We start from the raw sequence: 55498 nt of genomic DNA, 5'->3' as shown, positions 1-55498 counted from the left end.
ATGAAGCCGACCGGGAAGCCGAGAATCAGCGCGGGGCGCGGCGCGCCCGCGTCGAGCATGTCGAGCAGATGGAACAGCGCGGTCGGCGCATTGCCGATCACGACGACGCTGCCCGCGAGGTTCGGCCGCCACAGTTCGAGCGCCGCGGCCGAGCGCGTGTTGCCGAGCTGCCCCGCAAGGTCGGGCACCTCGGGCTCGCCGAGCGTGCAGAGCACGCGATTGCCGGCCGGCAGCCGTGCGCGCGTGATGCCTTGCGCGACCATCATCGCGTCGCAGAGGATCGGCGCGCCGGCGGCCAGCGCCGCGCGGCCCGCCGCGCCCGCGCCGGCGGAGAAGCGCAGATCGTCGACGACGTCGACCATCCCGCACGCGTGGATCACGCGCACCGCGAGTTTTTCGAGGTCGGCCGGGATGCGCGACAAGTCGGCCTCGGCACGGATCGTCGCGAACGACTGGCGGTAGATTTCCTGCCCGTCGCGTATGTAGTCAAGCATCGGTGGTGTCCTGGCTTTGCCGCGGGTTGTTGCCCAGTCGGGCCGCGGCCTGGTCGATCGTCAAGTGGCGCGCGAGCAGGGCGCCGAGGCCCGCTGCGCCTGCTGCATCATCGCGCCGGTAAAGGTCGTAGCGCGCCGGCGCGACCGCGACGAGCGTGTGCGCCGCCGGGTGCGGCAGCGCGCAGTGGCGCTCGCAGCCGGTCAGGTGCGCATCGAGCGCATGGCCGACGCGCGCGGCGAGCGCGAGCGCGTCGTGCTTCGTGTCGGCGCGCGCTTTCGCGCAGCCGGCGCTGCCCGCGCACGCGACCAGCGTCGCGAGCGGGTCGAGCGGTGTGCAGACGAGGCCCAGCGACGCGAGCGTGGCCAGCACGGCGTGCGCGCGGGCGGCGCGCACGCCGTGGACGAACACGCCTTGCCACGGCGTCATCGACAGCGTGCCGTCGCCGTCGGCGTCGGCCAGCGCGGCGAGCCGCTCCAGCAGCGCGGCATCGAGCCGGCCGAGCACGAACTGCGCGCCTGCGCTGCAGCGATCGGCGTCGCGCGTCGGCCGTGCGCCGAAGCGCAGCGCGGCGTCGGCCGGCGGACGCCGCCAGCCGGCGAGCGCCGGATCGGCCGCGAGCGGGAACGGCGCGTAGTGCTGCGCGCGCGCGACCAGCGCGCGTTCGCCGCGCGTCGCGAGCAGCGCGCGCATGCGCGTCGCGTCGGCCGGCGCGAGATCGAGGAACGCGAGCAGCAACGCGCGCACCAGTTCGACGGCCTGGTGCGGCGCGACGTCGAACGATGCGGGCCGGTCGCCGGGGGCGACGGGCGGACAGCCGGCCAGCCCGGCCGCGACGCGCACGGCGCCGTCGCCGCGCCGCCATGCGGAGAGCCAGATGTCGTGCGGATGATCGAGCGCCGCGACGGCCTCGCCGCCGTCGAGCTGGATCGAGAATTTCGGTGACAGCTCACCGGCGCGGCTCGCGCGCGAGCATGCCGAAGATCGGCGCGGCGAGCGCCGCGCTGTCGATGAGCGCGGCGGGGTCGCGTCCCGCGAGCGGGCTCAGCATCAGATTGCGGACGTCGTCGCTGGCGGCCAGCGCGGCGCGGGCGTCGTCGGCGTCGCTTGCACCGGCCGCATCCGCGCCGCAGCACGCACCGGAGTACGCGGCCGAGTTGGGGCCGAGGCCCGCGTCGAGCAGGGCGCCGGCGAGCGGCGCGGCCGCGCCGTCGCGGATGCCGCGCAATTGCAGGTTCGCGCGATTGGTCGCTTCGATCACGCCCGAGCCGTGCGCGCGGGCGACGGCGGCGATCGCGCGCGCCTGCCGCGCGTCGAGGCGGCCGCCCGGCAGCTTGATCCGGCACAGGCCGCCGTCGGCGGCCGGGACGACGCGCACGAGCCCCGGGCAGGCCGATGGGCGCACGACGGGTGAAGCAGACGGAACGGGGACGGAATTCAACGGGGCACCGGCGCAGTGTCGCGCCGCGGCCAACGCATCGGTACACCCCGCCCGATGCCGGCTGGCACGCACGCACTTTCAAGCCGGCAGGTCTCCTGGCTGACAGGTCGACGCCCGCTCCAGGCCTTCCCGGACAAGCCAGTGGCGCGAGATGGAGGCGGGCTCGCTGCCTACAGTTGCGGGGGCAGCCACAGCGGCGCGGCACGCGCCCTGTGTTCCCTCTTCGGCCCCGAGGGGCGCCGGCGAACGAACGGGCGTAGGATACCCGATTTCACCGCCGCTTCGCGACCGCCGAACGGCGGTGTGAGCCGACGCGAAAACGCTGCGCGGCGCCGCGGCCGGCGGATGGAAACGCGCGGTGGAACACGCTACCATGCCGTCTTTCGCAATGCGGATCGCCGCACCGGCGCGCGCGTGTGCGCCGCGCGCGGCGACTCGATGGAACCGGACGATGGGGAAGGGTGCATGACGGCGTGGCTGACGGTGGTGGGCATCGGCGACGACGGTTACACGGGGCTCGGGCGCGCCGCGCGCCGCGCATTGCTCGACGCGACGCTCGTGGTCGGCGCGCCGCGGCACCTCGACATGCTGCCCGCGCGGCTCGCGGCCGCGCGCGAGGCATGGCCGTCGCCGTTCGATCTCGCGGGCGTGCTCGCGCGCCGCGGGTCGCCCGTCTGCGTGCTCGCGAGCGGCGATCCGATGCTGTTCGGCGTCGGCGCGACGCTCGCGCGCCAGCTTGCGCCCGGCGAATGGCGCGTGCTGCCCGCGCCGTCGTCGCTGTCGCTGGCCGCGGCCCGTCTCGGCTGGGCGTTGCAGGACGTCGGCGCGGTGTCGCTGGTCGGCCGGCCGCTCGCGGCGCTCGCCCGTCATCTGCTGCCGGGGCGGCGCCTGTTCGTGCTGAGCGCGGACGGCCGCACGCCCGCCGTCGTCGCGGCCGAGCTGACCGCACGCGGCTTCGGGCCGACCCGCATCAGCGTGTTCGAACATCTCGGCGGCCCGCTCGAGCGGCGCATCGATGCGCTCGCGCACGACTGGGCGGTCGACGAGACCGCGGCGCTGAATCTCGTCGCGCTCGACTGCCGCGCGGCGCCCGACGCACCGCGCCGCGCGCTGACGCCCGGCCTGCCGGACGACGCCTACTGCCACGACGGGCAGCTCACCAAGCGCGACATGCGCGCGCTGACGCTCGCGCGGCTCGCGCCCGCGCCGGACGAACTGCTGTGGGACGTCGGCGCAGGCTGCGGGTCGATCGGCATCGAATGGATGCGCGCGCACCCGTCGTGCCGGGCAATCGCGATCGAATCGCACGCGGAACGGCAGCGCTACATCGAACACAATCGCGACGCGCTCGGCGTGCCGGGCCTGCAGCTCGTCGCGGGGCGCGCGCCCGATGCGCTCGCGGGGCTCGCCGCGCCCGACGCGATCTTCATCGGCGGCGGCGCGACCGTGCCGGGCGTGCTCGACGCCTGCTGGTCGGCGCTGAAGCCGGGCGGCCGGCTCGTCGCGAACGCGGTGACGCTGCAGGGCGAGATCGCGCTGGCCGCGTGGCGCGACGCGCACGGCGGCACGCTCACGCGCGTGTCGCTCGCGCACGCGCAGCCGCTCGGCCGCTTCGACACCTGGCGGCAGCCGTTGCCCGTCACGCTGTACGACGTGTGCAAGCCGGCGCAGATGCCGCAGATGCACGCAACGGCGGCCGCGTGATGCGCGACGAAACCCCCGAACAGCCCGCGCCGCTGCGCTTCGGCTACACGACCGGCAGCTGCGCGACCGCGACGTCGCTGGCCGCCGCGCGGCTGCTGCTGACCGGCGAAGCGGGCGACGCGGTCGAGATCGTGCTGCCGAAGGGGCAGCGCGTCGTGATGCGCGTCGAATTCTGCAGGTTGATCGCCGATGGACCCGATGGAACCGGCGGCGCGGAGGCCGGCACGATCAAGGACGCCGGCGACGATCCGGACGTCACGCACGGCGCGCTCGTGTTCGCGCGCGTCGCGCTCGCGGCGGCGCCCGGCGTGCGTTTTCATGCAGGGCCGGGCGTCGGCACGGTCACGCGCGCGGGGCTCACGCTGCCGGTCGGCGAGCCGGCGATCAATCCCGTGCCGCGCCTGATGATGACGACGCACCTGAACGCGCTCGCCGCCGAACACGGCCATGCGGGCGGCTTCGACGTGACGATCGGCGTCGAGGGCGGCGAGGCGCTGGCGCTGAAGACGATGAACCCGCGCCTCGGCATCGTCGGCGGGCTGTCGATCCTCGGCACGACCGGGATCGTGCGGCCGTTCTCGTGCTCCGCGTACATCGCGTCGATCCATCAGGGCATCGACGTCGCGCGCGCGAACGGCGTCGCGCACATCGCCGCGTGCACCGGCAACGCCAGCGAGGACGCGATGCGCGCGCACTACCATCTGCCCGACATGGCGCTGATCGAGATGGGCGATTTCGCGGGCGCGGTGCTGAAGCATCTGCGGCGGGCGCCGGTCGCGCGGCTGTCGATGTGCGGCGGCTTCGGCAAGCTCAGCAAGCTGGCGGCCGGCCATCTCGACCTGCACAGCCGCCATTCGAGCATCGACCTGCCGCTGCTCGCGCAATGGGCCGCGCAAGCGGGCGCGAGCGACGCGCTGCAGGCCGCGATGCTGGCCGCGAACACGAGCCAGGAAGCGCTGAAGCTCGCGCAGGCGGACGGCGTGCCGCTCGGCGACATCGTCTGCGCGCACGCGCTCGCCGTCGCGCGCGACATCGTGCCCGCATCGGTCGCGGTCGAGATGTTCGCGATCGACCGGCAGGGCCGTTTCGTCGGGTGCGCGCGATGAGCCCGCGCATCCTGCTGCTCGGCGGCACCGGCGACGCGTTGAAGATCGCGCGCGCGCTCGGCCCGCGCCACGTATACAGTCTCGCGGGGCTCGGCAAGGTGCCCGGCGATCTCGCGTGCGAGGTGCGCGTCGGCGGTTTCGGCGGCGCGCAGGGGCTGGCCGCGTACCTGCGCGACGCCGGCATCGGCCTCGTGATCGACGCGACCCATCCCTATGCCGCGCGGATCAGCGCGAACGCGGCCGCCGCCGCGCGCGACGCGGGCGTGCCGGTCTGGGCGCTGCGCCGCGCACCGTGGCAGCCGCAGCCGGGCGACGACTGGCGGATGGTCGACGACTGGGCCGGCATCGAGGCCGCGCTGGCGCCGTTCCGCCGGCCGCTGTTCACGCTCGGCCGCGAGCCGCTCGCGCATCTCGACGCGATTCCGGTGCACCAGTTCTGGCTCGTGCGCTGCCTCGATCCGCATCCGGGCAACGCGCGCGCGCAGATCGTCGCCGCGCGCGGGCCGTTTACGCTCGACGGCGAGCGCGCGCTGTTCGCGCTCGCGGGCATCGACGTCGTCGTCAGCAAGAACAGCGGCGGCGCGGCGACCGAAGCGAAGCTCGACGTTGCGCGCGAACGCCGGCTGCCGGTCGTGATGCTGCGCCGGCCGCCGCTGCCCGACGCCGACCGCACCTTCGACTCGGCCGCTGCGCTGCTCGACGCGCTCGATCCGGCCGCGCGCGCGTGACGCCGGACGCGGACGGCGGGTCGTCCCCATGAACTGACGGAGTGTTATCGATGACGGTGTATTTCATCGGCGCGGGTCCCGGCGACCCGGAGCTGATCACGGTGAAGGGCCAGCGCCTCGTGCGCACGTGCCCGGTGATCCTGTATGCGGGGTCGCTCGTGCCCGCGGCGGTGCTCGACGGGCATCGCGCGGAGCAGGTCGTCAACACGGCGGAGCTCGACCTCGACGCGATCGTCGCGCTGCTCGCCGGCGCCCATGCGAAAGGGCAGGACGTCGCGCGCGTGCACTCGGGCGACCCGTCGCTGTACGGCGCGATCGGCGAGCAGATCCGCCGGCTGAAGGCGCTCGGGATTCCGTATGAAATCGTGCCGGGCGTGACGGCCGCCGCCGCGTGCGCGGCGGCCCTCGGCTGCGAGCTGACGCTGCCCGGCATCGCGCAGACGGTGATCCTCACGCGCTTCGCGGGCAAGACGACGATGCCCGAAGGCGAGTCGCTCGGCTCGCTGGCCGCGCACCGCGCGACGCTCGCGATCCACCTGGGCGTGCGGCATCTCGCTCGCATCGTCGACGAGGTGCTGCCGCACTACGGGCCGGATTGCCCGGTCGCGGTGATCTACCGCGCGAGCTGGCCGGACGAGGAACGCGTGACGGGCACGCTCGCGGATATCGTCGCGAAGGTGCAGGGCACGCGCATCGAACGCACCGCGCTGATCCTGATCGGCCGCGTGCTCGATGCGCAAGGGTTCGCCGATTCGACGCTCTATGCGAGCACGCGGTGAGCCGCCGCGCGGCAACGCGCGGGGCGGGCGTCGCGACCGGCCGGCCACGGGACAACCTGACATGAGCATCCGAATCCGGCCGCGCGTCGTACGTTTTGCGACCGAGCTTGCAGCCGCGCTCGTCACCGTAATCGCCGCCGCGCCCGTGCTTGCCGCTGCGCCGTCGGACGAAGCCCGTGCGGTGCCGTTCGTCGAAGTCGCGAAAACCGCGGCGCCCGATCGTGACTGGCAGCGCAACCTATGCGCGCTCGTTTCGGCGAAGTGCGATGCCGATGCCGATGCGAAGCCGTCGCTGTATCGCATCAAAGGCGACGGGCCGGCCGACTACTACGCGATCCTGCCGGGCCCGCAATTGCTGAAGCTCGGCTACGCGGCAGGCTGGAAGGTGCTGCAGCGCTGGGATTTCTCCGATTACGCGCCGGCCGAGCGCGAACTCGGCGACGGCACCGCGCCGCCGCTCGATATCTATCCGGCGCTGTATCCGCTCGGCGGCGATCGCGTCGCGGTCGCGGTGCTCGCCGGTTGGTCCGAGATGTATTCGGGCGGCGGCGGTAGCTGGCAAGACGCGGACTTCGTCGAGTTGCTGCCGAACGGCGCGCATGCGAGCCAGCCACGGATCGCGACGCTGCCGTTCAGCTGCAGTAAGACGATTCGTGCGTGTTTCTCGGAGCGCGAGTACAAGCATGCGCCGCATTGCAGCGAGGACTTCGACGGGACGCTGCGGCTGCGCTTCGTGCCCGGTGCGCGGCGCGGCGAGCTCGACTGGATCGCGACCTGGAAGGAGACGCATTGGCCAGGGCTCAAGCCGCGGAGTGCGACCGAGCGCACGTCGGTGTCGGTCACGTTGCCGGCCGGGCAGGACCCGGTGGTCGCCGGCCGCGAATTGCGCGATCGGGTGTCGTTTTGCGAACCGCTCAATTGAGCTTCGCACGCCGCGCTGCATCACAGTGGCGCCGCCGCGGTGCAGGAACGGCGCGGCAAGCGAGCGCCTGACGCGCATCACGCGCGCGCGACGCGCCGCGCAACGTGCGGCGCGAAGCCGGACGCCAGCGCGCACAGCACGACGCACAGGCACGCCATCGCGATCCAGGCCGGCGTCAGGTCCGCGAGATGCTGGCGCACGATGCCGGCCGCGAACGGGAACAGCCCCGCGATCAGGTAGCCGATGCCCTGCACGAAACCGGTCAGCGACGCGGCATCGGCCGGCGTTGCCGCATGGTCGACCGTGACGATCAGCGACAGCGGGAACAGCGCGCCGATGCCCGCGCCCATCAGCAGCGCGACGGGCAGCGCGAGCCCCTCCGGCGACGCGAGCATCAGCACGAGCCCGACGAACAGCGCCGCGATCGCCGCGAACAGCGCCGCTCGGCGATCGGGCATGCGGTCGATCGTGGCGGACACCGCCAGCCCGGCCACGACTTCCGCGAGCGTCACGCCGCCGAGCAGGCCGCCGGCCGCCGTGGGCGACCAGCCGAGCCGCATGTAGAACGGCGGCAGCCACGCGAGCACGAGCGTGTACGCGCCGGTCGCGATCCCGAAGAACAGCGCGAGCCGCCATGCGCGCGGCGAGCGCGACGGCTGCAACTGCGCGGCGTGCGGCAAACCCGTGGCGGCGCCGCGAACGTCGCCGCCACGGCTGGCGAGCGGCCAAACGAGCGCGGCAACCGCGGCCGGCAGCGCCCAGCCCGCGAGCGCCATCGGCCAATCCCAGCGCGCGGCGGCCAGCGGCGCCGCGACGCTCGCGAGCACCGCGCCGCCCATGATCGACGTCGAATAGACGCCCATCACGCCGCCGATGCGCGTCGCGAAGTTGGCCTTCACGAAACCGGGCAGCAGCGCCTGCACCATCGCAATGCCGATGCCCGCGCAGCACGCGCTCGCAAGCAGCAGCCACGCATGCTGCGCGCCGACGCGCGCCGCGCACGCGAGGCCGATCAGCACGATGCCGAGCCACACGCCGGCCGCGCAGCCCACGGCCCGCTGCAACGACCGCGCGCCGAGCGCGCCCGCGCCCATCAGCACGATCGGGATCGTCGTCAGCAGGCTGGCGGTGCTGTCGTCGATGCCGGTCGCGCGCTGGATCATGTCGAGCAGCGGGCCGACCGCGGCGAGCGCCGGACGCAGGTTCAGCCCGACGAGGACGATGGCGGCAAGCCGCCATCCGGGGGAAGTGAAGCGATTCATCGAACGGCCCTCGAGCGTGGTGCACTGCGCAGGCGTCGGCGCGCGGTGCGTTTTCAGGTAAATTATCTTGACGTCAAGATAAATGCTGATTTATCTCGACGTCAAGATAACTTGTTTGCCGAGGAGGGTTAATGGATCGAAGGGATCGAGCCGCGCACGCGGTCGCGCAATGGCGCGACGAACGCCCGGATCTCGACGCGTCGTCGATGCTCGTGATGGGAAGGCTGCAGGAAGCGGCGCTCGCGATCGGGCGCGACCGTCTCAATCCGCTGTTTGCGCGCTACGGGATGCAGCCCGGCGAATTCGACGTGCTGGCGACGCTGCGCCGCGGCGGCGCGCCGTTCGCGCTGACGCCGACGGCGCTGTACGACGCGCTGATGATGTCGTCGGGCGGGATGACCGCGCGCATCGACCGGCTGCAGAAGGCCGGCTGGGTCGAGCGCCGCCCGAATCCGGCCGACGGGCGCGGCACGCTCGTCGCGCTGACGGAGGCCGGCCGCGCGCTGATCGACGAGGCCGTCGTCGCGCACGTCGAGAACCAGCGCGCGATACTGGACGCGCTGTCGGCGTCGGAGCAGGCGCAGCTCGCGCGGCTGCTCGGCAAGCTGCTGGCGGGGTTGGGTGAGTCTGGCGGCGGGGGCGGTTAGTCTTGTCGCACGGCCGGGTGCCGATCGGCCGCATCGGCCCGCCGCGCGAGGCGGCGGGCGGTCAGGTTGCCGGCGCGGCGGATGCGCGGCCGGCCGTGAGGATCAGCCGCGCGCCGGGATGTTGAGCCCGCGCGCGACGGCCGGGCGGGCGACGAACGCGTCGAGCGCGCGCGCGACGTGGCGGAATTCGCTGAAGCCGACTAGGTCGCCTGCCTCATAGAAGCCGATCAGGTTGCGCACCCACGGGAAGATCGCGATGTCGGCGATCGTGTAGGTGTCGCCCATCACCCACTTGCGCTCGGCGAGGCGCGCGTCGAGCACGGCGAGCAGCCGCTTCGATTCGGCGACGTAGCGGTCGCGCGGACGCTTGTCCTCGTAGTCGCGGCCGGCGAACTTGTGGAAGAAGCCGACCTGGCCGAACATCGGGCCGATGCCGCCCATCTGGAACATCACCCACTGGATCGTCTCGTAGCGGCCCGCCAGATCCTTCGGGATCAGCTGGCCGGTCTTGTCGGCGAGATAGATCAGGATCGCGCCGGATTCGAACAGCGGCAGCGGCTTGCCGTCCGGGCCGTTCGGATCGATGATCGCCGGGATCTTGTTGTTCGGGTTCAGCGACAGGAACGCGGGCGAGAGCTGGTCGTCCGTGTCGAAGCGCACGAGATGCGGCTCGTACGGCAGGCCGGTTTCCTCGAGCATGATCGACACCTTGACGCCGTTCGGCGTCGGCAGCGAGTAGAGCTGGAGGCGGTCGGGATGCTGGGCCGGCCACTTTTGCGTGATCGGGAAGGCGGACAGATCGGGCATGGCGTTTCGCTCGTCAACGTTGAGAATCGCGCTCCGGCCGGCCGCCGCGCATCCTTGCCGCGGCGACATGGACGCGACGAACGCATCGAGAGGCGGGCGGGGCGCGCCGAAAGGAGGCCCACTGTAGCCGATCGCCGCGATCCGTGCAGACCGTGCCCGCGGCGCGCGCGTTCGTGCGCCCGGGCCCCGAGTCAGAAGTTGTGCCGCAGGCCGACCATCGCGGCCGTCGTGCCAACGCCGGGCGCGACCGCCGTTGTCGTCGACGCCAGTCGGCATCCCGACCGGCGCAATTGGTTACAAATCGACACCGTGCCCGATGCGCGGACGTTGCAGACTACGCGGCGTACCGGCTCGGCGATGCGCTCACGCGCGGCGCCGCATGCCCCCGACGGACCTCGACTCACGGACCCCGATGAAGTTTCCCACGCTCCTGATGCTCGGCTGCGGCGCCACGCTGCTGGCCGCCTGCCACCTGCTCCGCGATGGCCCGAGCGCCGCCGACGTCGACGCGGCCGTGCGGCGCTCGCTCGAAGCCGAAAACCACGGCGGCCTCAACGCGCTGCTCGGCCAGCCGCTGCCGGTGTCGGCCGACGTCGTGTCGGTCAAGCCCGACGGCGACTGCAAGAAGGCCAGCGAGCGCACCTACACGTGCAACGTCGTGTTCACGTGGCGCAACCCGGACAACGCGCCGACGCGCGCGGAGCTGACCTTCGTGCAGGGCGCCGACGGCGCGTGGCAGACGTCGAACGTCGACGCGGCGCTCGCGACCGGCGCGGCGAAATCGATGATCGACCGGATCGGCAAGGCGTGGCCGGGGAGTTCCGCGAGCGCGGCGACCGCGCAATGACGGGACGAAGGGCGCAACGGGCACGCGTCCCTTCGTCGCACCCATCATCCGTATTCGGGTCTGGATATAGGGAAAACCCTTAATTCGAGATATAATCGGCGGCCAGAAGAAAGGTCGAATCATGCCTGAACGTTTCCATTCCCTCGAAAAATTCGTGTTCTCGCTCGTCGTGCTGTCCGCAGTCGTCTGCTCGGCATTCCTCGCGTACGAGCGTCATCCTGAAATCAAGATCGCACTGCACGAAGGCGAAGCCCTGATGCGCGAAAGCGCGAAGTATTCGGTCGTCTGCTCGCCGTCGAAGTACGATCCTTGCGCCGAGATGTCGGCTTACTGATCGAAGTTATGGGGTAGATCGCGGAAAATCGAGCGGTCGCCCGCCATCGCGGCCCGGGCCGTCGCTCAGATTTCCCCCGGCGATTCGGCAGCACGCCGCCCGAACCACCGGGCGCGGCGACACCCTGAACAACGTGAACAACGGCCCCGCATCGAGCCATCGAGCGGGGCCGTCGTCATTGCGACGCGCACGAATCGTCGTCGACGGCCGCCGCCGATGCACCGGTGGCGGCTTCGGCCCGTGCCTGCCGCACCGTATCCGACGCCACTGCCTGCAGCCGTTGCGCGAGCTGCGGTGTAATGCCGAGCTGCGCAGCCGCTTGCTCGCGCGCGCCGAGCGTGCGCACATCGACGCCGGCGATCTGCTGGAACAGCACGAGCGCGCTCAGATAGGCGCCGGTCACGCCCGGATGCAGATAGTCGGGCCGCGAGATCGGCGGGTCGTTGTCCGCGCGGATTCCGTACCACAGCAGCGGCGCGCCGGAGCGCGCATACGGGTCAGGATCGGCGACGCCAGTGGCCCAGGCACGCAGCCATGCGCGTCCGACCGGCGCGACCGCGACGATTGCCGGGTCGCTCCGGCGCGCACGCGCGAATGCGTCGCGATATGCGGCGACGAGCTCGGTCAGCCGGGCGAGGTAGCGCCCATGAAAACCAGCGCTGCCCGGCTCGCCGGCTAGCGCTCGCGCGAGCTCGGCACGCGGCCAGGTTTCATATAGATAGACGCGCGCGTGCGGCGCGACCGCCCGGATGCCGCGCGCGAGCTGCGCGACGCTCGCGCAGAACCCGGCCGGATCGCTCGCGGCCGCGTGCGTGAGCGCAAACGGCAACGGCTTCGCGCTCAGCTCCTGCAGCACGACCGCGTCCCAGGTCGGGCGGTCGATCACGTCCGATGCGACACGGTCGTGCTTCGCGAGACTCGTCGCAGACATCGCCTCGAGGTGAACGTCGTAGTCGAGCCCGGCTTCGGCGGCAAAGCGCGCGAAGATGCCCGGAATGCCGCCCCACGGACCGCGCTCGCGTTCCGCTCGCGCGCCGGTCTGCCCGAAGTTCTCGTCGACGACGCGCGCGGTGCCGCCGACTTCCCGGCCGCCCGCGTCCATTGCACCGTACGAACGCACCGGTTCGTAGCGGCCGTGCGTGAGGCTGTCGCCGACGAACAGAATATGCAGCGGCGCTCGCTCGGGCGGCACGGCCGGCGTGCCGGGCGCGTCGCCGCCCGACGCAGCGGCGGCAGGACCGGCGATCAGCCACAGCGCGACGCACGTCAGCGCGCGATGCGCGACGCGGCGACAGGAGCACGGCATGGCGGATCGTTCGGTCATTGCGGCGTTCCGGAAAGACGCGTCGCCGCAGTATTTCACGAAGCGGCGCGACCGCACAGGCCGCGCCGCGCGTGCGGTAGACTGCCCGCTGGCTATCGCACGCACGGCGCCGCCCATCACGCATCCATCACCCACCGCCTCGGCCCACATGGACCGCATCGATGCGATGAAAGCGTTCGTCGTCACGCCGGCGCGGGCCGTCGCCTCCGACGTTCGCCGGCCGCGGATGCGGATAGCCGCGCGACCGTTTTTCGAGGCGCACACGAGCACCGCGCTGCCGCACCGGACCACGCGGACGATCCGGCCGAGCGCGACCCCGCCGCAGCACTCCGATCCAGGACATCGCAGGAGACAAGAACATGATTCGACCGACCGACAACCGGACGCTGTTGCGCACGCTCGGCGTGCGTATCCCGATCATCCAGGCGCCGATGGCCGGCGTCGGCACGCCGGCGCTGGCGGCCGCCGTGTCGAATGCGGGCGGGCTCGGCTCGCTCGGCGTCGGCGCGACGAACGCCGAAGGCGCGCGCAAGATGATCCGCGACACGCGCGCGCTCACCGAGCGGCCGTTCAACGTCAACCTGTTCTGCCACCAGCCGGCCCGCGCCGATGCCGCCGTCGAACGCGCGTGGCTCGACTGGCTCGCGCCGGCGTTCCGCGAGCAGCGCGCGTCGCCGCCCGCATCGCTCGCCGAAATCTACACGAGCTTCGTCGCCGACGATGCGATGCTCGAGATGCTGCTCGACGAAAAGCCGGCCGTCGTGAGCTTCCATTTCGGCCTGCCGTCCGATGAAGCCATCGCCGTGCTCAAGCGTGCGGGCATCACGCTGTTCGCCACCGCGACCCATCCCGCCGAAGCCGCGCAGATCGCCGCGGCCGGCATCGACGCGATCGTCGCGCAGGGCATCGAGGCCGGCGGGCACCGCGGCGTATTCGACTCGACCGGGCGCGACGACGGGCTCGGCACGTTCGCGCTCACGCGTCTGCTCGTGCGCGAATGCGCGGTGCCGGTGATCGCGGCGGGCGGCATCATGGACGGCGAAGGCATCGCCGCGGCGCTCGCGCTCGGCGCGCAGGCCGCCCAGCTCGGCACCGCGTTCGTCGCGTGTCCGGAGACGTCGATCGACGACGGCTATCGCCGCGCGATCGTCGGCGACGCGGCGCGCCGCACGACCTTCACGACGGCGATTTCGGGGCGCGTCGCGCGCGGCATCGCGAACCGGCTGACCGCCCTCGGCGACGATCCGCACGCACCGCCGACGCCTGCCTATCCGATCGCGTACGACGCGGGCAAGGCGCTGCATGCGGCCGCGAAGGCCAACGGCGAATTCGGCTACGGCGCGCAGTGGGCCGGGCAGGCCGCGCCGCTGATCCGGCCGTTGCCGGCGGCGGAACTCGTCTCGGTGCTCGAGCGCGAGACGCGTGACGCCGTCGCACGGTTGCAGCACGCGCTCGACTGATCACACCGGCCGCTTGCCGCGGCGCGTGCCATGGGGCACCCGGCGCCCGCCGCCGAATTGCAACGTCATGTATCCGCGCGCCGCGCGGATACAGTGAGATACAACGCATCGGCCGCCGCACGCTATAACGCACACGTGATCGAACGAGGAGTGCGACATGAGTGCCACGTGGTTCAACGGATCGTGCCATTGCGGCGCGGTGAAATTCGCGGTGCGGACCGCGCTCGAGCCGGCCGCTCGCTGCAACTGCAGCCTGTGCCGCCGCAAGGGCGCGCTGATGAGCCCGATGTTCGCCGCGGCCGACCTGAAGATCGTCGAAGGCGAGGGCGTGCTGACGCTCTACCGCTTCAACACCCACACGGCGCGCCATTATTTCTGCAGCCGTTGCGGCATCTATCCGTTCCATCAGACGCGCAAGGACCCTGCATGCTGGCGCGTCAACCTCGGCTGTCTCGACGGCGTCGATGCGTACGCGCTCGACGCCACCGTCTCCGACGGCGCCAGCCTGTCCGTGGTGGACGACGCATGAAGCGCTGGCTGACGATCCTCCTGTTCGCCGCGGGCGGATTCGCGACCGAAGTTGCGCATCCGGTGCAATGCTCGCTGCTGCCGGTCAGCCGGCAGCGTAGCGGCAATCGGCGCGTTCGCGGCGACGGCCGCAGCGTGTGAGCGTGTCGACCGGTTCCGCGCCGATGCCTTGCGATGCGCCGGTGACGACTTTGGAGTTGCTCACGATGTGCGTCGACAGGTAATGGGTTTTCGGCTTGAGCGCCGCCCGGATCGATGGATCCGATGAATCGATGGACGCCACTCTAGGCGCGTCGAGCCGGCGTTCGAACACCCACCGTGGACGAACAGTCTTGCGTCGAAGGGCGGAGAAGGGCGGCGGCGCGGTCATGGCAACACTTCGGCGCATGCACCGATTCCATCGACGAGCCGCGCAACGCCGCGAGCCGCATCGCGCCACCGCGCGAACCGACGCACGCGCGGCACACACCGCAGCGCCCGAACGAACCTCAACCGCGCTCGCCCGTGCGCTCGCGGTCGTAGAACGTCGCGAACAGCTCGGATTGCGATCCGACGCCGAGCTTCGCGTAGATATGCTTCTTGTGCGCCCGCACGGTCTCGAACGAAATCGACAGCTTCTCCGCGATTGCACGCGACGAAAATCCACTCAACGACAGCATCGCGACTTCGATCTCGCGCGTGGTCAGCGCGCCGCGCCCGTTTTTTCCGGTGAGCATCCCGAAACGCGCATGCGGATCGGGCGCCGCGTGCGGTGCCGCCCGAGGCGCGGCGGTCGCGACGAACGTTTCGAAGCGCACGCGCTGCTGCATCAGCGACAGCACCCATGGCGTGTACAGCGTCAGCAGCGCGGTCTCGCGCTCGTCGTACCTGCTCGTCTTGCCGAGCGAAAATCCCAGCGTGTGGTCGCGATCGATCACGACGTTGAAATGCACTTCGTCGCCCACGATGTTCTTCTTGAAGTAGCGCTGGTAGTACTCGGTCGTACGGAAGTTGTCAGGCGCGACGTCGGCGAGCGTGTAGAAGCCCGACGCGTGCGTTTCGAAGGCGGCCAGATAGAACGGATCGAGCTGATAGAGCGCGGCGAGATAGTCCTGGAACATCAGGTCGATCTTGCCGTCGGGCAGCGCCTGTTCGGCGAGCACCAGCGGCGCCGCATCGCGCGCGAACAGCAGCGCGACCCAGTTGTCGAAAGCGACGTGCCGCTCGAGGACACGCGTGAGGCGCGCCCAGAAATGCGGGCCATCGAGCGCCTCGATGGCCGAGCCGATCTCCCGATGAAAGGCGAGATCTCGCCATTCGAAGTCCATCGTGTGCTCCGGTGGGGGTAACCCTGGCGGGGAATTTGAGGTCAAAAATAATACCCCGATAATCGCTTCCGGTTCGTTGTGCCGCGGCGCATGCGGCCCGTGCGGCGCACCAGACGCGCCAACGAAAGCCAATTGGAAGGAGAAGGTTTGATGCAGGTAGAACTCGCGCAATTGACGCTCGTCGACGCCGACGTCGCGCACAACACGCGCAAGGTGCTCGACACGATCGAGCGCGCCGATACGGCGGCGGGCACCCGGCTGATCGTGTTCCCCGAAACGACGCTGTCGGGTTTTCCGACGCGCGAGAACGTCGCCGACGTCGCCCAGACGCTCGACGGCCCCGCGTTGTCGGCGGTGCGCGACGCGGCGCGGCGCAAGGGCGTTGCGGTCGCGGTCGGCCTTGCCGAGCGTGACGGCGAGCGCTTCTACAACACGACGGTGCTCGTCGACGAGCAGGGCGACATCGTGCTGCACTATCGCAAGACGCACCTGTGGGCGTCCGACGTCGGCGTGTTCACACCGGGCGAGCGCTTCGCGACCTGCGTGTGGAACGGGCTGACCGTGGGGCTGCTGATCTGCTACGACATCGAGTTTCCGGAAACGGCACGCGCGATCGGCACGCTCGACGCCGATCTGCTGATCGTGACGAACGGCAACATGGACCCGTTCGGCCCCGTGCATCGCCGGGCGATCGTCGCGCGCGCGATGGAGAACCAGATGTTCGCGCTGATGGTGAACCGCTGCGGCAGCGGCGACGACGACCTCACGTTCGCCGGCCTTTCCGCGCTCGTCGATCCGTTCGGCGACACCGTGCTGGAGCTCGGCCGCGACGAAGCGATCGTGCAGGCGCGCATCGATCCGACGCGCCTCGAAGCGAGCCGCGAGCACTACAACTATCTGCACGACGCGCGCGTGGCGCTCGGCCTGACACGCATCGAACAGGTCGACGGACAACGCACGCGCACCATCGAGCCGCCGCGCCGGCGCGGCGAGTAACCGAAAGCACCGCAAGCCGCAGTCCATTCATCGCATGGAGCAGGGCGCGACGCCCGGCCCGTGCGTGCTCGTTCCATTGCGTTGCCGGCCGGACGGCAGACAGATTCGTATTGGCCGCGAAGGCCCGGGAGATAACATGCAAGCCTCGTCAACCCATGAACCGCTGCAGCTGAAGCGCACGCTCGGCCTGCCGTCCGTGCTGCTGTTCGGGCTCGCCTATATGGCGCCGTTGATCGTGTACGGCACGTACGGCGTGCTGGCCAAGGCCAGCGGCGACACGGCCGCGCTCGCCTATCTGCTGGCGCTGGTCGCGATCGCGTTCACCGCGCTCAGCTACGGCAAGCTCGCGCGGCTCTATCCGACCGCCGGCTCGGCCTATACGTACACGCGCAAGACGTTCAATCCGCATCTCGGCTTCATGATCGGATGGGCGACGCTGCTCGATTACTTCTTCCTGCCGATGGTGATCTGGCTGATCGGCGCCGCGTATCTGAATGCGGCATTTCCGCACGTGCCGACCTGGATCTGGATCGTCGCGTTCATCGTGTTGACGAGCGGCCTGAACATCGTCGGCATCGAGCTGGCCGCGCGCTTCAACATCGTGCTGATGGTCGTGCAGCTCGCGATCGTCGCGATGTTCGTCGTGCTGTGCTGGCACTATGCATCGGCAGCGGCGGGCGCGGGCGGCATCGCGATGGCGGAGCCGTTCTTCAAGCCGCACGTACCGTTCGGCACAACGATGGCCGGCGCGGCGATCGCCGCGTATTCGTATCTCGGCTTCGATGCGGTGTCGACGCTCACCGAAGAGACGATCGATCCGAAACGCAACATGCCGCGCGCGATCCTGCTGATTGCGCTGATCGGCGGCGCAATTTTCGTGATCGCAGCATATGCGATGCAGCTCGCGCATCCGGGCGTGGAATTCAAGGACACGGATTCGGCGGCGTTCGAAGTGGCGAAGATGATCGGCGGCGATCTGTTCGTGACGGTGTTCCTCGCCGGGCTGATCCTCGCGCAGTTCGCGTCCGGCATCTCGGCGCAAGCGAGCGTCGGCCGGTTGCTGTATGCAATGGGCCGCGACGAGATCCTGCCGAAGCGCATCTTCGGGGTCATTCATCCGCGGTTCAAGACGCCGGCCGTGAATATCGCGCTGGCCGGCATCGTCGGGCTGATCGCGTTGAAGCTCGATGTCGCCACCTCGACGTCGTTCATCAACTTCGGCGCGTTCCTTGCATTCACGGCCGTCAATCTGTGCGTGATTCGCCTGTACCTGTCGGGCCGTCATGGCGAGCGCCGGATCGGCGTGTTCGGCGGGCTCGTGTTCCCGGCGATCGGCGCGGTGGCCGACCTCTGGCTGCTGGCGAGCCTCGAGAAAACCGCAATCATGCTGGGCCTCGTGTGGTTCGGGCTCGGGCTCGTGTATCTGTGCTGGATTACGCGGCTGTTTCGGCAGGCGCCGCCTGAAGTGGCGATTTGAGTTGGGTCGGCGACGCTTGCCGGCGTTGGGCGGCGTCGCGGATGTCAATCATCGCGCCGCCCTGTGGTCGGGCGGTGTCGTCAATGCGGGCGTCAGCGGTTGCGCCGGGCACCACGGCTCGAGTTTGCGATCGGTACGTCGTGGGCCGGGCTAACTGACGATGCTAGTGTCGAGCGCAGCCTTCCCGGCTGACGCGAAGATCGAAGCGCTCGACGTATCGAGTGGCGCACTGGCGGCAGTGCGCCGCTAACCTTTCGGTGGGCATCGTTCCGAGCCCGCCAAACCCACACTGCATTCGGTTCGGCGAAACGAGCAGTCGGCGCGTCGCGGTTCGAGTTGCGTGATGTTGCGGCTCGCCATCCACTGCGGCATATCGAGCGCCCCCGCGGCCATGCTGCTGACTACCCGCGACCAACACCCGCACGAACACGACCGAGCCCGCAGCGACGATCTAGCCGTCGCCAAGACGTGCGCGGTCCATCGCCGCGACGGCCTCTTTCAGCAGCGCGCGCAGCCACATGAGGCCCTGGTCCGACGTGCGATGCTTGTGCCATTGAACGGACTGCTCCATCGTGGGCACGGTGAGCGGCACGTCGCGCAACACGAGCGGCAGGTCGCGCGCAGCCGCTTCGGCGAGCCGCCGGTGCATCGTGGCAATCCGATTCGTGCCGACGAGCAGATGCGCGGGCGAGAGGAAACTGTACGTGCTCGCCTCCACGCGCCTCACGACGCCGAGCCGCTGCATGAACCAGGCTTCGAGCGCGGTCTGCCCTTCGCCGACCTGCACGACGATGTGCCCGGCGCCCATGTAGCGCTCTTTGGTCAGCTCGCCCTTTGCGAGCGGACTGTGCTCCCATAAAACGCAGCAGAACGTTTCCTCCAGCAGCACCTCGGCCGGATGCTCGGTCGAGCAATATTCCTTGGGGATGATGAGCAGGTCCGCTTCGCCGCGCTCCAGCACCCGGTGCGGATAGGCGACCTGCGGGCGCAGATCGAAACCGATGCCGGGCGCCTGCGCGTAGGCGAGCCTGAACAGGTGCGGAATCAGCGTCGTCATCGTGTAGTCGGACACGAACAGCCGGAACAGGCGACACGCCTGCGCGGGCACGAATTCGGGCTGGGCCGTCACCGTGGCATCCACACGGACGAGGATGTCTCGCACGGCGTCCTTTAGAGCCTCGGCACGCGGCGTGGGCTCCATCTTGCGACCAACCTGCACGAGCAGTTCGTCGTCGAAGTATTCGCGTAGCCGCGCAAGCGCGTTGCTCGTCGCTGACTGGCTCAGGTGGATTTTCTCGGCGGCGCGGCTGATGTTCTGTTCGCTCAAGAGCGCGTCGAGCGCGACGAGCAGATTGAGGTCGAGCTTGTTGAACCGCATGCGGGGTGTCTCCGTGCTTCTCATTCTTGTCGCGGTGTGAGCGCGGCATACAGGGTTACACCTGAGTGTATTCACACCATCGATAGCGCGTATGGATTGAATCCATTTCTGCAATACGTGGGCCTATCTTAACCTATGTCACATCCCGCTGCGATCACGCATGCATCGCGTCGGGAGGCCAGCGTCAGCGCACTTTCAGCGTGCACGTACGACTCGTGCGTGCGCCGTGCACGCCACGCTTTCCACTACTAAAGAGACGCCGCGCGGCACGAACGCCGTCCAGGTTGAGGAGACAGCATGTTGAAAAAATCGGCCGCAATGGCCATCGGCTGCGCAGTATCGGTAGCCGTTTCGATGAACCCGGCACAGGCATTCGAAGGCGGGGTTTCGCCGTATCCCGCCGGCGCGGTGGGCACGAATTTCGCCAATCTTCCGCCGATTCCGGGCCTGTTCGCGCTGCAGCAGTTCAACTACAGCTTTTCGAACGGCCTCTATGGCAACGACGGCAAGAAGCTGCCCATCCCGTTTCATTCGTCGGTGTTCTCCGAGACGACGCGTCTGCTGCTGGCCTATCCGTTTCATCTGCTGGGCGCGAACGTCTATACGCAGCTCGTCATTCCGGTGGTGTCGCTGCATACGAGCGTAGCGGGGCAGTCGGGCACGCAGAACGGCCTTGCCAACATCACGCTGACACCCGTGTTGCTGCAATGGCGCCTGTCGCAGAACCTTGCGATCGCGTCGGGCATCGACGTCGCGTTCGAGAACGGTTCCTACAGCCCCGTGAAGGCGAGCGTCGCGGTGGGCTACACGTCGGTGCAGCCGGTGTTCTCGATTCGCTACAACGCGCCCAACGGCCTCGACGTCGGCATCGCCAACCGCCTGCTGCTCAACGCGAAGAACGGCACGACGAACTATCGCTCGGGCAATGGCTATGTCGGCGAGTTCGAGGCCGGCTGGAACTTCGGCCCCTGGAAGCTCGGCGTGGTGGGCGAGTATCTGAACCAGTTCAGCGACGACAAGGCCAACGGCGCGAACGTGGGCAATCGCATGCGGACCTTCGGCATCGGCCCGTCGCTCGTCTACGACGCGAGAAGCTGGAACATCAACCTCAACTATCAGCAGGGCGTGTATGCCGCGAATACATCGAAGAGCAACAACGTGTGGCTGAACATCGCCATTCCGCTGTGGCCCGGCTTCGGGCGCAAGGGCTAGCGCTTACGCGCGCATCGCAAGCAATACGTCATTTCAACGAAGGCAATCAGTATGTTTCGCTACTTTCCTACCAACTACGTCTGGAACCTGTCCGTCGATCTCGCCATTGAAATGGGCGCGCGCATGGGCGAAATCGAGGACATGTGCGCGCCGCTAATGGAGGCGTCGCGCCAGCCCGACGCGGAAGGCACCCGCGCGTTTCGCGAAGCCTGGGTCAAGACGGCCGACCGCCTGTGCGACCTCGCAGGCGAAGATGAAGCGCAAGGACGGCTGCTCTCCGCGGGCGAGAAATACCGGCGTGCCGCCATGTATCTCATCACGGCCGAACGCATGCTTGCGCACGATGCGCCCGGGCGCATCGACCTGTACCGCCGTTCGCTCGATACGTTCGACCGGGCCATCGCGCTGACCGGCGAAAACTGCGAGCGCGTGGCCATTCCCTACGGCGATGGGCACTTGTCCGGCCTGCTCGTGAAGGCGCAGCAGACCGGCGGCGCGCGCAGCCCGCTGCTCGTGCAGGTGAACGGCCTCGATTCGACCAAGGAAATGAAGTACTTCGTCGGCTTGCCGGCATGGCTCGCACAGCGCGGCGTGTCGTCGCTGATCGTCGATCAGCCCGGCACCGGCGAAGCGCTGCGGCTGCATGGCATGCACGCGGTCTACAACACCGAGGTCTGGGCGAGCCGTATCGTGGACTGGCTCGAAACGCGCGACGACGTGGACGCAAAGCGGATCGGCATGGAGGGCGTCTCGCTCGGCGGCTACTACTGTCCGCGCGCGGTCGCCTTCGAGCCGCGTTTCGCGTGCGGCGTCGTATGGGGCGCGAATCACGACTGGCGCGACGTGCAGAAAAAGCGCCTGCAGCGCGAGGGCAACTTCCCGGTGCCGCATTACTGGAAGCACGTCTGCTGGGTCTGGGGCGCCAAAGACATCGACGACTTCATGCGCATCGCGGAAGACGTGCATCTCGACGGCGTGGTCGAACGCATCAAGGTGCCGTTCCTCGTCACGCACGGCTCGAAGGACTCGCAGATTCCCGTGGCCTGGGCGCATCGCACCTACGAGCAGCTCGTGAACAGCCCGAAGCGCGAACTGAAGATCTTCACCGAACGCGAAGGCGGCGTGCAGCACTCGAGCTTCGACAACTCCATCAACGCGGGGCACTTCATCGCCGACTGGGTCGCCGAAACCCTCGGCGGACGCACCGCACGCTGATCCACCTTTTCTTGGAACGCAATCTTATGAACATCATCGGACTCGATACGCTGGCCTTCGGCGTGGACGACGTCGCCGCGTGCGGCCAGTATCTGATCGACTATGGCCTGGTGCCGGTGCGCCGCGACGACACCGGCGGGCGCTTCGAAGCGCTCGACGGCACGGGCATCGAAATCGCGCATCGCGACGACGCGCGCCTCGCACCTTCACTCGGCACGGCGAGCATGCTGCGCAAGACCGTCTACGGCGTGGCCGACGCCGCGGCGCTCGATGCGATTGCCGGCGAGCTGCATCGCGACCGCGAAGTGCGCACGCTCGCCGACGGGTCGATCGAATCGGTGGACGACATGGGCTTTGCCATCGGCTTTCAGCTCACGAAGCGCCGGCCGCTTTCGCTGCCCGCCGAGCCGGTGAACGCGCCCGGCGCGCCGGCGCAACGCGCACCGAACGTGGTCGGCGCACGAGACGATGCCGCGCTCACGCCGCGCACGCTTTCGCACGTCGTCTACTTCGTGCCGGACGCCGCGCGCGCCGAGGCGTTCTACGTGGAGCGGCTCGGCTTTCGCTGCACGGACCGCTTCACGGGCGTCGGCCCGTTCCTGCAGCCGGCCGGCACGCTCGACCATCACACACTGTTCATGATCGAGACGCCACCGTTCATGAAGGGCTGCGAACACTTCACGTTCCATATGGGCGGTCCGAGCGAGGTGCTTCAGGCAGGCACGCGGTTCGTCGCGAAGGGCTACCAGTCGTTCTGGGGGCCGGGGCGTCACCGCTTCGGCTCCAACTGGTTCTGGTACTTCAACAGCCCGTTCGGCTGCCACGTGGAGTACGACGCCGACATGGACCTGCACGATACGGACTGGACCGCACGCGAGGCCGCGCTGGGCGCGGACACATCGCAGCTGTTCCTGTTCCAGCATCGCGAGAACTGGGCGCCGGGTGCGGCGCCGCCGGCCGGCGTCAAGGCGGACTGACCGCGCACGACCATGTCCGAGCCATTGCTTCGAGTACGCCTGGCAAGCGTCGCGGATCTGCCCGATCCCGGCGCGCGCGGCTTCGATCCCGACGGAGCGGGGCGCGACACGATCTTCGTCGTGCGGCGCGGCGAGCAGCTTCATGCCTGGCGCGACGCCTGCCCGCATTTCGGCGACACGCCGATGGCCTGGCGCAAGGACGCCTATCTGAACGGCGACGCCACGCGCATCGTCTGTCACGCGCACGGCGCGCAGTTCGACATGGCGAGCGGCGTGTGCCTGCTCGGACCGTGCCTCGGCCGGCGGCTGATCGCGGTTCCCATCGAAGTGACGGAAGACGGCTACGTCGTGCTGGTCCGGCACGACACACGATCGATCACATAAAGCACCAGGAGACACCCCTATGACATCCTCCCTTCAGCGCATCCTCGTCATCGGCGGAGGGTTCGCCGGCATGACGACCGCGATCCAGTGCGCGAAGCTCGGCCTGAGCGTCGATCTCGTGGAAATCGACACGGGCTGGCGTTCGTATGGCGCGGGCATCAGCATCGGCGGCCCGACGCTGCGCGCCCTGCGCACCGTGGGCGTGCTCGACGCCTTCTTCGAACACGGCCACGGCGGCGACGGCGTGAACCTCTTCACCGCCGCGGGCCATCCGATCGGCACGTTGCCGACGCCGCGCGTAGCGGGCGACGACGTGCCCGGCGGCGGAGCCATCATGCGCCCCGCGCTGGCCGGAATTCTGGCGGATGCGACGCGTGCGGCCGGCGTGCACGTGCGGCTCGGCTGCACGTTCTCGCAGATCGCGCAGCGCGACGACGGCGTGGACGTGACGTTCACGGACGGCACGCACGGCCGCTACGATCTCGTGGTGGGCGCCGACGGCCTGTACTCGAAAGTGCGCGATGCCGTGTTCCCGGATGCGCCCAAGCCGCGCTACACCGGTCAGGGCGTGTGGCGTGCGGTCGTGCCGCGGCCGGCGGAGATTGCCTGCGCCACGATGTGGTTGGGGCAGAAGGTGAAGGTCGGCGTCAATCCTGTTTCGCAGGAAGAAATGTACGTCTTCGTCACGGAAGACCGGCCGACGAACGAGCGCGTCGATCCCGCGCACTGGCCGCGCATGCTCGCGGATCTGCTGGCGCCGTTCGGCGCGCCGCTGGTGCAATCCATTCGCGCGCAGGTGGGACCGCAGTCGCACTGCATCTATCGTCCGCTGGAAAGCCTGCTGCTGCCGCAGCCCTGGTTCAGCGCGCGCGTGGTGCTGGTGGGCGACGCCGTGCACGCCACCACGCCGCATATGGCCGCGGGCGCGGGCATCGGCATAGAAGACGGCATCGTGCTGGCCGAGGAGCTGGGACGCGGCGCGACGGTGCAGGCGGCGTTGCAGGCTTTCCAGGCGCGGCGCTGGGAGCGCTGCCGCATGGTGGTGGAAAACTCCGGGCGCCTCGGCGAGATCGAGATCAGCGGCGGCGACAAGGCTGAACACACCCGCATCATGCACGAGACGCACCAGCGGCTCGCGCAGCAGATCTGACGACCGGAGCCACGATGGAAACGAACCTTTCTGCGGCACACGCGGCGCATGCCGCGCACGTCGACCTGCCGGGCGGCGCCGATGCGGACGCGGATGCGGGCACCCGCCTGCGCGCATCCGGCATCGCGGTCCTGATGGTCTCGCACTGTGCCGGCATGGTCGATCTGGTCGCCTTGCCGGTATGGGTGGGCACCCTGATCGGCGCATACCGGCTCGACCCACAGCAGGCCGGCCTGCTCGCCACGCTGTTTCTGGCGGGGGCCGTCGTCGGCAGCCTGTTCTTCTCGCCGCGCCTGAACCGTCTGCCGGCACGCGTCATGGCGACGCTCGGTTTCGGCACGGCGACGCTCGCGTTCGTCGGCATCGCGTCGATTGACGGCTATGCGGCGATGGCGGTGCTGCATGCGTTGGCCGGTATCGCCGTGGGCTGCGGGCTGAGCTTCGCACACGGCACGATCGGACGCAGCCGCCATCCGCATCGCCTGTTCGCCGGCGCGGGGCTCGCGCTCGGCATCTTCGCAATCGCGTTTCTGGGCGGCACGCCTGCGTTGATCGCGCAACACGGCGGCGCCATGCTGTTTCGCGTGTTCGCGGGGATCATGGCTACGGCGGCGATTGCCTGCGCCCTGGCATTCCCGTCGATTCGCGCGCAACGCAGCACGGCGTCGGTCGCCGAGCCGCGCTTCGCGCGCGCGGTCTGGTTCGGCATGGCAGGCGTGGGATGCATGGGGCTCACGCAGTCGATGCTCTTCAGCTTCGTGCAGCGCATCGGGCTCGACCACGGTTTCGGCTTCGGCGCCGTGACGGGCACGCTGATCGCGCTCGGCTTCGTCAACCTGTTTCCCGCACCGGTGGCGGGGCTGCTCGAACGGCGCATCGCGGGGCGCAGGGTGGTGCAGGGCGGTCCCATCTTACAGGCGGCGCTTGCGTTGATCATCACGCACAGCGCGACCGTCGGGCCGTATGCCGCGGCCACCGCCGTCTTTGCCGCCGTGATGATCTTCACCCATACCTTCGCGTTCGGCATGCTCGCCCGCATCGACCGTACCGGACGCGCCGTTGCCGCGACGCCCGCCATGCTGATGACGGGCGCCGCAATCGGGCCGCTCCTCGGCGGCACGCTCGTCAAGCATTCGGGCTACGGCAGCCTGGGCATTGCGGCGGCCATGATCGCGGTGGCGGCGGTGTTCTGCTTTTCGCGGCTCGAGGGCCGTCCTGATACGCAAGGAGTCAACGCATGAAGCCCGTTCGCCGGTTTGTCGATCTCTCCATTTATCTGGAGAACGACGTGCTGTCCGATCCGCCGCCGCTCGCGCCGAAGATCACCTACCAGAAGCACGCAGACACGTTGCCCGAATTCATGGCCATGCTGCCGGGCACGAAAGCCGACGATTATCCCGACGGCGAGGCTGCCGCCGCGGAATGGGTCACGCTCACGACGCACAGCGGCACGCATCTGGACGCGCCCTGGCATTTCCATTCGACCATGGACGCACGGCTCGGCGAGGCGCGGCCGTCCATCACGATCGACGAGGTGCCGCTGGAGTGGTGTTTCCAGCCCGGCGTGAAGCTCGATTTCCGCCATTTCCCCGATGGCTACGTCGCGAGCGCCGCCGATGTCGAGGCCGAACTGGCGCGTATCGGCCACGCGTTGCAGCCGCTCGACATCGTCGTCGTGAACACGCGGGCCGGCTCGCGCTATGGGCACGGCGATTACGTGAACGCGGGCTGCGGCATGGGCTACGAGGCCACCATGTATCTGCTGGAGCGCGGCGTGCGCCTGACGGGCACCGACGCCTGGAGTTGGGACGCGCCGTTCTCCTACACCGCGACGAAGATTGCGCAGACGGGCGATACGTCGCTGATCTGGGAAGGGCACAAGGCCGGCCGCGACATCGGCTACTGCCATCTGGAGAAACTGCACAACCTCGAAGCGTTGCCGCCCGCCGGCTTCACGATCAGTTGCTTCCCGCACAAGATCCGCGGCGCTTCCGCCGGCTGGACGCGCGCCGTCGCGATTCTCGAACAACCCGATGCGGAGCGCGCAGCATGAGCTTTTCCACCATTCGTCGCGTCGTGACCGGCCATGACGCCAACGGCCGGGCGATCGTCATGTCCGATGGTCCGTTGTCCACCGTCGCGGAAATTGCCGCGATTCCCGGCACGGTATTCCACGAAGTCTGGAGCACGTCGGAAAGCCCCGCGGTGGTGAACAACGGCTCCGATCCCACCATCGGCGAGCTCATGTTGCCGCCGCCGAGATACGGCACGCGCGTGCGCTTCATCGACATTCCGCCCGACACGCCGGAGTTTCTCGCGCACGGCGCCGCGGCCATGCATGCGGCGTTCAGCCAGATCGGCAACGCCGATGCATCGACCGTCCAGGCCGACTCGCCGCATCCGCTCATGCATCGCACGGAGTCGATCGACTATGGCGTCGTGATCGAAGGCGAGATGACGTTGATACTCGACGGCGCCGAGGTCGTGCTGAAGCAGGGCAACGTGGTGATTCAACGGGGGACCAACCATGCGTGGGCGAATCGCTCGGGACGCATGTGCCGGATGCTGTTCGTGTTGATCGACGGCGTCTACGACCCGGCGATTGCCGCCGCGCTCGCGAGCCGGACGGAGAGGGAGGCACGATGAAATTCAGTTCGTTGCCGGACGGCGCCGACGGCCGCCTGCTGCTCGTGTCGCGTGACCTTCGTCATGCCGTGGACGCCGCACCGATCGCGCCGACGTTGCTCGATGCGCTGCAACGTTGGGACGCAGTCGCGCCGCTACTCGCGGCACGTTACGACGCGCTGAATGCGGGCGCGTTGCCCGACGCACGCCCGTTCGATCCGCAGGCTTGCGCTGCGCCGTTGCCACGCAGTCCGCAGTGGTGCGACGGCTCGGCGTTCCTGAATCACGGTCGCCTCATGGAACAGGCGTTCAATACGCCGCCCATCCCCGAGTTCGACACGGTGCCTGTGATGTACCAGGGCGCAAGCGATGATTTTCTCGGGCCGCACCACGACGTGCCCTTGCCGGACGAACACGACGGCATCGACTTCGAAGGCGAGTTCGGCGTGGTGGTGGCAAACGTGCCGATGGGCGTGTCGCCCGACGATGCGGTTCGGCGCGTGCGCCTCATCGTGCAGCTCAACGACTGGAGCCTGCGCGCGTTCGGGCCGCGCGAGATGAAGACCGGCTTCGGGTTTCTGCAGGCCAAGCCCTCCACGAGCTTTGCGCCCGTCGCGGTCACGCCGGACGAACTGGGCGAGCATTGGCGCGACGGTCGCGTGCATCTGCGTTTGCACGTGGACTGGAATGAGCGCTGGTTCGGGCATCCGCACGGCGGGGAAATGAGCTTCGGGTTCGGCGAGCTCATCGCACATGCGGCGCGTACGCGCAGGCTGTCGGCGGGGACGATCGTCGGTTCCGGCACGGTGTCGAACGTGGACCGCGGCGCCGGGTCCGCGTGCATTGCCGAGCGGCGCGTGATCGAGATGATCGATGAAGGAAAGGCACACACACCGTTCATGCAGTTTGGCGACCGCGTTCGCATGACGGCTCGCGACGACGCGGGCGGCACGCCGTTCGGGTCGATCGACCAGCAGGTCGTGCGCGCGTCTCGCGACGCAGAGCAGGTCAGGGATGAGATCACAAGCGAGGTCACAAGCGAGGCGCTGCGATCATGAGAGTGCTCGTCACAGGAGCGGGAGGATTCGTTGGGAGGGCGCTTGTCGAGCGCTTGCTGCACGATGGCATCACGCAGTCCGGCGATGTGTCGGAACTCGTGCTGATCGATCGACGAGTGGAGCGCGCGCCAGGTGACACGCGCGTCACGGCGGTGGCCGGCGATTTCGGCCGCCCCGAGATTCTCGAGCCGCTACTCGCGAGACCAGTGGACGTCGTCTTTCATCTGGCAAGCATGCCCGGCGCGCAAGCGGAAGCCGAGCCGGCTGCCGGCGACAGCGTCAATCTGTGGGGCATGCTCACGCTGTTCGAACTTCTCGCGAAGCAGGCCGTGCTGCACGACGGGTACGCGGCACGCGTGGTCTACGCGAGCAGCGTTGCGGTGTTGGGCGAACCGTTGCCGAACTTTGTCGATGAGCACACGGCGCCGCACCCGGCCACGAGCTACGGTACGCACAAGCTGGTCGGCGAACTGATCCTTGCGAACTGGACGCGTCGCGGCGAGCTGGACGGCCGCGCGCTGCGGCTGCCCGGCATCGTGGCGCGGCCGGAGTTGTCGTCGGGACATGGGTCGGCGTTCATGAGCCAGATCTTTCGCATGGCACAGCGCGGCGAGGCTTATACGTGCCCCGTGTCGCCCGACGCTACCGCATGGTGGATGTCGCGAAGATGCTGCGTGGACAACCTGCTGCACGCCGCGCGCATGCCGGCGGCGTCGTTGCATACGGGCCGCGTGTGGACGCCGCCCGTCTTGCATCTTTCCGTGGGAGAGATCGTCGATGCGTTGCGCCGGCGCTTCGGCGCGTTCACGATCGACTACGCGCCCGTGGATCAGATCGAGCAACGTTTTGGACGGCAACCGCCGCTCGTGGATAGGCGAGCGCTCGAGGCCGGGTTTCGGCACGATGACACTATTGAAAGGCTGGTGGAGGCGGCGCTCGAGGGCGGCACGGACGCGTGACGTGAAACGCAGGTTGTCTCGATGCGGCAAGTGCGTGATGGCAATCTGCGCTTGAGACGTTTCCTTGCGTCAATCTGGTTCGTGGGATGTCAGGTGTCCGCAGCACGGACGCAAACATCGCAGAAGCAATCCGTGCTCGAGTCGGTCGTGGCCGAGCGGCGAATCTGCCGCGTCGTCAATTCCAGCCGGTTGGCCGTTTGAGCCGACACCCGGCTACAGCCTCGATTATTTAGCGGAAACGCGACATTACTACTTTGCTCTTACAATCGCTTGTCAAAGCCAGATTCAAATGTCCGGGTTCCGGCTAGATAGAAATGTCCGGTTTTGACGTCGTTTTTGCCTTGGTTCTATTTGTGTTTTGTTTGTGTTTTGGGGGTGGGGCGGCGCAGCCGCCCCCCCGTTCCCTCACTTCTTTTGCGCTGATATCGAGAACGGCCTGGTTCAGGTCGGCGACCTCGATGGCACGCTGCTTCTTCAGCCCGACGAGCGCCTTCTTCGCACGGACCGCTTCACCGATATGCGTGCGGGAAGGCGAGCCCGCCGCGCGCCGGTCATCACGTATCGCCTGAACCTGCCGCGCCACTTCCAGCGCGCTCGCGAGCCGCTTGTTGTCGATTTCCGCGCCCTGGTCGATCTTCGTGATGCGGTCATATTCGGTGTGCGGCAACACCGTGCGGTCGGCCTGCACCTCGATCACGCCATCGGGATACTCGACGACCTCCACGTACTCATGGATCAGGCGGCGATTGACCGCCGTGTCTTCCAGCAGGTACATCACACGGTCGTACTGCACCGTGAGTGAATTCGTCACCTTGCGCGGCACACGATAGGCCAGGATCTGCCGCAGGTCCTCGTCATCGCGCAGTGGCCGGTGCGCGTTGTAATCGCTCGCCGGCGGCTTCGCGAAACGCCGGTTGAAGTCCACGATGAAGGAGGGCGCGTACGCATTGGCGGCTTCCCGCGTGCTGATGCCGCGCAGCCGAAGCTCCTTCACGAGCCGGTCCTGCAGCGTACCGTTGGCGCGCTCGACGCGCCCCTTCGCCTGGCTCGAGTTCGCACAGAACGTGTCGATGTTCAGCTCGTACATCGCTCGCCCGAAGTGCGTGACGCCTTTGCCCGCGGTCTCCGAGCGCTTCTTCACGTAAAAAACGCTGGCCTTGTCGCTGTAGAACGCCACCGGCTTGCCGTGCGAATCCAGATACTTGGACAGCGCCTCAAAATAGCTGAAGGTCGATTCGGTCGCCGTGAAGTGCAGCGCCATCAGCCGGCTGGTCGCGTCGTCGACGAACACCAGTAGCGTGCACGCTGGCGCCCGCTTCTCGAACCAGTGATGGTCACTGCCATCGATCTGGATCAGCTCCCCGTAGCACGCGCGACGGTTGCGCGGCTGGTACACCTTCGGCGGACGCTGCGCGCGCGGCACCCAGAGCCCGGCATCGTACATCCATTGCCGCAACGTCTCCTTGGCCAGCAGGATGCCGTGACACTCGTGAAGCTTCTCGCGCGCCAGCGTCGGCCCGAAATCGGCATAGCGCTCGCGGATGATGGCGATCACGCGAGCCCGCACGTCCACTGGCAATTGTCTGTTGCTCGGCCTGCCACGTTTGGCCGAAACCAGACCCGCAGCCCCCAACGCCTCGAAGCGGCGTCTCAGGCGCGAAACCTGACGCTCGCCCAGTCCCAACTGATCGGCAGCACGCACGCCGCTGAGCCGTCCTTCGAGAACCGCCTCGATGATCTTGACACGCTGCAGTTCGTTCATGCTGATCGTCATCAGTCCGGGTTCGTTCATCACAGGCTCTGTCGTGTGCGCGCGCCACAGCATGCGCCTCGCGGAGTCCCAAACCGGACATTTCTAACTGGCTCAAACCGGACATTACTAAATGGCCGTTACATCGTTCCGACTGATAATAATGATTATGTCAAATCAAGGATTCCACCAACGACCAACAGACCCCGTCCCCGCAGTTCGCCCCGAACGGTAGCCGTCTATCGACCCCCAGTGGACCGCGTCCAAACTCGCGACCGCAGCCCGCACGGCGCCGTTCCCGATCTTCCCAGCGAGCCACGAACTGCGAATCGCAAGCACCACACACCCGTCAGGACACCCACATCCCGAGCATCTTGTGCGAGAAATGCGCGCGCTCGGCGGTTTCCATCAGCGACAGGAACTCGTCCTGCGTCATGTGGATCAGCGCTTCGTGGTCGCCGGCCTCGAAATAGACTTCCGGCTGCATCGCCAGGTGTTCCTCGAGGAACGTCTGCATGCCGTAGGCCATGCAGACCGGCGGCAGCGCGCCCGCATCGCAGTCCTTGAACAGCTCGCGCAGCTCGAGCTCCTTCGCGAGCACGAGATGCCGGCCGGTCTTGATCCACAGGTCGGAGAACCGGATCGCATGCGACGTCGGCAGCACCACGGCGACGTAGCCCTGATCGTCCTCGAGCAGAACTGTCTTGGCGAGCCGTTCGCCGGGGATATGCGCGGCGGCGGCGGTCTCCATGCTCGTATGGCTATAGGGGTGGTACACGACTTCGTACCGCGAGGACTTCTGCCGCAGGCAGTCCTGCAGGGTCGCAGACATGGACATGGCACACCTCGTCTGAACGAATCGGGCGAACGGCGTTCGCACCGGATTCGTTCAGCATAGGTCGCATTCCTGTCAATGAAAACGGCCTCGGATCGTCTCGAGACCAGCGGCGATCGTCGCTTTCGGCCCCCTTTCCCGATATGCCGTTCGACCATGTTGACGGCATGAAAAACGAATCTGGAATATGCGAAAAACGAGCGATGAACCACCGCGCTGAAGACGGTTTTGGAGAAGCACATTCAGGCGCAGCAACGCGCGTCAATAGGATGGAAGCCGGGAAAAAGACCGTTAGTTGCAAATAATGGGGAGACACAATGCCGCTCGATCATATCGTCCGCATCGGCCCGAATCGCCCACGCAGCCCGAGCCGCAAACCACCGCGCCGACCCGCGAACCGCACCCTATACTGAGCCAAGACAACCCGCCGACCGTGAGGCAACCGACTTCCCCGGAGCGACGCATGCATTACCAGCTGATCTACGAACTCGTCGACGACTACCTGTCGCGGCGCGAGCCCTTCCGTGCCGAGCATCTCGCGCTCGCGCACGCCGCCACCGAGCGCGGCGAACTGGTGCTCGCGGGCGCGTTCTCGGACCCGGCCGACCAGGCCGTGCTCGTCTTCGAGGGAGATTCGGCCGAAGTGGCCGAATCGTTCGCGCGCGCCGATCCTTACGTGCAGAACGGCCTCGTCAAGTCGTGGCGCGTGCGTCCGTGGCGCGTCGTGGTCGGCAAGCACGCGCCGCGCTAGCGCTGGCTACAGCCACCCTGCCCGCTTGAAGCGCCACCACAGCGCGAGATCGGCCACGACCATCACGCCGATGCAGCCGTAGAAGCCATAGGTCCAGTGCAGCTCGGGAATGTTGTTGAAGTTCATCCCGTAGATGCCGGCGATCATCGTCGGAATCGCGAACAGCGCGGCGAACGAGCCGAGCCGCTTGGTCACCTCGTTCTCCGCGAGCGAGATCATCCCGAGATTGACCTGGACCGCCGTCACGACCATCTCGCGCCGCCCCTCGATCGTCCTCACGATCCGCTGCAGGTGGTCGTACACGTCGCGGAAGTAGTGCTCCATCCCGCTGCAGACCTGCGGGATGCGCCCGCCCGTCAGCTTCGCGAGCGGCTCGAGCAGCGGCGCCGTGTGCTGATGCAGCATCACGAGCCGGCGCTTCAGCGAATACAGGTCCTCGATGATCGCGCGCGACGCCGCCGGCGTCGCTTTCGCGAAGATGCGGTCCTCGAGCTCCTCGAGCTCGTTGCCGAGCGTTTCGAGCACCGGGAAATAGCGGTCGACGACCTGGTCCATCAGCGCGTAGAACACGAACGCCGAGCCTTCCTGCAGCAGGTGCGGCTCGCGCTCGCAGCGCGTGCGCACCGCGCGGAAATCCCGCTCGGTGTGGTTGCGCACCGACAGCACGTAGTTCGGCCCGACGAACACGTTCAGCTCGCCGACGTTGAATTCGCCGTCGCCGTCGAACTCCACCGTGTGCAGCACTGCGAACAGCGAGTCGCCGTATTCCTCGATCTTCGGCCGCTGATGGCCCTTGCGGGCGTCCTCGAGCGCGAGCTCGTGCAGCCCGAACTCCTCGCCCATCAGCTCGAGCTCGGCGGGCGTCGGGTCCTTCAACGCGACCCACACGAAGCACTCGGGCTTCGACACGTAATCGCTGATGGCGTCGATGTCGATGTCGGCCAGCTTGCGGCCGTCCTGGTATGCAGCGCAGTTGATCAGCATGGTGTCCATCATGTTGCGGTTTCATTCGCCAGTTTACCGGTTTGCCGCAGGTCCGGTCCGGCTTCGGCGCGGCTTGCGCGGCGCGCCGTTATTGGTCATGATCGGGCTGCGTGCGCCGCAGCATGCGCGGGTACGCACCCACACGCCCGCCCGCGGCCCGCCTGCGCGGCTTCATTACTTCAGCGTCAAGGAGACGGACCCATGTGGTATTTCTCGTGGATACTCGGCATCGGCGTTGCGCTCGGCTTCGGCATCATCAACGCGATGTGGCTGGAAGCGGAAGTGTATCCGCGCGACCCGAAGCTCAACGGCGCCGACCGGCCCGGATCGGGGAGCACGCCCTCGTGACGCATCTGGTGTTCTTCTGCGGCCACGCCGGCACCGGCAAGACCACGCTCGCGAAACGGCTCATCGGGCCGCTGATGCGCGCAACCGGCGAGGCCTTCTGCCTGCTCGACAAGGATACGCTGTACGGCCGCTACAGCTCGGCGGCAATGGGCGCCCTCACCCACGACCCGAACGACCGCGACAGCCCGCTCTACCTGAAGCACCTGCGCGATCCCGAATACCAGGGCCTGCTCGACACCGCGCGCGAGAACCTCGCGCTCGGCATCGGCGCGCTCGTCGTCGGGCCGCTGTCGCGCGAGGTGCGCGACCGGCGCATCTTCGACCGCGCGTGGCTCGGCATCGGCCCCGAGGTCACGCTGACGGTCGTCTGGGTGCATGTGCCGGAAGACGTCGCGCACCAGCGGATCGTCGCGCGCGGCAACCCGAACGACGCGTACAAGCTCGCGCACTGGGACGAATACCGGCAGCGCCGCTTCGTGCCGACCGGCGCCGAATGCGAAGGGCTCGTGATGTTCGACAACACCGCGCCGACCGACGCGGACATCGACGCGCTGCTGCACCGCCTCGCGCAGCCGCACGAGCAACCGGCCGCCGGCGCGTCGCGGTCGGCCTGAACGCTCCCCTGCCCGCCTGACGCCGCGCGACGCGGCGCCTGCGTCGAAACGACAACGCCGGAAGCGCTGTTGCGCTCCCGGCGTCGCCTTTACCCTCGTACCAAAGACGCGTGCGTCACGCCAGCGCGTGCACGCGCTCCATCGTGCCGCCATCGTAAAGCTTGCCGAAGCGGTTCGCGAGGAACGCCTTCAGCGACACCTTCTCCTGCGGGATGAAGCCGTGCTGCGGCAGCTTCTTCTCGCGGAACAGGTCCAGCACCGCGCACATCGCGCCGGCCGTCGTGATCTGGATCGCGCTCATGTGCATCCCGCACACGTCCTTCGCGAAGATCTTGCGCGTGAACACGTCCTGCACCAGCTGGCCGTCCTTCACGCCCGTCACCGTGACGAACACGAGCACGACGTCCTGCTTGGTCGACGGCACCGCGCGGCGCATGATCGACTTCAGCGTGTCGCGGTCGGTCGACAGGCGCAGGTCCTCGAGCAGGAACTGCACGAGGTCGCGGTGGCCCGGGTAGCGCACCGACTTGTAGTCGAGCGTCTCGACCTTGCCCGACAGCGTCTCGCACAGCGTGCCGAGGCCGCCCGACGTGTTGAACGCTTCGTATTCGGTGCCGTCGAGCGAGAAGTGCTCGAGGCCTTCGAGCGGCTGCACCCACTGCTTGCGGCCGTCGCGGATCGCCTCGCACGGCTGGCAGTATTCGTTGATCAGGCCGTCGACGCTCCACGTCAGGTTGTACTTCAGCGCGTTGGTCGGGTACTCGGGCAACGCGCCGACGCGCATCTTCACGTCGCGCACCTCGCTGAAGCCGTTCACGAGCTCGTGTGCGGCGATGCCGATGAAGCCCGGCGCGAGGCCGCACTGCGGCATGAACGCGCGATCGGAACCGTCGGCCAGCTCGCGGATCGCGTGCGTCGCGCGCACGTCCTCGGTCAGGTCGAAGTAATGGACGCCCGCCGCCTTCGCGGCGGCCGCGACGTTGACCGCGAGGTAGTACGGCAGCGCGTTGACGAGCGCATCGAAGCCCTTGACCGCTTCGCGGATCGCATTCGCGTCGGCCGAATCGACACGCTGCGTCGCGATGCCTTCGCGCGACAGCTTCGCGAGCGCATCCGCGTCGCGATCGAACGCGACGACTTCGTAGTCGCCGGTTTCACGCAGCATGTGAGCAATGGTGTGGCCGATCAGACCTGCGCCGACGATGGCGATTTTCATGCGCTTATCTCCTGATGATGGGTTGTGTTGTGTACGGCGTTGAGCCATGCACACAGTCTAGGGATGCGCAAAATCAGTTCCAAGACGAAGAATGATGCGAAACGACCGATAAATTCGACTAATTGACGAATAGTTTCGTCGTTTCGACGATATCGTATAAAAATCGCAGGTATGTCGCTGGGCAAGCGGCTGGCGCGGGCGTATGAAGCGAATGGGGGCGTGCTGAAGCCGCAATGCGGGACAGAGGCGAGACATCATGACGCGCGCCGACACGCGTTCGCCGCACCGATGCATGCGCGAAGAGGCCTGACATGACGCGACGCAATGCGCTCGTTGCGCGGGCGTCACGGAGAGAAACCGAGGAATAGCCGACGCAGCTCGACGTAACGCGTCGGTCCTGGCGTCGGTAGAGAGAATGAAGAAACATCGGGCACGGCCCGACATCACCCGCCGCAGCCGGCGTCACCGGACCAAAGCGAAGAAACAGCCGGCACGAGCCGACGTAACACGCCGCAGCCGACGCCACCGGCGAGAAACGAAGAAACAGCGAGCGCGACCCGACGTTACGCGCCGCAGCCGACGCCATCCAACACAAGCGAAGAAACGGCCAACGCGCCCCGACCTCCCCCCGCCGCGGCCCGCGTCACCAGAGGGAAACGAAGAAACACCCGGCGCAACGACCCACATCGCGCCACGGCGTCACGCATGAAGCACGCATGCGCCTCATCATCCACCGATCGTGCCGCGGTCGATCTTGCGCGACAGGATGATCGACGTCGTCGTGCGCTCGACGCCTTCGAGCGCGCCGATCTGGTCGAGCAGGTCATTGAGCCGCTCCGGCGAATCGGCGCGCAGCCATGCGACGTAGTCGTATTCGCCGCTCACCGCGCACAGCAGCTGCACTTCGGGCATCCGGTCGAGCTTCTTCAGCACGTCCTTGCCGTACTTCGGCGCGAGAATGATGCCGACATACGCATAGATGCTCGCGTCGAGCACGTCCTGCCCGAGCCGCACGCTGTAGCCCGCGATCACGTTGGTCCGCTCGAGCCGCGCGATTCGTGCGACGACCGTCGTGCGCGCGACGTCGAGCTGGCGCGCGAGATCGGCGACGCTCGCGCGGGCATCGGCTTGCAGCAGCGCGACGAGCTGCCGGTCGAGGTCGTCGAGTTGGTCGAGGCGAGGTGGACGCATGAGGCTGGGCCGGCGTGCAGCGCGCCGGCGAAATGGAACGTGACGCGATGATAGCGCCGAACCCGCGACCCGCCCACACGGCATGGCGCGGGAGCGGCTTCCCGATGTCGCACGCCGGCATGACGCGGCCGGCCCATCGCAGGTGTCGCAGGCAGCGCGATATGGCACGACGCCCCAACCGAACGCCCCCGCCCCACCGTGCGCCCCACCAACATCGATTTCGACAAGTATCCGATGTAAGCAAGTGTCGCTTTCACTGCCGGGTTGCAGCCGACGTGCTACTAATATCGGGCGATGCGAGATGCGCGCCCGCGCCCGCTCGCACGACACTACCCGGAGAGCCACCATGAAGAATATTTCGCTCACCCTTGCGATGCTCGCCGCGGCCGCCGGCGCCTTCGCGCAAAGCCAGCCGCAACCGGCCTCGATGCCCGCCGCGTCGGCGCCCAGCGCCGAACAGCGCGCCGCGCGCCACGAAGCACGCGTCGAGCAACGCATCACGTACCTGCACAGCCAGTTGAAGATCACGCCGGCGCAGGAGCCGCAGTGGAAGACCTTCGCCGACGCGATGCGCGCAAACGGCGAAACGATGGGCCGCCTGTACCGTCAGCGGATGGAAAACCGCAACGCATCCGCGATCGACGACATGAAGCAGTACGCGGAGCTCGCGCAGGCCAATGCGGACGGCGCGAAAAAGCTGGCCGACGCGTTCGGGCCGCTCTACGCGAGCTTCCCGGCCGACCAGAAGGCGCTGGCCGACACGACGTTCCGCAACTGGCTGCACCACGGCGGCGAGCCGCGCGGCAAGGCCAAGGCGGCGCCCCGGGAAGGCAAGGCAGCCGCCGCGCCGGCCGCCAGCGCGCCCGCGCAGCCTTGACACCCATCGCCACCGCGCGGCTCGCGCACGGCTGAGCGGCCGAGCGCCTGCCGCTGCCGCCGGAACCGGCGCGTCACACGGCGCGCCGATTTCGGGATAAGCTCCACGCTTTTCCCGCACTCTTCGCCATGCTAGAACTCAAGCAACTCGATCTCGGCACCGATCCGCAGGCCCGGCGCGTCGTCAAGGACGAGACCGTCGCGGTCGCCTTCGCGGCCGGGGACGGCGAACTGATGAGCCTCGAAGGCCCGAACCGCTACGTGGCCGGCGACGCGCTGATCACCGGCTCGACCGGCGACCGCTGGGTCGTGTCGCGCGCGCGCTTCGACGCGAAATACCTGCCGGCCGATCCGGCGCTCGCGCACGGCGAGCCGGGCGCGTACCGGAACCGGCCGGCGGTGGTTCTCGCGAAGCGCATGGACGAGCCGTTCACGATCGCGCGCTCCGCGAACGGCGACACGCTGCGCGGCGTCGCGGGCGACTGGGTGATGCAGTACGCGCCCGGCGACTACGGCGTCGTGCAAGCGCAGCGCTTCGCGCAGGTCTACCGCGACGCGTAACGCGTAACGCCCGACGCCGCACACCGGCTCCGCGCCGGCACGCCCGCGGCGTCCACCTTCACGCAAAGTCCTCGTCGAGTTCGAGTTCCGCATTGCGCTCGATCGCCTCGCCCGCCGCATGGCGCTCTTCGAGCGAACCCAGCATCGCTTCCACGTACGCATGCAGCACCGCGTGGCTGCGCGCGCGCTGCATCGGCCGCATCGCCAGATAGCGGGCGAGCGCGGCCGGCGCGATGCGCACGTCGAGCGTCATCCGTTTCGGCGTCGCGCCGAAGCGCATCGCGAGCCAGTGCACCGACAGGAAGCGGCCGCGTTCGTCGCGGCTTTCGACGAAGCGGGTCTGCTCCGGGAACAGCTCGCAGATCACGCGCGCGAGCGCGGCAAATTCCGCGCTGTCGCATTCGATCAGATAGTCTTCCATCTCGCGCCTCCCGTCAGGCCGCCGCGCGCGCAGGCCGGCACGTCTTCACCAGTACGCCGATGAGCGCCGCGGCCAGCACGAAATACACGGCCTCGAGCCAGCCGGCCGGCAGCGCCCGCACCTGGTACAGCAGCGCCGGCGCGAGCGCCAGCGCGTGCAGCGCGATCGCGAGCGGCAGCACGCCGCGCGAGCCGGCGCGCATGCCCCGCCACATCAGCATCGACAGCGCGACCTGCAGCGCGAACGCCGCGACGCGCTCGAGCAGCAGCATCGCGATCGACGGCGCCGACAGCGTCGCGAGCATCACGTGCAGACGCAGCACGGCATCGCCCGGCAGCCCCGCGAGCTGCGCGTCGAGCTGGCCGTGATTCGCGAGCCATGCGAGATAGATCCACTGCCCCCAGACGAGCACGCCGACGAACCATGCTTCCGCGCCGCCGTGACCGAGCCCGTAGCCGACCGCGCGGCCGTCGCCGGCCGTCGCGCCGTAGCGGCGGCTCAGGTAGCGCATCCCGAGATAGCGACCGGCCTCCTCGAACACGCCGGCCGTGAGCGCGCCGTACGCGACGAACGCGAGCGGCTGCGTGAGCCAGCCGCCGGCGGACGCCTGGCTCAGCACGATCCCGTGAAACGCGCGCTCGACGACCATCGCGAACAGCGTGAACGCGGCGACGCCGACGATCGCGTCGCGCTTGTCGAGCGACAGCGGCTTGCGCAGGATGCGGTAAAGGACGAGCGGCAGCAGTGCGAGGATCAGCGTGGCGGCGATCAGCAGCGCCAGCGTGAAGGGGGAAACAGTCATGTAAATCCTTGTTCGGGGCAGCGCACCTGACGCGCTGCGTGCCCCCGAATGATACTCAGCTTGCGGTCGACGCGCGCGCGATCAGCTCGCCGGGCAGCAGCGCGACGCGCGCGTCGCCCGCCGCGCCGTCGATCCGCTCGTGGACGAATTCCACCGCCTTGTAGCCGATCTCGTAGGTCGGCTGACGAATCGCCGTGATGCCGATCAGCTCCGCCCACTCCGGATCGTCGATCGACACCAGCGCCGCCTGCGTCTGCCACGCGGAGCCGAAGCGGGCGCGCAGATGCCGCGCGATCGCGAGCGCGACCGGCGCGTTCGCCGCGAACAGCGCCGCGCGCGTGCCCCGCTGCGCGGCCGCGTCGATCCGCGCATCGACATCGGCGAGCGCGGCGGCCGCGGCCTCGGGTGCATTCAGGTCGAGCACGACGGTCCGGGGCACCGGCCGGCCGTGCGCGGCGAGCGTCGCGCGGAATGCCGCCTCGCGCAGGCGCCGCGAGCTGACCCGCTCGAACGGCTGCACGACGAAGTGGATGGCGTCGAAACCGCGCTCGATCAGGTGCCGCACGCCCATCTCGATCGCATCGCCGTTGTCGAGGCCGATCAGGTCGGCGTCGAAGCCCTCGACCGTCCGGTCGACCAGCACCGCCGGAATCCCGCCGCCGCGCAGCGGGCGCAGCACGTCCTCCTCGGCGCCGAGCGCGTTGACGATCAGCCCTTCGACGCGATACGTGGTGAGCAGCTGCAGGAAGCGGCGCTCCATCTCGACCTCGTTCGCCGCGTGGCAGATGAGCGGCATGTAGCCGAGCGCGTGGCACGCGGCCTCGACGCCCAGCAGCACCTCGACGGTATAGGGATTGGTCAGGTCGGCCGCGAGCATGCCGAGCAGCCGGTTGCGGCCGCGCTTGAGGCCGCGCGCCATCTGGTTCGGCCGGTAGTTCAGCCGCGCGATGGCCGCCTCGATCCGCTGGCGCAGGTCCGCGGACAGCACATGGGTCTCGCCGTTCAGATAGCGCGAGACGCTGGTCTTGCCGGTACCAGCCTCGCGGGCGACGTCGCTGATCGTCGCGGGACGCTGCGTGGAAGGTTGCGAATCGCTCAAGTCGTGCCTCGCGACGTACGATCCGCGCCGCTTCGTCTGCGGACGGACCTTTGTTGTTGGATACGAAAGCCGCCCGGCCCGCGTCGCCGCGATCGTGCTGCGCGCTCGCCCGCTGCGGCCACCTGAACCGGATGGCGCCGGCCGCACCGGACCCGGCACGGATGCCCGTCGCACCACGCCGCCGGCCGCGCGGCCGGTTCGTCGATGCGACGAGCGGGCGATCATAACGCAGCCTGCCCTCCCGCACCAAGACCGCCGCCTCTATCCGCCCCCGCCGCCCCCGCCGGTCACGCGCCGGCGCTCACGCATGCGCGAGCGCGTCCGGATTGACCAGATTGACGCGCAGCGTGCCCGCCAGCGCGCCGACCAGGTTTTCCGCCGCGCAGCGCGCCATCGCGTGCCGCGTTTCGTGGGTCGCCGAGCCGATGTGCGGCAGCGCGACGACGTTGTTCATCCGCAGCAGCGGCGAGTCGGCCGCGAGCGGCTCCCGCTCGAACACGTCGAGGCCCGCGCCGCGGATCGTGCCCGCGCGCAGCGCGTCGATCAGCGCCGCCTCGTCGACGACCGGCCCGCGCGACGCGTTGATCAGGATCGCGCCGCGCTTCATCTTCGCGAATTCGGCCGCGCCGATCAGGTGGCGCGTCTCGTCCGACAGCGGCACCTGCAGGCACACGAAATCGGACGCGGCGAGCAGTTCGTCGAGCGTCACGCGGCGCGCGCCGTACTGCGCCTCGGCGTCCGGCTGCGCGGAGCGGTTCGCGTACAGCACCCGCATCCGGAAGCCGAGCGCCGCGCGGCGCGCCACCGCCGCGCCGATCCGCCCGAGCCCGACGATGCCGATCGTCTTGCCCTGCACGTCGGTGCCGTACAGGTCCGGGCCGATGCTGTGGTGCCAGCGGCCGGCCTTCACCCACTCCGCCAGCTCGACGACGCGCCGGGCCGACGCGAGGATCAGCGAGAACACCGTGTCGGCGGTCGACTCGGTCAGCACGTCCGGCGTGTGCGCGAGCACGATGCCGCGCCGGGTCAGGTCCGCGACGTCGAAATTGTCGTAGCCGACCGAGATCGTCGACCACGCCTTCAGCCGCGGCGCGCGCTCGAGCATCGTCGGCGGGATCTTCAGGCTCGCGCCGATCGCGCCGTCGGCGTCGCCGAGCGCCGCGGCGAGCGCATCTGCGCCGTCGGCCTGCACGACTTCCGCATGCTCGCGCAGATATGCGAGGACGTCGTCGGGCAGCGGCTTGTAGGCGACGATACGAGGCTTCATTGAGGCATTTTTCCTTGCAGCGGCGCGCCGAGCGGCTGCGCATCGCGCGCCTGGGGTTTGACGGACAGCGTGAGGATCACCGCGGCGACCAGCGCGGCGCTCATGAACGCGTACGACGCGACGGGCGAGCCGGTCGCGCCGTTCAGGTAGCCGACGAAATAGGAGCCGACGAACGAACCGAGCGCGCCCATGCTGTTGATCAGCGCCATCGCGCCGCCCGCGACGTTCTTCGGCAGCAGTTCCGGCACGATCGCAAAGAACGGGCCGTACGGCGCGTACATCGCGGCGCCGGCGACGACGAGCAGCGCATACGAGATCCAGAAGTGCGTCGAGCCGAGCGCATACGACGCGGCGAACGCGGCCGCGCCGATCAGCAGGAACGGCCATACGAAGCCGCGGCGCGAGCCGAGCCTGTCGGACGCCCACGACGCCGCGAGCATCGCGATGGTCGCCGCCAGATACGGCAGCGCGGACAGCCAGCCGGTCGCGACCATCCCGAGCGCGGACCCGTTCTTGACGATCGACGGCAGCCACAGCACGAAGCCGTACACGCCGATGCTCCAGCAGAAGTACTGCGCGCACAGCTTGATCACGGCCGGCGAGCGGAACGCCTCGCCGTAGTTGCGCATCGGCTTGATCGCCGCCTGCTCGGCCGCGAGCGCGGCGTCGAGGTCGCGCTTTTCCTGCGCGGTGAGCCAGCTGGCCTGCGCGGGCTTGTCCTGCACGAGGAACCACCAGCACACGGCCCAGAGGATCGCCGGCACGCCTTCGGCAATGAACATGTGGCGCCAGCCGAATTCGTGCACGAGATAGCCCGACACCACCGACATCCACAGCACCGTGACCGGGTTGCCGAGGATCAGGAACGTGTTCGCGCGCGAGCGTTCGCGCTTCGTGAACCAGTTGCTGATGTAGATCAGCATCGCCGGCATCACGGCCGCCTCGACGACGCCGAGCGCGAAGCGAATCGCCATCAGCGACGGGATGTTGCTGACGACGCCCGTGAGCGCCGCGCATGCGCCCCACAGCACGAGGCTCCAGAACACCAGCGTCTTGACGCTGCGGCGTTCCGCGTAGATCGCGCCGGGGATCTGGAAGAAGAAGTAGCCGAGGAAGAACAGCGCGCCGATCAGCGACGACAGGCCCTTGCTGATGCCGAGATCCTGGTTGATGCCGGCCGCCGCCGCGAACCCGTAGTTCGCGCGGTCGAGATAGGCGAGGCTGTAGGTGATGAAGATGATCGGCATGATCATCCACCAGCGGCGAGCGGCGAGATTGGCAGTCATGGATGTGTCTCCTGAGTCGACCGGGGTGCTTAAGCACCGGCTACGGTCCCATGCAAAGCGATGAAATAGCCCGCGATTGTGCCGTGCACGGCATCTCATTGCGCGGCGAAGTTTTCCTCTAAGCGATCGGCCCGATTGCTGACGTTTTCGAGACAGTCGAGCTGCTCGCGGGTCGGCAGGCCTTCCGAGTCGCCGATCACCTGGATCGCCAGCGCGCCGATCCGGTTGCCGCGCGCGACCGCCTGCTCGACGCCGCGGCCTTCGAGCAGCGCGCTCACGACGCCGACCGCGAAGCCGTCGCCCGCGCCGACCGTGTCGACGACGTGCTCGACCCGCACGCCGTCGACCGTGCCTTCGCGGCCGTCGGCGCTCAGATAGTACGCGCCTTGCGCGCCCAGCTTGATCACGACGCCGCGCGCGCCCTGCGCGAGATAGAAGCGCGCGATGTCGGCCGGCGCGTCGTGCCCGGTCAACTGCCGCCCTTCCGCGAGGCCCGGCAGCACCCAGTCGGCGAGCGCCGCGAGCGCGTTCAGCGTGCTCGCCATCGCTTCGGCGGACGGCCACAGCGTCGGGCGCAGGTTCGGATCGAACGAGATCGTCTTGCCGGCCGCACGCATTTCGCGGGCCAGGTGGAACGCAAGCTCGCACGACGTCGCCGAAATCGCCGGCGCGACGCCCGTCAGGTGCAGGTGACGCGCGCCGAGCACGTAGTCGGCCACGTAGTCGTCGCACGACAGGTGGCTCGCCGCCGAGCCCTTGCGGAAATACTCGACGGTCGGATCGCTGCCGTCGTCGTTGCGCGACTTCAGCTGGAAGCCGGTCGGGTAGCGGTCGTCGACCGTCACGCACGACGCGTCGATGCGTTCGCGCGCGAGCGTGTCGAGCACGTAGCCGCCGAACGAGTCGCGGCCGACGCGGCTCACGTAGCCCACGCGGAAGCCGAGCCGGGACAGGCCGATCGCGACGTTCAGGTCGGCGCCCGCGATCCGCTTCGTGAATTGCGACGCGTGCGCAAGGTGGCCGGTCTCGGCGGCGACGAACATCGCCATCGCTTCGCCGTAGGTGACGACATCGAGTTGCTGGTGCATCAGTGAATTCCTCCGGGTCCTTCGCATTTTCCAGCGCGCTTCAAGCGGCTTCGAGCCACGCGACGCGATGGCGCGCGTCGCGCTCCAGGTCGGCGGCGTCGAGCGGAAACTCGATGCCGCGCGGCGCATGCCGCGGCAGCGCCGCCAGCACGGCGGCGACGAGCGGGTCGTGCGGCGCCGGTGCGACCGCGAAACGGCGCGCGCCCTCGCCAACGACCGCCTTGCAGTGAATGTATTCGACATGCGGCGCGAGCGCATCCGCGCAGGCGAGCGGCGCTTCGCCCGGCCATTGCCAGTTGCCGATGTCGAAGGTCATGCCGAGCGCGCGCGGCGCGCCGGCCGCGTCGAGCGCGGCGAACAGGCCGCGAAACTGCGCGAGCGAGCCGCCGACCGGCAACTGGCCGTTCTCGACGACGACCCGGGCGCGCGCACCTTGCGACAGCGCGACGATGTCGGCCGCCTGCGCGTTGCCGGCAAAGCCGCCGAGCTGGAATTTCACGAAGCACGCGCCGAGCGCGTCGGCTTCGGCGAGCGTGTCGCGCAGCGCGTCGGCGTCGAGCGCGCCCGCGTCGGTATACAGGTTGGCGGGCGTCGAGTAGACCGACCACAAGCCGTGCGCCGCGAGCTGCGCGCCGAGCGCGGCCAGCGCGTCATGCGCCGCGTCCGCGTCGGACGCGAACAGCTCGCGCCGCACCTCGAACCCGGCCGCGCCCGCCTGCGCGGCGGTCGCGACGAATGCCCGGTGGCCCTCCTGTCGCACCCGGTCCATGCCGAATGCGCTCGCCACGATCACGATGTCTGCCATGTTGTCCTTTATCACCGGAATGGAACCGGTTCCATTTGCGTGAGACGGATGGTGCGCTTCGCGCAGGAGGCACGCCATAGAGGAAATCCCTAGGAATCGCTCCGTGCGCGCATTACATGCCGTTTTGCGCAAGGCTCAACGCCAGGAACTGCGCCGCGACCCGCGACGGCGCGCCGCCGTGCGGCACGAGGATCGAGAAATGACGCGTGAGCGGCGCGGGCGCGAACGAGCGCATCACGAGCGCGGCATCGTCATGCCGCAGCGACATCGCGGACACGAAGCCGACGCCCATTCCCGCCCGCACCGCCTCCTTCACGGCCTCGACGCCGGCGATCTCGAGCGCGACGCGCAGCGGCGCGCCCGTGTGCGCGAACGCGCGCTCGACGAGCTGCCGCACGCCCGAGCCCGCCTCGCGCAGCACCAGCGGATGCGCGGCCAGCGCGTCGAGCGACACGCCGCCCGCGTGCGCGGGCCCCGCCAACGGATGCCCGGCGGGCACGATCGCGACGATCTCATCCTCGTGCCACGCATGCACGGCCGTGCCGGGCGGCAGCGCCTCGCCCGGCGGGCCTTCGATCAGCGCGATGTCCAGCGACGGCAGCGCGGCGACCACTTCGGACGTGTTGCCGCTCATCATCTGGATCGCGACGCGCGGCGCCGTCTGCTGGAATGCGGCCATCAGGTACGGCAGCAGGTAGCTCGCGGGCGTCGTGCTCGCGCCGATCCGCAGCGTGCCGGCGTCGAGCCCGCGCACCGCGTCGCGAAACGCGCGCGCCTGCGCGAACGTGTCGCGCAGCGCGTTCGCATACTGCGCGAGCTGCTCGCCGGCCGGCGTCAGCCGGATGCCGCGGCCGTCGCGCTGGTACAGCGGCTCGCCGAACTCGTCCTGCAGCAGGCGCAGCTGGCCGGACACCGCCGGCTGCGACAGATGCAGCGCCAGCGCGGCGCGGCTGATGTTCAGGTGCTCGGCGACGGCCGCGAACGTTATCAGTTGATCCGGGGTCATGGAGATGAATTATCGGCTTTCCGGATAGTTTACGTCACAAATCACAATTTTTCATATCGATATAACCAAACTAGGATTAGGGCATTGAAATGACGATCCGATCCGGGTTCCATCATGTCTACTGCTCCGACTCCCCCTCTCAGCCACGCCGCGCCGTCGATGCGCGGCCAATTGAACGGCATCCTGTTCGTCGCGCTGTTTGCCGCGGCCGTGACGAGCCTGTCCGAACTGCCCGCGATCGCCGGGCTCGGCCTCTCCCCGCTGATCGTCGGCATCGTCGCGGGCGCGTTGTACGGCAACGCGCTGCGCGACGGCATGCCGGCCAGCTGGGCGGCCGGCGTCAACTTCTCGGCGCGCAGGCTGCTGCGCATCGCGGTCGCGTTCTTCGGGCTGCGCGTGAGCCTGCAGGAAATCGCGCAGGTCGGCCTGCCGGGCCTGACCGTGTCGGTGCTGGTCGTCGTCAGCACGCTCGCGATCGGCACCTGGGCCGGCATGAAGCTGATGAAGCTCGACCGCGATTCCGCGCTGCTGACCGCCGCCGGCAGCGCGATCTGCGGCGCGGCCGCGGTGCTCGCGTTCGAATCCACGCTGCAGTCGAAGCCGCACCAGAGCGCGATGGCGGTCGGCAGCGTCGTGCTGTTCGGCACGCTGTCGATGTTCGTGTACCCGCTCGCGTATCACGCCGGGCTGCTGAACCTCGACGCGGCCGGCCTCGGCCTGTTCTTCGGCGGCACGATCCACGAGGTCGCGCAGGTGGTCGGCGCGGCGAGCGACGTCAGCCCGCAGGTCGCGCACATCGCGACGATCGTCAAGATGACCCGCGTGATGCTGCTCGTGCCGGTGCTGCTCGCGCTCGGCTGGTGGCTCGCCCGCTCGGCCCGCGCCTCGGCCGGCGGCGCGCACGGCAAGCGCAGGATCGCGGTGCCGTGGTTCGCGCTCGGCTTCCTCGGCTTCGTGATCGTCAATTCGCTGAACGTGCTGCCGGCCGACGTCACCCACACGCTCAACGTGCTCGACACGTTCGCGCTGACGATGGCGATGACCGCGCTCGGCATCGAGACCCGCGTGTCGCAGATCCGCGAAGCCGGCCCCCGCGCATTGACGACCGGCCTGATCCTGTACGTGTGGCTGATCGCCGGCGGCTACGGGATCACCTGGGCGGTCCAGCACTGGCTTGGCTGAGCCGCACGCACGCTCCGATTCGCGCGCCGCGCCCGCCGGGAAGGTCCCGCGGGCGCGGCGCAGTGCTATGCTTCGCGTCGTTTTCCACGGTCCTCGCTCAGTCGTGCTTTCCTTCCTGCTGAAGCTGCGCACCCGCGCCCAAACGCTGTTCCGCCTGTCGGACGCCCATACGATGCTGATCTGGTCGGTGATCGTCGGGATCGGCGGCGCGTTCGCGACGATCGCGTTCCGGGAAGGCATCGAGCTGGTGCAGCGCGTGGTCTCGGGCGGCAGCGGCAGCTTCGTCGAAATGGCGAAACGCCTGCCGTGGTACGTGCGCTTCTGGCTCCCCGCCGCGGGCGGCTTCCTCGCCGGCTGCGTGCTGCTGCTCGCGACCCGCGGCGACGCGAAAACGCGCAAGACCGACTACATGGAAGCGGTTGCGCTCGGCAGCGGCGTCGTGCCGGTGCGGCAGAGCCTGTGGCGCAGCGCGTCGTCGCTGCTGACGATCGGCACCGGCGGCTCGATCGGCCGCGAAGGCCCGATGGTGCAGCTCGCCGCGCTCGCCGCGTCGCTCGTCGGCCGCTTCGCGCACTTCGATCCGCCGCGGCTGCGCCTGCTCGTCGCGTGCGGCGCGGCGGCCGGCATCACGTCCGCGTACAACGCGCCGATCGCCGGCGCGTTCTTCGTGTCGGAGATCGTGCTCGGCGCGATCGCGATGGAAAGCTTCGGCCCGATGGTGGTCGCGTCGGTCGTCGCGAACATCGTGATGCGCGAATTCGCCGGCTACCGGCCGCCGTACGAGATGCCGGTGTTCCCGGCCGTCGCGGGCCCCGAGGTGCTGCCGTTCGTCGTGCTCGGCCTCTTGTGCGGGGTGCTCGCGCCGCAGTTCCTGCACCTGCTCGACGCGTCGAAGCACCAGTTCAAGCGGCTGCCCGTGCCGCTGCCGGTGCGGCTCGCGCTCGGCGGCCTGATCGTCGGCGTGATCTCGGTGTGGATTCCGGACGTCTGGGGCAACGGCTACAGCGTCGTGAACCAGATCCTGCATTCGCCGTGGACCTGGCAGGCGCTCGTCGCGGTGCTGGTGTTCAAGGTGCTCGCGACGGCGGCCACCGCCGGCTCCGGCGCGATCGGCGGGGTCTTCACGCCGACGCTGTTCGTCGGCGCGGTGCTCGGCTCGCTGTTCGGGCTCGGCATGCAGGCGCTGTGGCCGGGGCACACGTCCGCGTACTTCGCGTACGCGATGGTCGGGATGGGCGCGTTCCTGGCAGGCGCGACACAGGCGCCGCTGATGGCGATCCTGATGATCTTCGAGATGACGCTCAGCTACCAGGTCGTGCTGCCGCTGATGGTGTCGTGCGTCGTCGCGTATTTCGTCGCGCGCGCGACCGGCACGACGTCGATGTACGAGATCACGCTGCGCCACCACCAGGACGCGCAGGAGCGCCTGCGGATCCGGACCACGCAGATGCGCGAGCTGATCCAGCCCGCGCAGACGGTCGTGCCGCTGAGCGCAAGCGTCGCCGACATGACGCGCGTATTCCTCGAATACCCGGTGAAATACCTGTACGTGACCGACGACGCGGGGCGCTTTCGCGGCGCGGTCGCGCTGAAGGACATCACGTGCGACCTGCTCGACAAGCGCGACACCACCGACAAGACGGCCGCGCACTACGCGCACACGCCGTTTCCGCTCCTCACGCCCGACATGCCGCTCGGCACCGCGCTCGAGCTGTTCATGGGCTTCCAGGGCGAGCGGCTGCCGGTAATCGAGAGCGCGGCGGAGCCGACGCTCGCGGGCGTCGTCTACAAGACATCGCTGCTCGACGCATACCGGCGGATGACGGGCGAGCGCTGATTCAGTCCGGCGCGCGCCCCAGCACAGCCCACGAGAAGAACCCCGCGAGCACGGCCTCGGCCGCCTCGGCCGACACGTGCTGCGGGTCAGCCGTGTAGTACGACTGCACGCCGTCGCACAGGCTCATCAGCCCGAGCGCGAGCGTCTCGGCCGGCAGCCGCAGCGGCGTGCCCGAGTGCTCCGAGAACGCACGGATGATGTCGGCCATCCGCGTGCGCGATTCCTGCAGGAACTGGTTGAAGCGCACGCGGAACTTCGCGTCGCGCGCCGCCTGCAGCTTCGCCTCGACCCAGAGCAGGTGGCACCGGTCGTCGATATGCATCCGCCGGTAGTAGGCGAGCGCGGTCGCCTCCATCTGCTCGCGCGTGCCGCCGCCCTCGAAGATCTGCCGCAACTCGGCCTGCACCGACGCGTGATCCCGCTCGAGCAGCTCGAACAGCAGCTCCGCCTTGCTGCGGAAATTCGAGTAGAACGCGCCCCGCGTATAGCCGGCGGACGCGGCGATGTCCTCGACGCTCGCGGCGACGAAGCCTTTCTCCAGAAAAATCGACTGCGCAGCACTCAGCAGACGCTCGCGCGTCTGGTCCTTGCTCTGCTCCCGGGTCAAGCGCGTTGGTTGTTTCATGCCGCGAAGTCTAGCACCAACCTGGCGCCAGCTGGCTTTCAGATTCATCTTTGCATTCAGATACAGCACTGTATTAGAATCCGCAACAGTATCCGAAAGATCTTGTCCGCGCGCATCGTTGCGCGCCGCTCGGGGCAAGCGCCCGCCGCTTGCCGGTTTCGCTCCGTTCTTACCGCCTCTGGGGGTTTCGTGAATCGCTCCGGTTCCCGTGCTGCGCTGCTGGTCGGCGCCGCGCTCGTCGTCGCCGCCTGTCACCCGAAAGAATCCGCACCACCCGCACCCCGCCCCGTCGTTGCCCAGCCGGCCCGCGCCGACGGCGTCGCGGTGTCGCGCACGCTGCCCGGCGAAATCCAGCCGCGCTACGCGACGCCGCTGTCGTTCCGCATCGCCGGCAAGATCGTCGAGCGCAAGGTGCGGCTCGGCGACACCGTGAAGGCCGGCCAGGTCGTGGCGCTGCTCGATCCTTCGGACGTCGAGAAGAACGCCGCGAGCGCGCAGGCGCAGCTCGACGCCGCGTCGCACCGCCTCGCGTTCGCGAAGCAGCAGCTCGACCGCGACCGCGCGCAGGCCCGCGAGAACCTGATCGCGACCGCGCAGCTCGAGCAGACCGAGGACGCGTACACGTCGGCGCTCGCGCAGCGCGACCAGGCGCAGCAGCAGCTCGCGCTCGCGAGGAACCAGCTGCGCTACGCGACGCTCGTCGCCGACCACGCGGGCACCATCACCGCCGAACAGGCCGACACGGGCCAGAACGTGTCCGCCGGGCAGCCCGTCTACCAGCTCGCGTGGGCGGGCGACGTCGACGTCGTCAGCGACGTGCCGGAAGCGGCGCTCGCGTCGCTCGCGCCGGGCCACACGGCGAGCGTCACGCTGCCGTCGCTGCCGGGCCGGCAGTTCGCCGCGAAGGTGCGCGAGGTCGCGCCGGCCGCCGATCCGCAAAGCCGCACCTACCGCGTGAAGCTGTCGCTCGAACGGCCCGACGCGGTGATCCGCCTCGGCATGACGGCCGACGTCGCGTTCGACGGCCTGACGGCCGGCAGCGACGCCGCGACCATCACGCTGCCCGCGACCGCGCTGTTCCATGACGGCCAGCACCCGGCCGTGTGGGTCGTGCGCGCGCAAAGCGACACGCTGGAGCTGCGCCGCGTCGACGTCGCGCGCTTCAACGAGCGCACCGTGACCCTGTCGCACGGGCTGCAGCCGGGCGAGCGCGTCGTGCTGCAGGGCGTGCACACGGTCAGCGCGGGCGAGAAGGTGCGCGCGATCGCGCCGCTGCATCCGGAGGACTTCGCGTCATGAGTTCGTTTCGCGAAGAAGGCCGCTTCAACCTGTCCGCGTGGGCGCTGCGCCACCAGGCGCTGGTCGTCTACCTGATCGTGCTGGCGACGGTCGCGGGCATCCTCGCGTACACCCGCCTCGCCCAATCCGAAGACCCGCCGTTCACGTTCCGCGTGATGGTGATCCGCACGTTCTGGCCGGGCGCGACCGCGCGCCAGGTGCAGGAGCAGGTGACCGACCGGATCGGCCGCAAGCTGCAGGAAACCCCGGCGATCGACTTCCTGCGCAGCTATTCGCGCCCCGGCGAATCGCTGATCTTCTTCACGATGAAGGACTCGGCGCCCGTGAAGGACGTGCCGCAGACCTGGTACCAGATCCGCAAGAAGGTCGGCGACATCGGCTACACGCTGCCGCCCGGCGTGCAGGGCCCGTTCTTCAACGACGAGTTCGGCGACGTCTACACCAACATCTACACGCTCGAAGGCGACGGCTTCTCGCCCGCGCAGCTGCACGACTACGCGGACCAGCTGCGCACCGTGCTGCTGCGCGTGCCGGGCGTCGCCAAGGTCGACTACTTCGGCGACCCGGACCAGCGGATCTTCATCGAGGTCAACAACGCGCAGCTCACGCGCGTCGGCATTTCGCCGCAGCAGCTCGGCCAGGCGCTCAACGCGCAGAACAGCGTGGCGTCGGCCGGCGTGCTGACGACCGCCGACGACCGCGTGTTCATCCGGCCGAGCGGCCAGTACGACAACGTCGCCGCGCTCGCCGACACGCTCCTGCGCATCAACGGCCGCACGTTCCGCCTCGGCGACCTCGCGACGGTCACGCGCGGCTACGACGATCCGCCCGTCACGCAGATGCGCACGAACGGTCACGCGGTGCTCGGCATCGGCGTCACGATGCAGCCGGGCGGCGACGTGATCCGGCTCGGCAAGGCGCTCGACGCGACGTCGCAGGAGCTGCGCGCGCAATTGCCCGCCGGCCTGAAGCTGACCGAGGTGTCGAGCATGCCGCATGCGGTCTCGCACTCGGTCGACGACTTCCTCGAGGCGGTCGCCGAAGCCGTCGCGATCGTGCTGGTCGTGAGCCTCGTGTCGCTCGGGCTGCGCACCGGGATGGTCGTCGTGATCTCGATTCCGGTCGTGCTCGCGGTCACGGCCCTCTTCATGTACCTGTTCGACATCGGCCTGCACAAGGTGTCGCTCGGCACGCTGGTGCTCGCGCTCGGCCTGCTCGTCGACGACGCGATCATCGCGGTCGAGATGATGGCCGTGAAGCTCGAGCAGGGCTACAGCCGCGCGCGCGCCGCCGCGTTCGCATACACCAGCACCGCGTTCCCGATGCTGACGGGCACGCTCGTCACGGTGTCGGGCTTCCTGCCGATCGCGCTCGCGAAGTCGAGCACCGGCGAATACACGCGCTCGATCTTCGAGGTGTCGGCGATCGCGCTGATCGCGTCGTGGTTCGCGGCCGTCGTGCTGATCCCGCTGCTCGGCTTCCACATGCTGCCCGAGCGCAAGAAGCATGCGCACGAAGCGCACCTGCCCGACGATCACGAGCACGACATCTACGACACGCGCTTCTATACGCGGCTGCGCGGCTGGATCCACTGGTGCATCGAGCGGCGCTTCGTCGTGCTGGCGATCACGGGCGCCCTCTTCGTCGTGTCGCTGCTGGGCTTCTCGCTCGTGCCGCAGCAGTTCTTCCCGAGCTCCGACCGGCCCGAGCTGCTCGTCGACCTGCGCCTGCCCGAAGGCGCGTCGTTCGCGGCGACGCTGCGCGAAACCGAGCGCCTCGAGCAGGCGATCGCCGGGCGCCCCGAGATCGACCACGCGGTCAATTTCGTCGGCAGCGGCGCGCCGCGCTTCTACCTGCCGCTCGACCAGCAGCTGCAGCTGCCGAACTTCGCGCAGTTCGTGATCACCGCGAAATCGGTCGAGGATCGCGAAAAGCTCGCGCGCTGGCTCGAAACCACGCTGCGCGACCGGTTTCCGGCGGTGCGCTGGCGGCTGTCGCGGCTCGAGAACGGGCCGCCGGTCGGCTATCCGGTGCAGTTCCGCGTCAGCGGCGACACCATCGCGACCGTGCGCGGCATCGCCGAGCAGGTCGCGGCGACGATGCGCGGCGACGCGCGCACGGTGAACGTGCAGTTCGACTGGGACGAGCCGGCCGAGCGCTCGGTGCGCTTCGAGCTCGACCAGAACAAGGCGCGCGCGCTGAACGTCACGTCGCAGGACGTGTCGAGCTTCCTCGCGATGACGCTGTCGGGCACGACCGTCACGCAGTACCGCGAGCGCGACAAGCTGATCGCGGTCGACCTGCGCGCGCCGCAGGCCGACCGCGTCGATCCGGCGAAGCTCGCGGGCCTCGCGCTGCCGACGCCGAACGGCCCCGTGCCGCTCGGCTCGCTCGGCCGCTTCACGCCGTCGCTCGAATACGGCGTGATCTGGGAGCGCGACCGCCAGCCGACCATCACCGTGCAGTCGGACGTGCGCGCGGGCGCCCAGGGCATCGACGTCACGCATGCGATCGACGGCAAGCTGAATGCGCTGCGCGCGCAACTGCCGGTCGGCTACCGGATCGACATCGGCGGCTCGGTCGAGGAAAGCGCGAAAGCGCAGAAGTCGATCAACGCGCAGATGCCGCTGATGGCGATCGCCGTGTTCACGCTGCTGATGATCCAGCTGCAGAGCTTCTCGCGCGTGCTGATGGTCGTGCTGACCGCGCCGCTCGGGCTGATCGGCGTGGTGTCGACGCTGCTGATGTTCGGCCAGCCGTTCGGCTTCGTCGCGATGCTCGGCGTGATCGCGATGTTCGGGATCATCATGCGCAACTCGGTGATCCTCGTCGACCAGATCGAGCAGGACATCGCGGCCGGCCACGGGCGCTTCGACGCGATCATCGGCGCGACCGTGCGGCGCTTCCGGCCGATCACGCTGACGGCCGCCGCCGCGGTGCTCGCGCTGATCCCGCTGTTGCGCTCGAACTTCTTCGGGCCGATGGCGACCGCGCTGATGGGCGGCATCACGAGCGCGACCGTGCTGACGCTGTTCTACCTGCCGGCGCTGTACGCCGCGTGGTTCCGCGTGAGGAACGACGAGCGCGACCCGCAGGGCGGCCACGCTTCCGGCGACGCCGCGCCGTCGGGAGCCTGATCATGGAGCTGTCGATGAATCTGATGACGAACACCGCGCGCGCGCTCGCGGCCGCGGGCCTCGCCGGCGCGCTCGCGGGCTGCGCGTGGTTCGCGCCGAGCGGCGAGCCGCCGGCGATGCCGTCGCCCGCGCACTACGGCGCGACGCCGCAAGCCGAGCAGACGGTCGCGGCGCAAGGCGTCGCGCAGCATTTCGAAGTCGGCGCGCAGCCGGTGCCCGACTGGTGGACGCAGTACCGCTCCGACGCGCTGAACGCGCTCGTCGACGAAGGGCTGCGCAACAGCCCGACGCTCAGCGCCGCCGCGCACACGCTGAACGCCGCGCGCGAGCAGCTGCGCGCGCAGATCGGCAGCTCGATGCTGCCGTCGATCGACGCGGGCGGCCAGGCCGCGCGCCAGCGTGCGCTCGGCGTGCCGATTCCCGCGCTCGGCGCGCCGACGCTGCTGTACGACACGTTCGTCGGCCAGCTCCAGGCGCGCTACACGATCGACCTGTTCGGCGCGTCGCGCTTCGCGAACCGGGCGCTCGCCAAGCGCGTCGACGTCAGCGCGTTCCAGCTCGAATCCGCGCGCCGCGCGCTCGCCGCGAACATCGTCGTCGCGTCGGTCACGAGCTCGGTGCTCGGCGCGCAGATCGACACGACCGAACGGCTCGTCGCGCTCGCCGACGCGCAGGCGCGCGACGCGGAGCGCCGCTACGCGCTCGGCGCCGCGTCGCGCAGCGATGCGCTCAACGCGCGGCAGAGCGCGCAGACGCTCGCGGCCGGCCTGCCCGCGCTGCGCCAGCAGCGCGACTCGGCGCGCCATGCGCTCGCGGTGCTGGTCGGCCGCACGCCGGACCAGCCGCCCGCCGACCTCGCGCTCGCCGACCTGCATCTGCCCGCGCAGGTGCCGGTCGTGGTGCCGTCCGACCTGCTGAGGAGCCGGCCCGACGTCCGCGCGGCCGACGCGGCGCTGCAGGCCGCCGCGGCCGAGGTCGGCGTCGCGACAGCGCAGTTGTTCCCGCAGTTGTCGCTGTCGGCGTCGATGGGGCAAGGCGGCTTCAACTGGCCGGCGATGCTGTCCGGCGCGGGCGCGATCTGGAGCATCGGCGCGTCGCTCAGCCAGCCGATCTTCCACGGCGGCGCGCTGCTCGCGCAGCGCCGCGCGGCCAAGGAAAGCTACGCGGCCGCCGTCGACCAGTACAAGCAGACCGTGCTCACCGCATTCCAGGACGTCGCCGACTCGCTTGCGGCGCTCGAGCACGACGCGCAGGCGCTCGACGCGTCGGAGCGCGCCGCACTCGCCGCGCGCGGCGCGTATGACGATGCGGCCGCGCGCGTGCGGCTCGGCGCGCTGCCGCCGTCGGCGTCGCGCGCAAGCGAGCTGCAGTACCGCAACGCGCGGCTCGACGAGATTCG

53 protein-coding genes, 1 pseudogene and 1 riboswitch (2 of these 55 running past the window's edge) are annotated in these 55498 nt (G+C 69.0%); of the genes and pseudogenes, 32 read left to right on the top strand and 22 right to left on the bottom strand.

Annotated features, from left to right (window positions below; translation table 11 throughout):
• Both WJ35_RS03660 and cobG read right to left on the bottom strand, forming a co-directional pair.
• Positions 1–494 carry the 5' portion of a precorrin-8X methylmutase gene (locus tag WJ35_RS03660; RefSeq protein ID WP_060238685.1) on the bottom strand. The gene continues 133 nt to the left of window position 1, outside the view, so 494 of the gene's 627 nt are visible here — the first part of the coding sequence; its start codon is at positions 492–494; its stop codon lies beyond the left edge, outside the window.
• Positions 487–1897 (bottom strand): annotated as a pseudogene (gene cobG / locus WJ35_RS03655) (precorrin-3B synthase). Before cobG ends, WJ35_RS03660 begins: the two are co-directional and overlap by 8 nt.
• A gap of 103 nt (positions 1898–2000) precedes the next feature.
• Positions 2001–2192: riboswitch (cobalamin riboswitch) on the bottom strand.
• A 206-nt stretch (positions 2193–2398) separates the two neighbouring features.
• Between cobG and WJ35_RS03650 the strand changes: the two are divergent.
• The 5 genes from WJ35_RS03650 to WJ35_RS03630 all read left to right on the top strand — a co-directional run bounded on the left by WJ35_RS03650 (position 2399) and on the right by WJ35_RS03630 (position 7172).
• Positions 2399–3637 (top strand): bifunctional cobalt-precorrin-7 (C(5))-methyltransferase/cobalt-precorrin-6B (C(15))-methyltransferase, encoded by a 1239-nt coding sequence (locus WJ35_RS03650; protein WP_069239391.1) that lies wholly within the window; start codon positions 2399–2401, stop codon positions 3635–3637.
• Entirely contained in the window at positions 3637–4743 is a 1107-nt protein-coding gene (locus WJ35_RS03645; RefSeq protein ID WP_060238875.1) for a cobalt-precorrin-5B (C(1))-methyltransferase, read from the top strand. The genes WJ35_RS03650 and WJ35_RS03645 overlap by 1 nt, the downstream gene beginning before the upstream one ends.
• Positions 4740–5471, top strand: a complete 732-nt coding sequence (locus WJ35_RS03640) for a cobalt-precorrin-6A reductase (RefSeq protein WP_060238872.1) — start codon at positions 4740–4742, stop codon at positions 5469–5471. The genes WJ35_RS03645 and WJ35_RS03640 overlap by 4 nt, the downstream gene beginning before the upstream one ends.
• Positions 5472–5521: 50 nt before the next feature.
• Positions 5522–6250, top strand: coding sequence for a precorrin-4 C(11)-methyltransferase (gene cobM, locus WJ35_RS03635; protein ID WP_069238752.1), 729 nt, complete (start codon positions 5522–5524; stop codon positions 6248–6250).
• 61 nt (positions 6251–6311) lie between these two features.
• Complete coding sequence (locus WJ35_RS03630) at positions 6312–7172, top strand: hypothetical protein (RefSeq protein WP_059461749.1); 861 nt, start codon at positions 6312–6314, stop codon at positions 7170–7172.
• 77 nt (positions 7173–7249) lie between these two features.
• Here the strand turns inward: WJ35_RS03630 and WJ35_RS03625 are convergent, their stop codons facing one another.
• Positions 7250–8434 (bottom strand): MFS transporter, encoded by a 1185-nt coding sequence (locus WJ35_RS03625; protein WP_069238751.1) that lies wholly within the window; start codon positions 8432–8434, stop codon positions 7250–7252.
• 131 nt (positions 8435–8565) lie between these two features.
• Between WJ35_RS03625 and WJ35_RS03620 the strand changes: the two genes are divergently transcribed.
• Positions 8566–9081, top strand: coding sequence for a MarR family winged helix-turn-helix transcriptional regulator (locus WJ35_RS03620; RefSeq protein WP_060238667.1), 516 nt, complete (start codon positions 8566–8568; stop codon positions 9079–9081).
• 102 nt (positions 9082–9183) lie between these two features.
• Here WJ35_RS03620 and WJ35_RS03615 read toward each other — a convergent pair whose 3' ends face one another.
• Complete coding sequence (locus tag WJ35_RS03615) at positions 9184–9888, bottom strand: glutathione S-transferase N-terminal domain-containing protein (protein ID WP_059885975.1); 705 nt, start codon at positions 9886–9888, stop codon at positions 9184–9186.
• Between the two features lie 412 nt (positions 9889–10300).
• Here WJ35_RS03615 and WJ35_RS03610 point away from each other — a divergent pair, with 412 nt between their 5' ends.
• Positions 10301–10735, top strand: a complete 435-nt coding sequence (locus WJ35_RS03610) for a hypothetical protein (protein WP_069238750.1) — start codon at positions 10301–10303, stop codon at positions 10733–10735.
• Between the two features lie 121 nt (positions 10736–10856).
• Complete coding sequence (locus WJ35_RS03605) at positions 10857–11069, top strand: hypothetical protein (protein WP_011884867.1); 213 nt, start codon at positions 10857–10859, stop codon at positions 11067–11069.
• A gap of 175 nt (positions 11070–11244) precedes the next feature.
• On the opposite strand, the gene WJ35_RS03600 is transcribed toward WJ35_RS03605, so the two are convergent.
• A complete protein-coding gene (locus WJ35_RS03600) occupies positions 11245–12393 on the bottom strand; it encodes a hypothetical protein (RefSeq protein ID WP_069238749.1) in 1149 nt (382 codons plus the stop codon).
• Between the two features lie 359 nt (positions 12394–12752).
• Here WJ35_RS03600 and WJ35_RS03595 point away from each other — a divergent pair, with 359 nt between their 5' ends.
• Both WJ35_RS03595 and WJ35_RS03590 read left to right on the top strand, forming a co-directional pair.
• Positions 12753–13853 carry an NAD(P)H-dependent flavin oxidoreductase gene (locus WJ35_RS03595; RefSeq protein ID WP_069238748.1) on the top strand — a complete coding sequence of 367 codons (1101 nt, stop codon included), beginning with the start codon at positions 12753–12755 and terminating at the stop codon, positions 13851–13853.
• 157 nt (positions 13854–14010) lie between these two features.
• The gene (locus WJ35_RS03590; protein ID WP_069238747.1) at positions 14011–14382 is read left to right on the top strand and encodes a GFA family protein; all 372 of its coding nucleotides are present in this window, start codon (positions 14011–14013) and stop codon (positions 14380–14382) included.
• 84 nt (positions 14383–14466) lie between these two features.
• Here the strand turns inward: WJ35_RS03590 and WJ35_RS30990 are convergent, their stop codons facing one another.
• Both WJ35_RS30990 and WJ35_RS03585 read right to left on the bottom strand, forming a co-directional pair.
• A complete protein-coding gene (locus WJ35_RS30990; protein WP_155121854.1) occupies positions 14467–14751 on the bottom strand; it encodes a hypothetical protein in 285 nt (94 codons plus the stop codon).
• A 118-nt stretch (positions 14752–14869) separates the two neighbouring features.
• Positions 14870–15688 carry a response regulator transcription factor gene (locus WJ35_RS03585; protein ID WP_011884874.1) on the bottom strand — a complete coding sequence of 273 codons (819 nt, stop codon included), beginning with the start codon at positions 15686–15688 and terminating at the stop codon, positions 14870–14872.
• A 150-nt stretch (positions 15689–15838) separates the two neighbouring features.
• On the opposite strand from WJ35_RS03585, the gene WJ35_RS03580 reads away from it, so the two are divergent.
• Entirely contained in the window at positions 15839–16684 is an 846-nt protein-coding gene (locus WJ35_RS03580; protein WP_011884876.1) for a carbon-nitrogen hydrolase family protein, read from the top strand.
• A 136-nt stretch (positions 16685–16820) separates the two neighbouring features.
• Positions 16821–18161, top strand: coding sequence for an APC family permease (locus WJ35_RS03575; RefSeq protein WP_069238746.1), 1341 nt, complete (start codon positions 16821–16823; stop codon positions 18159–18161).
• A 451-nt stretch (positions 18162–18612) separates the two neighbouring features.
• On the opposite strand, the gene WJ35_RS03570 is transcribed toward WJ35_RS03575, so the two are convergent.
• A complete protein-coding gene (locus WJ35_RS03570; RefSeq protein ID WP_045579103.1) occupies positions 18613–19539 on the bottom strand; it encodes a LysR family transcriptional regulator in 927 nt (308 codons plus the stop codon).
• Positions 19540–19836: 297 nt separating this feature from the next.
• Here WJ35_RS03570 and WJ35_RS03565 point away from each other — a divergent pair, with 297 nt between their 5' ends.
• The 10 genes from WJ35_RS03565 to WJ35_RS03520 are packed head-to-tail and all read left to right on the top strand — an operon-like array spanning position 19837 to position 29119.
• Positions 19837–20751: a SphA family protein gene (locus tag WJ35_RS03565; RefSeq protein ID WP_011884882.1), complete on the top strand. Its 915-nt coding sequence runs from the start codon at positions 19837–19839 to the stop codon at positions 20749–20751.
• Between the two features lie 51 nt (positions 20752–20802).
• Positions 20803–21966 carry an alpha/beta hydrolase family protein gene (locus WJ35_RS03560; RefSeq protein ID WP_045579102.1) on the top strand — a complete coding sequence of 388 codons (1164 nt, stop codon included), beginning with the start codon at positions 20803–20805 and terminating at the stop codon, positions 21964–21966.
• A 26-nt stretch (positions 21967–21992) separates the two neighbouring features.
• Positions 21993–22943: a VOC family protein gene (locus tag WJ35_RS03555; protein ID WP_034193138.1), complete on the top strand. Its 951-nt coding sequence runs from the start codon at positions 21993–21995 to the stop codon at positions 22941–22943.
• 12 nt (positions 22944–22955) lie between these two features.
• Positions 22956–23327, top strand: coding sequence for a Rieske (2Fe-2S) protein (locus tag WJ35_RS03550; RefSeq protein WP_059734204.1), 372 nt, complete (start codon positions 22956–22958; stop codon positions 23325–23327).
• Between the two features lie 19 nt (positions 23328–23346).
• On the top strand, positions 23347–24477 hold the full coding sequence (locus tag WJ35_RS03545) for an FAD-dependent oxidoreductase (protein ID WP_011884888.1): 1131 nt from the start codon (positions 23347–23349) through the stop codon (positions 24475–24477).
• Positions 24478–24491: 14 nt separating this feature from the next.
• Positions 24492–25718, top strand: a complete 1227-nt coding sequence (locus tag WJ35_RS03540) for an MFS transporter (protein ID WP_080484215.1) — start codon at positions 24492–24494, stop codon at positions 25716–25718.
• On the top strand, positions 25715–26530 hold the full coding sequence (locus WJ35_RS03535; RefSeq protein WP_011884890.1) for a cyclase family protein: 816 nt from the start codon (positions 25715–25717) through the stop codon (positions 26528–26530). The genes WJ35_RS03540 and WJ35_RS03535 overlap by 4 nt, the downstream gene beginning before the upstream one ends.
• A complete protein-coding gene (locus tag WJ35_RS03530) occupies positions 26527–27123 on the top strand; it encodes a cupin domain-containing protein (RefSeq protein WP_069238745.1) in 597 nt (198 codons plus the stop codon). The genes WJ35_RS03535 and WJ35_RS03530 overlap by 4 nt, the downstream gene beginning before the upstream one ends.
• Entirely contained in the window at positions 27120–28160 is a 1041-nt protein-coding gene (locus WJ35_RS03525; protein WP_069238744.1) for a fumarylacetoacetate hydrolase family protein, read from the top strand. Before WJ35_RS03530 ends, WJ35_RS03525 begins: the two co-directional genes overlap by 4 nt.
• Positions 28157–29119: an NAD-dependent epimerase/dehydratase family protein gene (locus WJ35_RS03520; protein WP_041493833.1), complete on the top strand. Its 963-nt coding sequence runs from the start codon at positions 28157–28159 to the stop codon at positions 29117–29119. The genes WJ35_RS03525 and WJ35_RS03520 overlap by 4 nt, the downstream gene beginning before the upstream one ends.
• 304 nt (positions 29120–29423) lie before the next feature.
• On the opposite strand, the gene WJ35_RS03515 is transcribed toward WJ35_RS03520, so the two are convergent.
• On the bottom strand, positions 29424–30911 hold the full coding sequence (locus tag WJ35_RS03515) for an ISNCY family transposase (protein WP_069239389.1): 1488 nt from the start codon (positions 30909–30911) through the stop codon (positions 29424–29426).
• A 307-nt stretch (positions 30912–31218) separates the two neighbouring features.
• The gene (locus WJ35_RS03510) at positions 31219–31707 is read right to left on the bottom strand and encodes an aminoacyl-tRNA deacylase (protein ID WP_069238743.1); all 489 of its coding nucleotides are present in this window, start codon (positions 31705–31707) and stop codon (positions 31219–31221) included.
• Between the two features lie 460 nt (positions 31708–32167).
• Here WJ35_RS03510 and WJ35_RS03505 point away from each other — a divergent pair, with 460 nt between their 5' ends.
• Positions 32168–32455 carry a YciI-like protein gene (locus WJ35_RS03505; RefSeq protein WP_059760979.1) on the top strand — a complete coding sequence of 96 codons (288 nt, stop codon included), beginning with the start codon at positions 32168–32170 and terminating at the stop codon, positions 32453–32455.
• Between the two features lie 6 nt (positions 32456–32461).
• On the opposite strand, the gene corA is transcribed toward WJ35_RS03505, so the two are convergent.
• On the bottom strand, positions 32462–33439 hold the full coding sequence (gene corA / locus WJ35_RS03500) for a magnesium/cobalt transporter CorA (protein WP_059964707.1): 978 nt from the start codon (positions 33437–33439) through the stop codon (positions 32462–32464).
• Between the two features lie 201 nt (positions 33440–33640).
• Here corA and cydX point away from each other — a divergent pair, with 201 nt between their 5' ends.
• Both cydX and WJ35_RS03490 read left to right on the top strand, forming a co-directional pair.
• A complete protein-coding gene (cydX, locus tag WJ35_RS03495; protein ID WP_010092333.1) occupies positions 33641–33787 on the top strand; it encodes a cytochrome bd-I oxidase subunit CydX in 147 nt (48 codons plus the stop codon).
• A complete protein-coding gene (locus WJ35_RS03490) occupies positions 33784–34401 on the top strand; it encodes an AAA family ATPase (RefSeq protein ID WP_069238742.1) in 618 nt (205 codons plus the stop codon). The genes cydX and WJ35_RS03490 overlap by 4 nt, the downstream gene beginning before the upstream one ends.
• Positions 34402–34516: 115 nt before the next feature.
• Here WJ35_RS03490 and WJ35_RS03485 read toward each other — a convergent pair whose 3' ends face one another.
• Together WJ35_RS03485 and WJ35_RS03480 are read right to left on the bottom strand one after the other, a co-directional pair.
• Positions 34517–35617 carry a saccharopine dehydrogenase family protein gene (locus WJ35_RS03485; protein ID WP_010092331.1) on the bottom strand — a complete coding sequence of 367 codons (1101 nt, stop codon included), beginning with the start codon at positions 35615–35617 and terminating at the stop codon, positions 34517–34519.
• Positions 35618–36343: 726 nt separating this feature from the next.
• Positions 36344–36808 carry an Lrp/AsnC family transcriptional regulator gene (locus WJ35_RS03480; RefSeq protein WP_042584089.1) on the bottom strand — a complete coding sequence of 155 codons (465 nt, stop codon included), beginning with the start codon at positions 36806–36808 and terminating at the stop codon, positions 36344–36346.
• Between the two features lie 346 nt (positions 36809–37154).
• On the opposite strand from WJ35_RS03480, the gene WJ35_RS03475 reads away from it, so the two are divergent.
• Both WJ35_RS03475 and WJ35_RS03470 read left to right on the top strand, forming a co-directional pair.
• Positions 37155–37685, top strand: coding sequence for a Spy/CpxP family protein refolding chaperone (locus WJ35_RS03475; protein WP_069238741.1), 531 nt, complete (start codon positions 37155–37157; stop codon positions 37683–37685).
• Positions 37686–37813: 128 nt separating this feature from the next.
• Positions 37814–38245, top strand: coding sequence for a PGDYG domain-containing protein (locus tag WJ35_RS03470; RefSeq protein WP_069238740.1), 432 nt, complete (start codon positions 37814–37816; stop codon positions 38243–38245).
• A gap of 58 nt (positions 38246–38303) precedes the next feature.
• Here the strand turns inward: WJ35_RS03470 and WJ35_RS03465 are convergent, their stop codons facing one another.
• The 8 genes from WJ35_RS03465 to WJ35_RS03430 form a co-directional block, all read right to left on the bottom strand.
• Complete coding sequence (locus tag WJ35_RS03465) at positions 38304–38666, bottom strand: DUF3022 domain-containing protein (protein WP_069238739.1); 363 nt, start codon at positions 38664–38666, stop codon at positions 38304–38306.
• 13 nt (positions 38667–38679) lie between these two features.
• Positions 38680–39468, bottom strand: coding sequence for a YhfC family glutamic-type intramembrane protease (locus tag WJ35_RS03460; protein ID WP_069238738.1), 789 nt, complete (start codon positions 39466–39468; stop codon positions 38680–38682).
• A gap of 55 nt (positions 39469–39523) precedes the next feature.
• Positions 39524–40567: a LacI family DNA-binding transcriptional regulator gene (locus tag WJ35_RS03455; RefSeq protein ID WP_069238737.1), complete on the bottom strand. Its 1044-nt coding sequence runs from the start codon at positions 40565–40567 to the stop codon at positions 39524–39526.
• A gap of 301 nt (positions 40568–40868) precedes the next feature.
• Positions 40869–41834: a 2-hydroxyacid dehydrogenase gene (locus WJ35_RS03450; RefSeq protein ID WP_069238736.1), complete on the bottom strand. Its 966-nt coding sequence runs from the start codon at positions 41832–41834 to the stop codon at positions 40869–40871.
• On the bottom strand, positions 41831–43120 hold the full coding sequence (locus WJ35_RS03445; RefSeq protein WP_060234409.1) for an MFS transporter: 1290 nt from the start codon (positions 43118–43120) through the stop codon (positions 41831–41833). Before WJ35_RS03445 ends, WJ35_RS03450 begins: the two co-directional genes overlap by 4 nt.
• Positions 43121–43215: 95 nt before the next feature.
• A complete protein-coding gene (locus WJ35_RS03440) occupies positions 43216–44208 on the bottom strand; it encodes a sugar kinase (protein ID WP_010092322.1) in 993 nt (330 codons plus the stop codon).
• Positions 44209–44248: 40 nt separating this feature from the next.
• Positions 44249–45013 (bottom strand): TIM barrel protein, encoded by a 765-nt coding sequence (locus tag WJ35_RS03435; RefSeq protein WP_060234408.1) that lies wholly within the window; start codon positions 45011–45013, stop codon positions 44249–44251.
• Positions 45014–45125: 112 nt separating this feature from the next.
• A complete protein-coding gene (locus WJ35_RS03430) occupies positions 45126–46019 on the bottom strand; it encodes a LysR family transcriptional regulator (protein WP_060234407.1) in 894 nt (297 codons plus the stop codon).
• A gap of 114 nt (positions 46020–46133) precedes the next feature.
• Between WJ35_RS03430 and WJ35_RS03425 the strand changes: the two genes are divergently transcribed.
• Together WJ35_RS03425 and WJ35_RS03420 are read left to right on the top strand one after the other, a co-directional pair.
• On the top strand, positions 46134–47201 hold the full coding sequence (locus WJ35_RS03425; protein ID WP_080434903.1) for a YeiH family protein: 1068 nt from the start codon (positions 46134–46136) through the stop codon (positions 47199–47201).
• Between the two features lie 103 nt (positions 47202–47304).
• Complete coding sequence (locus WJ35_RS03420; protein WP_196222086.1) at positions 47305–49038, top strand: ClcB-like voltage-gated chloride channel protein; 1734 nt, start codon at positions 47305–47307, stop codon at positions 49036–49038.
• A 1-nt stretch (position 49039) separates the two neighbouring features.
• Here the strand turns inward: WJ35_RS03420 and WJ35_RS03415 are convergent, their stop codons facing one another.
• Positions 49040–49663, bottom strand: coding sequence for a TetR/AcrR family transcriptional regulator (locus WJ35_RS03415; RefSeq protein ID WP_060234405.1), 624 nt, complete (start codon positions 49661–49663; stop codon positions 49040–49042).
• A 189-nt stretch (positions 49664–49852) separates the two neighbouring features.
• On the opposite strand from WJ35_RS03415, the gene WJ35_RS03410 reads away from it, so the two are divergent.
• The 3 genes in view from WJ35_RS03410 to WJ35_RS03400 are tightly spaced (at most 2 nt apart) and all read left to right on the top strand, a layout consistent with a single transcriptional unit that may run on beyond the window.
• Positions 49853–50962: an efflux RND transporter periplasmic adaptor subunit gene (locus WJ35_RS03410; RefSeq protein WP_060234404.1), complete on the top strand. Its 1110-nt coding sequence runs from the start codon at positions 49853–49855 to the stop codon at positions 50960–50962.
• On the top strand, positions 50959–54099 hold the full coding sequence (locus WJ35_RS03405; protein WP_069238735.1) for an efflux RND transporter permease subunit: 3141 nt from the start codon (positions 50959–50961) through the stop codon (positions 54097–54099). The genes WJ35_RS03410 and WJ35_RS03405 overlap by 4 nt, the downstream gene beginning before the upstream one ends.
• Positions 54100–54101: 2 nt before the next feature.
• Positions 54102–55498, top strand: the 5' portion of a protein-coding gene (locus tag WJ35_RS03400) for an efflux transporter outer membrane subunit (protein WP_060234402.1). 145 nt of this gene lie beyond the right edge of the window; the window shows 1397 of its 1542 coding nt (coding positions 1–1397); the start codon lies at positions 54102–54104; its stop codon lies off the right edge, out of view.

Origin of the sequence: Burkholderia ubonensis, from assembly GCF_001718695.1 — a bacterium.
Lineage (GTDB): Bacteria > Pseudomonadota > Gammaproteobacteria > Burkholderiales > Burkholderiaceae > Burkholderia > Burkholderia ubonensis_B.
Note: the sequence above shows the minus strand (reverse complement) of the source record. Positions and strands in the feature narration are given on the sequence as shown.

What these genes read in the sequence shown, in the direction of transcription:
- WJ35_RS03600 (WP_069238749.1), bottom strand. Translation starts at nt 12,393, where the DNA reads ATGACCGAACGATCCGCCATGCCGTGCTCCTGTCGCCGCGTCGCGCAT.
- cobM (WP_069238752.1), top strand. Translation starts at nt 5,522, where the DNA reads ATGACGGTGTATTTCATCGGCGCGGGTCCCGGCGACCCGGAGCTGATC.
- WJ35_RS03630 (WP_059461749.1), top strand. Translation starts at nt 6,312, where the DNA reads ATGAGCATCCGAATCCGGCCGCGCGTCGTACGTTTTGCGACCGAGCTT.
- WJ35_RS03535 (WP_011884890.1), top strand. Translation starts at nt 25,715, where the DNA reads ATGAAGCCCGTTCGCCGGTTTGTCGATCTCTCCATTTATCTGGAGAAC.
- cydX (WP_010092333.1), top strand. Translation starts at nt 33,641, where the DNA reads ATGTGGTATTTCTCGTGGATACTCGGCATCGGCGTTGCGCTCGGCTTC.
- WJ35_RS03605 (WP_011884867.1), top strand. Translation starts at nt 10,857, where the DNA reads ATGCCTGAACGTTTCCATTCCCTCGAAAAATTCGTGTTCTCGCTCGTC.
- WJ35_RS03530 (WP_069238745.1), top strand. Translation starts at nt 26,527, where the DNA reads ATGAGCTTTTCCACCATTCGTCGCGTCGTGACCGGCCATGACGCCAAC.
- WJ35_RS03415 (WP_060234405.1), bottom strand. Translation starts at nt 49,663, where the DNA reads ATGAAACAACCAACGCGCTTGACCCGGGAGCAGAGCAAGGACCAGACG.
- WJ35_RS03515 (WP_069239389.1), bottom strand. Translation starts at nt 30,911, where the DNA reads ATGAACGAACCCGGACTGATGACGATCAGCATGAACGAACTGCAGCGT.
- WJ35_RS03595 (WP_069238748.1), top strand. Translation starts at nt 12,753, where the DNA reads ATGATTCGACCGACCGACAACCGGACGCTGTTGCGCACGCTCGGCGTG.
- WJ35_RS03510 (WP_069238743.1), bottom strand. Translation starts at nt 31,707, where the DNA reads ATGTCCATGTCTGCGACCCTGCAGGACTGCCTGCGGCAGAAGTCCTCG.
- WJ35_RS03475 (WP_069238741.1), top strand. Translation starts at nt 37,155, where the DNA reads ATGAAGAATATTTCGCTCACCCTTGCGATGCTCGCCGCGGCCGCCGGC.
- WJ35_RS03615 (WP_059885975.1), bottom strand. Translation starts at nt 9,888, where the DNA reads ATGCCCGATCTGTCCGCCTTCCCGATCACGCAAAAGTGGCCGGCCCAG.
- WJ35_RS03480 (WP_042584089.1), bottom strand. Translation starts at nt 36,808, where the DNA reads ATGCGTCCACCTCGCCTCGACCAACTCGACGACCTCGACCGGCAGCTC.
- WJ35_RS03645 (WP_060238875.1), top strand. Translation starts at nt 3,637, where the DNA reads ATGCGCGACGAAACCCCCGAACAGCCCGCGCCGCTGCGCTTCGGCTAC.
- WJ35_RS03610 (WP_069238750.1), top strand. Translation starts at nt 10,301, where the DNA reads ATGAAGTTTCCCACGCTCCTGATGCTCGGCTGCGGCGCCACGCTGCTG.
- WJ35_RS03625 (WP_069238751.1), bottom strand. Translation starts at nt 8,434, where the DNA reads ATGAATCGCTTCACTTCCCCCGGATGGCGGCTTGCCGCCATCGTCCTC.
- WJ35_RS03425 (WP_080434903.1), top strand. Translation starts at nt 46,134, where the DNA reads ATGTCTACTGCTCCGACTCCCCCTCTCAGCCACGCCGCGCCGTCGATG.
- WJ35_RS03505 (WP_059760979.1), top strand. Translation starts at nt 32,168, where the DNA reads ATGCATTACCAGCTGATCTACGAACTCGTCGACGACTACCTGTCGCGG.
- WJ35_RS03540 (WP_080484215.1), top strand. Translation starts at nt 24,492, where the DNA reads ATGGAAACGAACCTTTCTGCGGCACACGCGGCGCATGCCGCGCACGTC.
- WJ35_RS03565 (WP_011884882.1), top strand. Translation starts at nt 19,837, where the DNA reads ATGTTGAAAAAATCGGCCGCAATGGCCATCGGCTGCGCAGTATCGGTA.
- WJ35_RS03470 (WP_069238740.1), top strand. Translation starts at nt 37,814, where the DNA reads ATGCTAGAACTCAAGCAACTCGATCTCGGCACCGATCCGCAGGCCCGG.
- WJ35_RS03525 (WP_069238744.1), top strand. Translation starts at nt 27,120, where the DNA reads ATGAAATTCAGTTCGTTGCCGGACGGCGCCGACGGCCGCCTGCTGCTC.
- WJ35_RS03640 (WP_060238872.1), top strand. Translation starts at nt 4,740, where the DNA reads ATGAGCCCGCGCATCCTGCTGCTCGGCGGCACCGGCGACGCGTTGAAG.
- WJ35_RS30990 (WP_155121854.1), bottom strand. Translation starts at nt 14,751, where the DNA reads ATGACCGCGCCGCCGCCCTTCTCCGCCCTTCGACGCAAGACTGTTCGT.
- WJ35_RS03550 (WP_059734204.1), top strand. Translation starts at nt 22,956, where the DNA reads ATGTCCGAGCCATTGCTTCGAGTACGCCTGGCAAGCGTCGCGGATCTG.
- WJ35_RS03485 (WP_010092331.1), bottom strand. Translation starts at nt 35,617, where the DNA reads ATGAAAATCGCCATCGTCGGCGCAGGTCTGATCGGCCACACCATTGCT.
- WJ35_RS03580 (WP_011884876.1), top strand. Translation starts at nt 15,839, where the DNA reads ATGCAGGTAGAACTCGCGCAATTGACGCTCGTCGACGCCGACGTCGCG.
- WJ35_RS03520 (WP_041493833.1), top strand. Translation starts at nt 28,157, where the DNA reads ATGAGAGTGCTCGTCACAGGAGCGGGAGGATTCGTTGGGAGGGCGCTT.
- WJ35_RS03440 (WP_010092322.1), bottom strand. Translation starts at nt 44,208, where the DNA reads ATGCACCAGCAACTCGATGTCGTCACCTACGGCGAAGCGATGGCGATG.
- WJ35_RS03620 (WP_060238667.1), top strand. Translation starts at nt 8,566, where the DNA reads ATGGATCGAAGGGATCGAGCCGCGCACGCGGTCGCGCAATGGCGCGAC.
- WJ35_RS03450 (WP_069238736.1), bottom strand. Translation starts at nt 41,834, where the DNA reads ATGAAGCCTCGTATCGTCGCCTACAAGCCGCTGCCCGACGACGTCCTC.
- WJ35_RS03590 (WP_069238747.1), top strand. Translation starts at nt 14,011, where the DNA reads ATGAGTGCCACGTGGTTCAACGGATCGTGCCATTGCGGCGCGGTGAAA.
- WJ35_RS03545 (WP_011884888.1), top strand. Translation starts at nt 23,347, where the DNA reads ATGACATCCTCCCTTCAGCGCATCCTCGTCATCGGCGGAGGGTTCGCC.
- WJ35_RS03585 (WP_011884874.1), bottom strand. Translation starts at nt 15,688, where the DNA reads ATGGACTTCGAATGGCGAGATCTCGCCTTTCATCGGGAGATCGGCTCG.
- WJ35_RS03405 (WP_069238735.1), top strand. Translation starts at nt 50,959, where the DNA reads ATGAGTTCGTTTCGCGAAGAAGGCCGCTTCAACCTGTCCGCGTGGGCG.
- WJ35_RS03465 (WP_069238739.1), bottom strand. Translation starts at nt 38,666, where the DNA reads ATGGAAGACTATCTGATCGAATGCGACAGCGCGGAATTTGCCGCGCTC.
- WJ35_RS03575 (WP_069238746.1), top strand. Translation starts at nt 16,821, where the DNA reads ATGCAAGCCTCGTCAACCCATGAACCGCTGCAGCTGAAGCGCACGCTC.
- WJ35_RS03430 (WP_060234407.1), bottom strand. Translation starts at nt 46,019, where the DNA reads ATGACCCCGGATCAACTGATAACGTTCGCGGCCGTCGCCGAGCACCTG.
- WJ35_RS03555 (WP_034193138.1), top strand. Translation starts at nt 21,993, where the DNA reads ATGAACATCATCGGACTCGATACGCTGGCCTTCGGCGTGGACGACGTC.
- WJ35_RS03570 (WP_045579103.1), bottom strand. Translation starts at nt 19,539, where the DNA reads ATGCGGTTCAACAAGCTCGACCTCAATCTGCTCGTCGCGCTCGACGCG.
- WJ35_RS03650 (WP_069239391.1), top strand. Translation starts at nt 2,399, where the DNA reads ATGACGGCGTGGCTGACGGTGGTGGGCATCGGCGACGACGGTTACACG.
- WJ35_RS03560 (WP_045579102.1), top strand. Translation starts at nt 20,803, where the DNA reads ATGTTTCGCTACTTTCCTACCAACTACGTCTGGAACCTGTCCGTCGAT.
- WJ35_RS03445 (WP_060234409.1), bottom strand. Translation starts at nt 43,120, where the DNA reads ATGACTGCCAATCTCGCCGCTCGCCGCTGGTGGATGATCATGCCGATC.
- corA (WP_059964707.1), bottom strand. Translation starts at nt 33,439, where the DNA reads ATGCTGATCAACTGCGCTGCATACCAGGACGGCCGCAAGCTGGCCGAC.
- WJ35_RS03435 (WP_060234408.1), bottom strand. Translation starts at nt 45,013, where the DNA reads ATGGCAGACATCGTGATCGTGGCGAGCGCATTCGGCATGGACCGGGTG.
- WJ35_RS03460 (WP_069238738.1), bottom strand. Translation starts at nt 39,468, where the DNA reads ATGACTGTTTCCCCCTTCACGCTGGCGCTGCTGATCGCCGCCACGCTG.